Raw genomic sequence first — 54,894 nt, 5'->3', positions numbered from 1 at the left:
GGGGGGGGGGTGCGGCCCCCCCCCCCCCCACATTGGCCGGAAAAAAAAATGGGGTGGGGGGCGGCGCCCCCCGGGGGGGGTTGGCCGGGGCCAGGCCGCGGGGGGCGGCCGGCGCCAGCCAGCGCCGCAGCATGTCGCCCAGCTGGTCCTGGGTGAAGGGCTTGGACAGGTATTCGTCCATGCCGACCGCCAGGCAGCGCTGGCGGTCGCCGGCCACCGCGTTGGCGGTCAGCGCCACGATCGGGATGTGGCGCTGGCTGCCCTCGCGCGCGCGGATCGCGGCGGTGGCCTGGAAGCCGTCCATCACCGGCATCTGGCAATCCATCAGGATCAGGTCGAACTGCTGGCGCTCCAGCAGCGCGATCACGTCCATGCCGTTGGCCGCCACTTCGACCGACACGCCCAGGTTGTGCAGCATGGCCAGCGCCACTTCCTGGTTGGCCAGGTTGTCCTCGGCCAGCAGCACCGTGCCGGCCAGGCGCAGGCGGCGCGCGCGCCGGCGCACCGGGCCGCTGCCGCCGGGCGTCTTGCGCAGCGCCTGGCACAGCGCGTTGTACAGCTCGGACTGGCGCACCGGCTTGGTCAGCACCTGCGGCGCATTGGCTTCGCCGCTGCCATGCCACTGCATGCCGGCGGAACTGAGCATGATCACCGGCGTGGCCGCGAGCTGCGGCTGCTGCTGCATATAGCTCACCAGGCTGGCGCCGTCCTCGTCCGGCATCATCATGTCGGTGATCACCAGTTCGAACGGCTGCACGCTGCGCGCCAGGGCCTGGCGCGCAGCCTGCACATCCTGCACCTGCACCACGCGGCAACCCCAGGAGTGCAGCTGCTCGGCCAGGATTTCCAGGTTGACGACATTGTCGTCCACCACCAGCACGCGCATCGGCTGCAGCATGGCGTCGTGTTCGTCGGGGACGGCGGCGCGCGGCAAGTCCAGGGTGAAGGCGAAGGTGCTGCCGGCGCCTTCCTCGCTCTGCACCGTGATCAGGCCGCCCATCAGGCCCACCAGGCGCTGCGAAATCGCCAGGCCAAGGCCGGTGCCGCCGAAGCGGCGCGTGGTGGAGCTGTCGGCCTGGGTGAAGGCCTCGAACAGGATCGGCAGCTTGTCGGCGGCGATGCCGATGCCGGTGTCGGTGACGCTGAAGTGGATGCGGGCCCGCTCGCCCGCCAGCTCCTCGGTTTCGGCGCGCAGCACCACCTGCCCGCGTTCGGTGAACTTGATGGCGTTGGCCAGCAGGTTGGTCAGCACCTGGCCCAGGCGCTTGCTGTCGCCGCGCAGCATCTGGGCCCGCGTCGGCGTGGCGCAGCTCAGTTCCAGGCCCTTGCCGTGGGCCACCGGGGCAAAGCGTTCGGCCACGTTTTCCATCAGCACGGTCAGGTTGAAGGCGGCGTCGTCCAGCTCGAAGCGGCCGGCTTCGATCTTGGAAAAGTCCAGCAAGTCGTTGAGGATGGCCAGCAAGTCGTCGCCTGAGCGGCGCACGATGCGCACGAAGCGGCGCTGGCGCTCGTCGAGTTCGGTATTGCCCAGCAGGTCGGTCATGCCCAGCACCCCGTTCAGCGGAGTGCGGATCTCGTGGCTCATCATGGCCAGGAATTCGCTTTTGGCGCGGCTGGCCGCCTCGGCCGCGTCGCGCGCGCGCACCAGGTCGGCGGTGCGGCGCGCGATTTCCTGTTCCAGGTGGCCGCGGTGGCGCGCCAGTTCGGCGTCGCGCGCCTCGATCTGCGCCAGCATCTCGTTGAAGCGCTGCGCCAGCTGGGCCGCCTCGTCCTGTTCGCGGCCCGGATCGGCGCGCAGGCTGTAGTCGCCATGCTGGCCGACCTCGTTGGCCAGGCGCGACAGGCGCAACAGCGGCGCACTGAGACGCCCGCCGGTGAACCAGGCCAGCAATGCCACGCCCAGCAGCCCGGCCAGGCCGTGGATGCCGGCCGTCAGCATGGCGTCCAGCATGGCCTGTTCGACAAAGCGCAGCGAGCCGCGCAGCTCGACCTGGCCGATCACGCTGTCTTTTTGCCGCACCGGAGCGCGCGCCAGCAGCATGGCGCCCGCCGCGCCGGCGCCGGGGGCGGCCTCGAAACGCACGAATACCTTGCCGCCCGGGTGGCTGACGGTGGCCTGCACCACTTCCGGCACGCTGGCCAGGGCGGCCAGGGTCTGGCGGCCGGCGTCGGGGTCGTCGAAGGTGAGGGCGGCGGCGCTGCTGAAGGCGATCATTTCCGCCAGGCCGTCCAGCGAGCGCTGGGCCTGGGCGGTCAGGGTGGCTTGCTGGGTGCGCAGGAAAATCAGTTCGAACACCAGCAGCATCACGGCGCACAGGGCCAGCACCAGCCAGGTGATTTTCTGTTTGAGCATGAGCCTGCGCCACATTTGCCCGTCCTCGCCTTCAGCGCAAATTGATGGCCAGTTTCAGCAACTGCGAACTGACCTTGTAGTTGCCCTTCCTGAGCATATCCATGTTCACCTTGAAGTGGACACGGCCATTTTGTTCCACCAGCCCGATCGCGCCGCCCGCCTCGGTGAAATCGTCCTGGTCGCCCACCGTCAGCACCCGCGGATAGCTGGCGGCGACGCGTTCCAGCAGTTCGTGCGCGGTGCTGTCCTGGATGAAGAGCAGGTGGCAGGCGCCCACGTCGGCTCCCGGCGCTGGCCGCACCTGGATCACGCGGCTGTCGATGGTGCGGCCGTTGACCTGGCCGAACGCCGCTTCCATGCGGCGGTCGGCGTTGGCCAGGCATAGCACCAGCGGGCCATTGGCTTGCTCAGCGGGCCATTCGGTAAATTTCATGAAATTGAACACCAGCGCGGCCTTGATCTGCTCCTTGGAGACAGCCGCCTGCGCGGTCAGGGTGGACGGCCAGCAGGCCGCCAGCAGCAGGGCGTAGCGGAACGTCACTGAAACAAGGTCAGGCTGCATCCCAGCAAGTATAAACTTTGCCCGTGCCGGCGTTTGACTATTTGAAAGAATGTTGTACGCAAGCCAAAAGCGGTTCGCTGCGATGCAAAATCGGTCTACTATGGCGCGGTCACCCTTGCGGAGGTCGCCACCTTGGATACGGACCTGTTCAACGTCAGTGTCGAAGCCCTGCTGGACATGCCCTTCAGTACCGCCAGCCGGCAGACCCTGTCGGCGCGCGATGCGCCGGCCGTGATTTCCGTCATTACCGCCGAGGATATCCGCCAGTTCGGCTACCGCTCGGTGGCCGAGGCGCTGGTGCAGGTGCCCGGCATGTACGCCATTTCCGACCGGGTCGCGCCCAATGTCGGGGTGCGCGGCATCAATGCCGGCGTGCGCGCCTGGTCGCGCATACTGAAAGTCATGATCGACGGCCAGCCGCTGGCCTTCCGCAGCGACGCCAGCAACTTCCTCGGCCCCAGCCTGCTGAATATGGAAGCGGTCGAGCGCATCGAGGTGGTGCGCGGTCCCGCCTCGGCCCTGTACGGGGCCGATGCCTTCCTTGGGGTGGTGAATATCATCACCCGGCCGGGCGACCAGCGCCACCACGCCGTAACCGCAAGTTACAGCGGCGGTGGCGAGCAGGGCGCGGCACTGGCGCTGCACGGCCAGGCCCAGCGCGGTCCCTGGCAATTCATGGTTGCGCTGGCGGGCGCCAACCTGGAACGCGAGGACGCGGCCTTGCCCGCCAGTTCGCCGCTGTACCGGCGGGTGACGGCGGCCGCCGGCCGCAGCGCCGCGGGCGACGACGACACGCGTCCGCGCAACGCGCTGCTGCGCCTGGCCTATGCCGCGCCGGCGCACGACACCACCCTGATGGCGCATGCCTACCGCCTGGACAGCGACGCGCAGTTCCTCGACTTCGGCATCCTGAGCCGCGACAACCGGGTGGCGCTGTACCAGCGCACCGCCCGCCTGCAGCACGAGTACCGCGGCTGGGAGGGCTGGACCCTGCGCGCCAGTGCGGCGCATACGCAGGGCGAGCCGGATGGGCGCGAACGGCTGTCGCTGGGCGCGGCGGCCAGCTATCCGCAGCGCGAAATCGGCTTTTCGGAGCAGGCTTACAACCTGGAGGTGCAGCACCGCATCGGCGAGATGCACAGCGTGGTGCTGGGCCTGGACCGCAGCCGCGACCGCGAGGAGCGCATGCGCGTCTACAGTGTGGACGCGGCCAGCGGCAAGCGCACCCTGGTCTCGGGGACGCCGGCCAGCGAGCGCATTACCAATAGCGGCGCCTACCTGCAGTACAGCATCCGCCCCTGGAGCTGGCTGGGGCTGACCGCCAACCTGCGGCGCGACCGCCACAGCGTGTTCGGCGCCGATAACAACTACCGCCTGGCCCTGGTCGGCAGCCTGTCGCCCACCCTGCATTACAAACTGCTGCATGGCACCTCCTACAAGGCGCCCACGGCGGCCCAGTTGTATGCCCAGCCGCTGTATGCGGGCGAGGTGCTGGGCAACCGCGCGCTGCGGCCGGAGACCTCGGTCAGCACGGAGGCCAGCGTGAGCTGGCAGGCGACGCCGGCGCTGGCCTTGTCGGCCAACGCCTACCAGCTGACGGTGCGCGACAAGACCGAGCTGCTGCCGCTGGGCGCCAACCTGCAGCCGCAGAACAGCGGGCGGCACGAGGGCAAGGGCTGGGAAGGCGAGGCCTTGTGGCAGACCGGCGCCCAGCGCTGGCGCGCGCAGCTGGCCTGGGCCGATACCGAGGACCATTTCCAGCCACGCCTGCAGCCGGTGCAGGTCACGCCCACGGCCAGCTATCCGCGCCTGGTGGCGCGCGTCAGCTGGCAGTATTTGCACGCCGCGCTGGGCCAGGTCGCCGTGTCGGCGCGCCACGTGTCGCCGCGCCGCGCCAGCAAGGTGAATAGCCAGGAAAACCTGCTGCGGCCGTACCAGCTGGCGTCGTATGCGCTGGCGGACGTCAACTGGCAGCGCAGCCTGGGGCGGCACACCCTGGCCCTGCGCGTCAGCAACCTGTTCGATCGGCAGTACGCGGAACCCGGCTACGGCGGCATCGACCTGCCGGGCGAGGGGCGCACGGCGACTATCAGCTACAGCTACCGTTTCTAGGGTGGAGGACAGCATGGAGAAGTGGAGCAGGATGCGGGTGGCAGCGCTCGGCGCGGCGCTGGCCCTGGCGCTGGCCAGCTGCGGCGGCGGCACCTCGGTCGACAGCAACCCGGCCGCCAGCACGGCGCCCGGCACCCTGAAGCTTGGCCTGCTGACCACGCGCACCGGCTCGGCGGCCAACCAGGGCCAGTTCGTGGAATACGCGGCGCGCCTGGCGGTGCAGGAGATCAATGCGGCGGGCGGCGTCAACGGCCAGCAGGTCGAGCTGATCCTGCGCGACGATAAACTCGATGCCGACACCGGCGTGGCCAGCGCGCGCGAGCTGCTGGCGCTCGAGGTGCCGGCGATTTTCGGCCCGTTTTCCAGCCGCGTGGCGGTGCCGGTGGCGCAGCAGGCCACCATTCCCGCCGGCGTGCCGTTCGTGGTCAGTGGATCGTCGCCGCAGATTACCACCCTGGCCGACAACGGCACCGTGTGGCGCACGGTCGCCTCCGACGCCTTGCAGGGCGCGGCGGTGGCCGACCATATGCTATCCCAGGGCAATACCCGCGTCGCGATCCTGCACGTGGACGACCTGTTCGGCATGGGCGCCAGCGAAGCGGTGCGCGCCAGGCTGACCGCGCGCGGCTATCCGCCGCTGACGCGGGTGCAGTACCCGGTCAACAAGACGGTCGGCTTCGATGCCGAGCTGACGGCGCTGCTGGCCAATGGCGTACCGGACGCGGTCTTCATCGTCGGCTTCGCGCTGGACGGCGCCAGCATCGCGCGCGGCCTGAAAGAGCGCCTGGGCGCGCGCATGCCGCGCCTGTACGGCGCCGGCAATTTCGGCACCGCCTTTATCAGCAACGCCGGCGAGGCGGGCGTCGGCATGCAGGCCGTTGCGCCGACCGCGCCGCGCGATTCGCCCGACTACGTGGCTTACCGCACGGCCTTCGTCAAAGCCGCCGGCATTGAACCGGAAGGTACTTCCTTCACCGGCTACGACGCGGTGTACCTGATCGCCCTGGCCATGGCGCAGGGCGGCGCCAACACGCGCGCCGCGGTGCTGGCCAATATCGGCTCGGTGTCGCGCGCCGAGGGCGCCGGCGCGCTGCAGGTGCATCCGGGCCAGTTCGCGCAGGCGCTGTCCGCCATCAAGGCCGGCCGCGATATCGATTACCAGGGCGTGGGCAGCGTGATCGATTTCGATGCGGCCGGCGACCCCACGGCCGGCACCTACCTGATCCTGGAAGCGGTCAAGGCGGCCGACGGCAGCGTGGGTTTTGTCGAACGCAAGGTCATTTCATTCCCGTAGCATCGCCCTTGCCTAGCCATCTGCTAGTCCGGATGGCCCGCCACTGCGGGCTTCGCGGCCCCCCATTGCCGATTCTCCCGCCAGCCCCGATACTGGAGCGCCATACTAAAGGCAGGGCTGGCCATGAGCAAATTTCAACACATTACGCACTATGGTGAACTCGTCATGCCGGGCACCACCGCCCGCGGCGAGCTGCCGGAAGACTTCACCATGAATTCCCCGGTCGGCATTGCGCGCGACCATTACGACCATGTATGGGTGTGCGACACCGGCAATAGCCGCGTGCTCGTATTCAGCGCCGACCTGGACCGGCTGCTGCATGTGATCGACACGCCGGGCGAGGGCAGCGAGCAGGCGCGCCGCCTGCTGATGCCCTTCCACCTGTGCCCGCACCCCGAGCAGGACCTGATGTACTGCACCGACATGGGCAACGGCCGCGTGGTGGTGTTCGAGTACGACGAGCATTCGGTGGACTTCCAGTTCGCCTTCGGCGATGCGGCGGACGGCATCAACGGCAAGGGCTTCACCCCGCTCAGCGACCCGAATGGCATCGCCTTCGTGCGCGAGGCGAGCGGCCAGCATTTCGTCTACGTCTGCGATGAATTCTTCCATACCAAGGGCGATGACCGCAGCCGCTGCGTCAAGTTCACGCCGGAGGGCAAGTTCGTACTGCAGTTCCGCACCGTGGACGATGCCAACAGCGTGCACGACCTGCTCTGGCCGCAGGGCCTGGCGGCCGACTCGCACGGCAACCTGTACCTGGCCAACACCGGCCACTACGAGGTGCTGAAGATCGATACCGCCTGGCCGATCAAGGACGAACGCGTGCAGTGCCCGGGCGAGACCTCGCTGCTGCACAGTTTTGGCAACCCGGCCGGCATCGGCAAGTTCAACGTCATGCGCTCGGTCTGCGTGATCGACGACCGCATCTTCGTGCCGGGCCAGGTGGAAGACTCGATCACCGTCTACGATACCGACGGCAAGCTGCTGACGGTGGTGGAGGGCATGCTGCCGCTGTGGAACCACAAGCCGCAAGCCGTGCATTCGATGTCGGACCTGGTGTATGGCGCGCTGGAAGACGCGGTGTTCGTCGGCCCGTACCAGATTTGCGCGGCGGCCGACGCCAATGTGTATTACGTGACCGAGCCGTTCGCCTCCACCGTGCTGAAGATGCGCATTGCGCCCGACCGCGACGGCGGCGACCAGGACGCCATCCTGCTGGACGCGGTCGGGCATCGCCGCGACAACCAGGGCGCCAAGGCCGCCACCTCGCAGTTCAACTGCATGACGTCGGTGATCGGCGTCGATCCCAAGCGCCAGGGCAGCGGCACCTTGCCGCAGGCGAACTGGCTGGATAACTGGGCCGGCGCCACCGCCAGGATCTACAAATACTGGTACGACCAGCTCAAGCACCACGCGCGCCTGGACCCGCTGGCCCATGCCGCCACCTCGTCCTTCAACATCGATTCCGGCAACTGGTGCATGAAGACCTTCGACACCGCCGCCGACCCGATCGCCCAGCTGCAGGACATGATGCGCGGCTTCTTCATGCCGGGCGGGCTGGCGATGGCCGTGTATTACCCGTCGCAGGGGCAGCCGCTGCTGGGGCAGATCTGTCCCGGCACGCCGCTGGTTTTCGTCACCAATTTCAACGCCTGCACGGTGTCGATGTTCCAGTTCGGGCCCGGCGGGCACTTGTTGAACTACGGCCTGCCGTTCGGCCGCGAAGGGCTGGGCGGCAATGGCACGCTGAAGGCGCCGCAGGGACTGGAGGTGAACAGCCACGGCGAAATCTATATCGCCGATTCGCTCAACAACCGCATCTCGATGTGGCAGCTGCAGCCGACCGGCCTGGTGTCCTTCGTCAAGAACTTCCAGTGGGTGGAGGACGGCGCACCGCTGGCCAGCTTTGCCCCGTGCGACGTGACCATCGACGCCCAGGACCGGGTCTTTGTATGCGACCAGTTCAACAACTGCATCCGCGTGTTCGACCGCCAGGGCAATAGCTTGTGGAGCTATGGCCAGGCTGGCTATTGCGACGACCTGGAGCAGGACGCCGACAAGTTCTACCTGCCGGCCAGCCTGTGTGTGGACCAGGAGGGACACCTGATCGTCAACGACCTGGTAAACCGGGCGCTGAAGATCTTCCGCATCGGCGCGGACACGCTAGAATACGTAACTGGAGAGCTTGTATTTAAAAAGTATCCCGAGGTAGGCGGCGTGTGGATGCCGTTCTTCATTTATGCGCGCGACCGGCGCGTGTACGTGCCCGACACCACCTTCAACGTCGTTAACATCTACGCTTACCAGCTCGAATGACGGAGGGGTGAAATGGTGCGTGTCCTGTTGGCCAGCCTGCTGATCCTGGTGTCCAGCCTGACCCAGGCTGCCGACAAGAAGACCTTCACGGTAGGCGTTGAGGACTACAAGAACTGGCTGCCCTATTCTGAGGTACGGAATGGCGTCTATGGCGGCCTGGGAAAGGACATTCTCGATGCCTTTGCCCGCAGCATGGGCTACACCTTTATTTATGAAATTTATCCGTTGAAACGGCGCGACCGCCTGTTCGTCGATGGCCAGGTCGACCTGGCATTCCCGGACAATCCCAACTGGGTGGTCGACATGAAGCGCGAACTGAAAATCAGCTATGCGCCGATGCTGGAATTTACCGACGGCGTGCTGGTGCGGCCGGAAAATGTGGGCAAGGGCGTGGGGCGCTTGAAGACGCTCGGCATTCCGCTCGGCTTTACGCCTTATCCCTACCAGCAGCTGATGTCGGCCGGCGCCCTGCGCATCGAGGAAACCGGCGACTACGACGCGCTCTACGAAAAGCTGATTATGCGCCGGGTCGACGGCGCCTACATGAACACGCGTATCGCCCGCCATTACTGGACTCGGATCCGCAAGCTGCCGCAGGTGCCGGTGGTGTACGACCCGAACCTGCCGCATGCCTCGGGCCAGTGGTACCTGTCTTCGCACAAATACCCGAAGGTGGTGGAGGAGTTCCGGCGTTTCATGCAAAGCAATAAGGCTGAGGTGGAGGAGCTGAAAAGGAAGTACAACTTTGATTCTTCCGAGGACCAGTAAGGCCGATGCTGAATATTGACGGCGTCGACGTGCTGGTCGAGGGCAGCGGGCAGGAAACCCTGCTGATGATCCATGGCTGGCCCGACACCCACCATCTATGGGATGGGCTGGTCGCCGAACTGCGCGAGCGCTATCTGTGCGTGCGCTTCACCTTGCCCGGCTACGACCTGGCGCAACCGGCGCGCGCCATGTCGATGGATGGCTTGCTGGACTTCTTCCACGCGGTGGCGCAGCGGGTCAGCCCGGAGCGGCCGGTGACGCTGGTGCTGCACGACTGGGGCTGCGTCTTCGGCTACGAGTTCGCGGCGCGCTACCCTGGGCGCGTGGCGCGCATCGTCGGCGCCGATATCGGCGACTATAATTCCGGCGCCTTGCGCAGGGCGCTGCCGTTGCGGGCCAAGCTCGGTATCTTTTACTACCAGATCGGGCTGGCGCTGGCGTGGTTCGTGCGCGGCGGCGCCGGCAACGCCATCGCGCGCCACATGGCGCGCGTGTGCCGCTGCCCGGGCCAGCAGGCGCTGGTGCGCTGGCAGCAGTGCTACCCGTACGCGATGCTGTGGTTCGGCAGCAATGGCGGCTTGCGCGGCCTGGCGCGGGTCGCGCCGCGCTGCCCCATGCTTTACCTGTATGGCGAACATAAACCCTTCATGTTCCATTCGCCGGAGTGGCTGGCGCGCATCGCCGCGGCGCCCGGCTGCCAGGTGATCGGCCTGCCGGCGGGGCATTGGCTGATGCTGCGCCGCCCGGATGAATTCAACCGGGCGGTTGCTGACTGGCTGGCGCGGACCGCTTAGGCCGACTTCAGGCCCAGCACCTCGATCGGTTCGATGCTTGGCGGGGTGGCAAACAGCTCCGGTGCTTGCGCCATCAGGGCTTGCGCGATCGGGCAGTTCAGGTGGCCCTGGCGCGCTGCTTCCGTTTCAAAGGCATCGAATACGCCGAAAACACGCTCGGACGGGCGCAGGGCGAACCAGTATTTGGTGCCTGGTTCCTGTTTTGCCAGCGCCAGTCCGGTGTGCAGGAAATCGGCGACGGCGGCTTCCTTGCCTGGTTTGGCTTCGAAACGGGCGAACAGTGCGTACATGATCCAGTGCGCGGCAAACCCCGTCGTTCACGGCGGGGTCAAGAGCGCGGACGGCGTAGCCGTCCTGTGAGCGTTAATGCGGCGTTTGCTGCGGCTCTATGTATTGCCGAATCACGGCAATTGGAGCGCCACCGCAGCTGCCAGCGAAATAGGAGGGCGACCACAGTGCGCCGCCCCATAATTTCTGCCGGATGCTTGGGTAGTTTTTCTTCCGGATCACCCGGCTGGAGGCGCCTTTCAAGCTGTTTACCAGACGCGACACGGCAACTTTGGGAGTGTAATTCACCAAGAGGTGAACATGGTCGTCCTCGCCATCAAACTCGATCAGCTCCGCCTCGAAGTCAATGCAGACATCGGAGAAGATCAGGCGCAAATCGTCAAGTATCTCCCGGGTGAATACGTTGCGGCGGTGCTTGGTGACAAAGACCAAATGCACATGCATCATAAAGACGCAATGCCTGCCGTGGAGGAGCTCGCTTGAAGTGCTCATAGGCCAAACTATACTGAAGGGATGCTACGTCTTCAAGCCTTTCGATTTGAATTGACTCCCAATGGCCAGCAGCGACGCGCCATGTGCCGCTTCGCCGGTGCATGCCGCTACGTTTACAACAAGGCATTGGCGCTACTCAAGGAAAATCACGCTGCCGGCAAGCCCTATATTGCTTACGTGGCGATGGCGAAGCAATTGACGGCCTGGCGGAATGGGCCGGAGACGCCTTGGCTGCGGCAGGCACCATGCCACCCATTGCAGCACGCGCTGAAACATCTGGATCAAGCGTTCAAGAATTTTTTCGCCAAGCGTGCGGCGTATCCGCGCTTCAAGCGCAAAGGGTGCGGTGATGCGTTCCGCTTCCCGGATGCGAAACAGATCAAGCTGGACCAGGCGAATAGCCGGATTTTCCTGCCCAAGCTAGGCTGGTTGCGCTACAGGAACAGCCGCACGGTACCCGGCAAGGTGCGGAATGTGACGGTGAGCCGTGTGGCGGGCAAATGGTTCGTAGCAATCCAGACGCAGCGGGAGGCCGAGAGCGCGCCCACGGCATCGGTATCGGCAGTTGGCATCGATGTGGGCATCGTCCGTTTTGCGACATTGAGCGACGGCACGCCGATCGAACCGGTGAACTGCCTGAAACGCCACCAATTGCGCCTGGCCAGATATCAACGGCAAATGAGCCGGAAGGTGAAATTCAGTAAGAACTGGCGCAAGGCGAAAGCTCGTGTGCAGCGCCTACATGCGCGGATCGCCAATATGCGTAAGGACTTTCTGCATAAGGCCAGCTCGGCCATCAGTGCCGGGCATGCGGTGGTTTGTATCGAGGAGTTGCAGATACGGAATATGACGAAATCGAGCAGGGGCACGGTGCAGCAGCCGGGCAGGATGGTCAGCCAGAAACGTGGCCTGAATCGAAGTATCCTGGACCAAGGATGGGGCGAGTTCAGGCGTCAACTCGCCTACAAGATTGCCTGGCGTGGCGGCACACTGATCACTGTGCCGCCGCAATATACAAGCCAGACTTGCCCGGATTGCGGCTTGGTATCGCCAGCGAATCGCCGCAGTCAGGCGGCATTCGAATGCATTGCATGTGGCTACCGAAACCATGCGGACATGGTAGGCGCCATCAATATACGAGAGCGGGGGCTCCGCTCGCTAGCCCGTGGAGAGCCGGTGCAGTCAGGCCGCTCTGTGAAGCAGGAACCCGCCGATGCGGCTGGGCGCGTTTGTCCAGCGCAGTAGGAATCCTCGTCCTTTCCGCGTTAGCGGCGGCCGAAGGCCAAGGGCGGGGAGGAGGTCAACATGGCTATCTCCTTGTTGGATACATCGCGAAACTGCGATGGAGGCACGTTACAGAGCGCCGTCGGCCTGCGACACTGGCGCGATTGACATCTTTTATATCGATCGCGCCATGAATATCACCGTGCTCGCACTCGACAGCGTGTTCGATACCGGCCTGGCTGCCGTGCTGGATGCCTTCACCACCGCCAACGAGCTGGCGCCCATGCTGGAGACGCCGCAGCCGTCATTCCGGGTGACGCTGGCCGGCGTGCGGCCCACGGTGCGCAGCGCCCAGGGCATGCAGGTGCCGGTGGTGCCGCTGGCGCAGGCGCCGGTGCCGGACCTGGTGATCCTGCCCGCCATCGGCCACAAGATGCCGGCGCCGCTGGAAGCCGCGCTGGCCACGCCGGAAATCGCCGATGCGGCGGATGTGCTGCGCAGCTGGGCCGGGCAGGGCGTGCGGATCGCCGCCGCCTGCATCGGCACCTTCGTGCTGGCGGAAAGCGGTTTGCTGGATGGGGAGGAGGCGACGACGACGCGGTGGCTGACGCCGATGTTCCGCCAGCGCTACCCGCAGGTGCGGCTGGATGCGCAGCGCATGGTGGTGGCGTCGGGCCAGTTCGTGACGGCGGGGGCGGCGCTGAGCCACCTGGATATGTCGCTCAGCCTGATCCGCCAGGCCAGCCCGGAGCTGGCGGCCATGGTGGCGCGCTATCTGGTGGTGGATACGCGGCCGGCGCAATCGGCCTATGTGATTTCCGACCACCTGGCGCATGCCGACCCGCTGGTGGCGGCTTTCGACCGCTGGGTAAGGCAGCACCTGGCGCAAGGCTTCAGCCTGGAAGCCGCGGCGGCGGCGCTGGCCACCAGCAAGCGCACGCTGGCGCGCCGCTTACAGGAGGTGCTGGGCAAGACCCCGGTCAACCATGTGCAGGATTTGCGCATCGAACGCGCCGTCCACCTGCTGAAGGCCAGCGGCCAGAATATCGACCGCATCGCCGAGCAGGTGGGGTATCGCGACGGCGTGACCTTGCAGACGCTGTTGCGGCGCAAGCTGGGCAAGGGCTTGCGCGAGATTCGCAACTAGTTATTGCACGTTGACGGTGACGTCGTCCACGATGAAGGACGTGGCGACAGCCGAACCCTCGATGCCTTCAAAGTAGACGCGCACGGTCTGGCCCTTGTAGGCGCTCAGGTCGAAGGTACGCTGCACAAAGCTCGAACCCTTGTTCAGGTTGGAGTAGGTCGCCAGCGTGGCCAATACCGCGCCGCTGCTGCTGCGCACCTGCACCTTCAGCGTGTCGTATGCCTGGCTGGTAGTGGTTTCGTCGGAGACGATCTTCAGCCAGAAACCAAGGGTGGCGCTGGCGACACCGGCCGGGATGCTGACTTGCTGGTACAGCGTGTCGGTGTGGGCGCTGCCGTAGCCGTTCATCCACGCTTTCCAGCTGCCGGTGCGGGCCGCCACCGAGCTGTCGTTGGTGATCACGCCGCTGCTGGCGCTCCAGCTGGTGCTACCGGATTCGAAGCCGTTGTTCAGCAGCAGCTGCTGCGCGATGACGTTGCTGACGCTGAAGTTCAGCGGCGCCGACACGGTGCTGTTGCCGGCAGCGTCGAAGGCCTTGGCGGTCAGCGCGTGGCTGCCGTTGGCGGTGCCGCTGGAGTTGAAGGCGTAGGACCACGGCGCGCTGGTGTCCGTGCCTTTCAGCACACCGTCCACATAAAACTCGACCTTGGTCACGCCGACGTTGTCGCTGGCGTTGGCGCTGAAAGTGATGGTGCCGCTGCTGCCGCTGCTGGATGCGCTGACTGCCGGCGCCACGGTATCGGCGCCGCCGCCTGCTTCCTGCGTGACCCAGACCGGCGCCGACCACAGGATGTTGCCGTCGTTCTGGGTCACCTTGGCGTAGTAGAAGTGGGCGCCGTCGGCAGGCGTGGTGGTGGTATTGGCGCTGCTGGAGAGCAGGGTCACGGTGCCGTTGCGGCCCGGGACGCCTTCGAAGATCTCCACGGTCGACACGGTCTTGCCGCTGGTGCTGCTGAAATTTGCCACCAGGTTCAACGGGCCACTGTTGGTGAAACGTTCGCCCATCATATGGCCGTTGGCGGTCAGCACCAGCTGCGAGGTCTTGTCCATGGTCGCGAAGACGCGGCGGGCGCGGATCGCGTCCATAAAGCTGGTGCTGCTCAAAGCCGTGCCGTTCGGGATCAGCACACCGGTGCGGTTGGTGTAGGAAGCGCCCCAGTTGGCGCAGTGGTTGTCCTGGTTGGTGCTGAAGGCCACGTGGTAGCCGGCTTCCAGCGCCTTTTTGCAGGCGGCTTCATAGTTGCTGCGGCCAGTTTCGGTTTCGGTGGTGTTGGTGGAGAAGGCCGAAGTGTTCATCACTTCGCACAGCGCCATCGCTTCGTCGCCGTCGGCGGTGTAGGCCAGCGGTACCGAGTTGACCAGGAACTGGCCGGAGGTCGAAGGATGGTTGAACTGGCCCAGCCAGCCGCGCTGGCGCATCAGGGTGTACAGGGCGGCGTAGTCGTTCTTGACGGTCAGCGTATCGGCCAGCAGCTGGCTGGACGCGTTGCTTTCCCAGCCCATCAGCTCGTTGGCGTTCAGGATGTTCAGGTGGCCGCCGTTGTTGATGACGCCCCATTCCAGGCCGTAGATCGCCAGGAAGCCGGGATTGGCGCTATTGAAGTTGGCCGCCTCGGACAGGCCGGACTGGTACAGCGCCTTGGCGGTGGCCGGGCTGGCCGAGGTATTGGTGGCGTCCGAGCCGTCGTACATATGGTTATGTTCCGACGCCATCAGGAAGTCCAGGCCACGGCCCTTGGCGTAGCCGAAGGCGTCGGTCGGGCCGTAGGCGGCCGATTGCGGCGCTTGCGCGCCGCTGCAGCTGGCCAGGTCGCCGCCGCCGTCGCTGTGGTTGGTCTGGCTGTGCAGGTTGCCGAAGTAGACGGTGTAGGGCAGGGTGGCCGGCGCCGGTGCGGCTGCCGCCTTGACGCGGCCCGCGGCCTTGGACTGGCTGTCGCCGATGGCAATGTCCCATTCCTGTTCATGCACTTCGCCGTCGTAGGCGGCCAGGCGGGAAAGCACCGCATCGGCGCTGGCGGCCAGGCCGCGTTTCGATTCCTCCGAAATGGCGCGCAGGCGCACCTTGTAAATGCCCGGCTGCAGGGCGTTGCGGCGGTTGCGGCCGTGCCAGTCGACCGTGACGCTGACTGGCTTGCCGTGCAGGCGCTCGACCCCGGTCCAGCGTTCGACGGCGGTGCCGTTCGGCGCCACCACTTCCAGCACCCAGCTCACGGCCTGCTGCTGCGCCACGTTTGGGAAGCTGAATTCGAGCGTGAAGCTGCGGGCTTCGTTGGCGCCGGCGGCGGCGCGGTAAGGCGCGTGCAGCGTGGCTTCGAATTCATGGTGGTCGGCGGTGGATGCCTGGGCGGCGCCGATGGCGGCCAAGGCGGCGGCCAGCGCCAGTTTGCGAAGTGCGAAAGTCATGGTGGAGGTTCCCCTTGCTGTTTTAATTGGCGGCAGTATGGGGCAGCGCGGGAGGCGGATAAATTCGAAAAACCTTAGGGATTTAGTCGAAAGCCTTTAAAACCGGGGTAAAACGTCCCAGATTGAACAGAACCTCCTGTTTGTCCAAATCTGGACGCAAAATGTCATGTGCGTGTCGTCATTTCCGGCGCGCATTGTGGCGTAATAGCCTCAGGTTTTTTTGTAGGATTACTACATGATAGAATATTTAAATGTCAAATGAACTTGAACATTTCCGCCGCCGCCGCCAGCTGCTGGGTACTGTGGGCGCCATGGGCGCCGCCGCACTGGTGCCGTCGATGGCGCGGGCGGCCGATCCGCTGGTCGTGGGCGGCCTGCCGGTCACCTGCAACCTGACCTTGCCGATTGCCTGCAGCGCGCGCAACGGCGCTTTCGAATTCTCCAAGTACAGCGGCTGGCCGGAGATCAAGGAATCGCTGATGACGGGCCGTATCCAGGCCGCCTATATGCTGGCGCCGCTGGTGATGGACCTGACCGACAAGAAGATCCCGCTCAAGGTGGTGTCGCTGGGCCACCGGTCCGGCGCCGTCATCATGGTGCGCACCGATTCGGCCTATAAGCGCTTCTCGGACCTGCGCGGCAAGCGCATCGCCATCCCGAGCCGTTTCGCGGTCGACTTCCTGTTCCTGCGCAAAATGCTGGCGCGCGAAAAAATGTCGCCGAAGGATGTGCAGATCATCGAGATGGCGCCGCCCGATATGCCGGCCGCGCTGTATGCCAATGCGGTGGATGCCTACTGCACCGGCGAGCCGTTCGGCGCCGCCGCCCAGAAAGCCGGTTATGCCCGTCCGCTGTCGATGACGCGCGACGAGTGGCGCAACTATATCTGCTGTGTGCTGACGGTGCGTGAAGAGCTGATCAAGTCCAACCGCCCGCTGGTGCAGGACCTGGTCAACCATGTGCAGGCCGCCGGCAACTGGCTGGACGCCACGCCGGCCAACCGCGCCAAGGCCGCCAAGATCGCCGCCACGCGCAAATACTTCAACCAGGATCCTAAAGTGATCCAGTTCGTGATGGATAACCCGGCCGACCGCGTTACCTACGGCGACCTGCGCATGATCCGCGCCGAATTCGATGAGCTGATGAACCTCTCCATCGAAGCCGGCACGCTCAAGCGCCCGGTGGCCTTCGAACAGTATGTCGACGAGAGCTTTGTCAAAGCCATTAAGCCGGTGAGTATCAACCTATGATTCGACGTTTGATGTTTGTGCTGGCCCTCGCTGCGGCGACGGCGGCGGGGCACGCCGCTGCGGCGGGCAAGCTCAAGTCCGGCACATTCGACCCGCCGCGCATGGCGCCGCAAATTGCCCAGAAAGCCGCCGACGGCAAGGACTTCGCGCTGGATAAATTGCGCGGCAAAGTCGTGGTGCTGGAATTCGGCTACACCAGCTGCGCCGACGTCTGCCCGGTTTCGCTGGCGCTGCTGAAGCAGGCGCGCGAAAAGCTTGGGCCCCTGCGCGACAAGCTGCAAGTGGTCTTCATCACCGTCGACCCGCAGCGCGACACCGCGCCCAAGCTCAAAGCCTACCTCGAGCAGTTTGATGCCAGCTTCGTCGGCCTGACCGGCAGCGAAGAGCAGCTGGCCGCGATCCGCAAGGCTTACGGCATCAGCGCGACGAAGAAGATGGTCGAAGGCAGCAAGACCGAATACACGATGGGCCATTCCTCCTACCTGTATTTCATCGACCCGCAAGGCAAGCTGCGCGCACTGATGCCTTTCGGCCGCCCGGCCGACGACATCGTGCATGACGTGACCGTGCTGGCCAACGAGAACACCGGCAAATGAGCCGCAAGCTGTTTGCCGCCGCCGCAGCGCTGCTGCTGGCCATTGCCTGCGCGGCCGCCTGGGCCGCCTTCGCCCCGATCCGTCCGGCCTCGCGCGATGCGCTGTTTGAGATCCCCAAAGGCACCTGGGAGCGCCGCATGGCTGGCGACAAGGCCGAGATCCTGCCCGACACCATCACCCTGGTGCTGGGCGTGAACGACGTGCTCCTGCTGCGCAACAGCGACAGCGTGCCGCAGATTTTTGGTCCCGTGCTGATCATGCCGGGCCAGGACTTCCGCCTGCCGTTCGAGCAGGCGGGTGAACATCCCTTCGCCTGTACCGCGCACGCCAGCGGCCAGATGACGGTCGTGGTGCAAGCCACGCCGCAAGCTGGCTGGCAGCGCTTGCAATGGCGCCTGCAATCCCTTATCCGCAAAGCCCCATGGAGAGATTGAACAAGATTTGGCCGCCGCTGGCGGTGCTGCTGGCGATTATTGCCGTCTGGTGGTACGTCGTCGTTGCGACGGAAAGCCTGATTTTCCCGACCCCGGCACAGGTGGTGACGGGCACCATGGAGCTGGTGGAGGACGGCAGCTTGTGGGAGCACATCGGCGCTTCGCTGATGCGCGTCGGCATGGGCTTTTCGCTGGCGATTGTGGTCGCCGTGCCGCTGGGCCTTTGGATGGGCCGCGTGGAGGGGGCATTCCGCACCCTTAACCCGGTGTTCCAGATCCTGCGCCCGATTTCACCGATCGCCTGGATTCCGGTCGCGATCCTGTGGTTCGGCGTGGGCAATGCCTCGCCGGTGTTCCTGATTTTTATCGCTTCCGTGTTCCCGATGATCGTGCAGACCGCCGCCGGCGTGCACACCATCGAAAAGCGCTACCTGCGCGCAGCGGAGAATTTTGGCGTGTCGCGCGCCAGGCTGTTCCGCCAGGTGATCGTGCCGGCGGTGCTGCCGGAGATTATCGTCGGCATGCGCATCTCGCTGGGCGTGGCCTGGCTGGTGGTGGTGGCGGCCGAAATGATCGCCTTGCGCTCCGGCCTGGGCTACCTGATCATCGACTCGCGCAATGCGGGCAACCGCTACGACCTGGTGATCGCGGGCATGATCATCATCGGCCTGATTGGACTGGCGCTGGACGGCATCATGCGCCTGCTGGAAAAACTCAAAGTCGTAAGGTGGCGCTATGGACGCTAAGATTTCCGTCAACCGGATCAAGAAGAACTTCAACGCGCTGCCGGTGGTAGATGGCGTGGATTTTTCCGTCGCCGACGGCGAGTTCGTGGCGATTGTCGGCCCCTCCGGCTGCGGCAAGTCGACCCTGATGAAGATCGTGGCCGGCTTTGAACATCCGGACGAGGGCTCGGTGAAGATCGACGGCCAGACGATGACCAGGCCAAGCCCGAAAGGCATCGTGATCTCGCAGCACGGCTCCGTGTTCCCGTGGCTGACGGTGCAGCAGAACCTGATGTTTGGCCTGAATGGCGACCAGCATGGCGACAAAGCGGCGCTGGCCGACCATTACGCCGATATGGTGGGGCTGAAGGGCTTCGAGAACGCCTACCCGCACGAACTTTCCGGCGGCATGCTGAAGCGCGCCGAGATCGCGCGCGCCCTGGTGGTCAAGCCTGAAATCCTCTACATGGACGAGCCGTTCTCCGCGCTCGACGCGCTGATGAACCTCAAGATGCGCAACGAGCTGCTGCGCGTGCTGGCCGAGGAGCGCCACACCGTGTTGCTGATCACGCACGATGTGGAAGAGGCGATCTACCTGGCCGACCGCATCCTGGTGCTGTCGCCACGCCCGACCCGCATCCAGGCCAGCTTCAAGGTCGACCACGCCCACCCGCGCAAGCTCTCCAGCCCGGACTTGCAGCAGCTGAAAGAAGACATCCTCGCCCAGCTTGGACTATGAGGTTCAGGGGGCGGGGGGGATTTTTCTCCCGCCCTGTCTAAACTGATCTAAATAGCTCGCTTTCGCTCTAAACATGTCCAGAAACGCCACCTGCGACAATTTTTTAGACCGAAATAGCGCCCGCGAGGAAACTTTTAGATTCCTTAGACTTTTTGCTTTGCCAAATTAGATCGCTTTAGACCCGTCGATTTGTCTTTTAGACTGCGTAGACGCGCCCGCGGAGCGGGTTCGGCGGCGGGCAGGAAAATCTCAGTTTCATTAGAATCGGTCTTCCGGTTAAACATTCATGGGAGCGTCATGCTGAAGCTGCTTGGGAAACCTACCTCGATCAATGTACGCAAGGTTCTATGGACGCTTGCCGAAGTCGGCCTGCCTTATGAGCGCGAGGACTGGGGTGATGGCTACCGCGCGACCAGCGTACCGGAATTCCTGGCGCTGAATCCCAACGCGATGGTGCCGGTGCTGCTGGATGGCGAATTCGTGCTGTGGGAGTCGAACAGTATCTGCCGCTACCTTTGCGGCAAGGCAGGCCGCAGCGACCTGTTGCCGGCCGAGCCGCAGGCGCGTGCCCGCGTCGAGCAGTGGATGGATTGGCAGGCGACCGACTTGAATAACGCCTGGCGCTACGCCTTCATGGCGCTGGTGCGCCGCAGCCCGGCCTTTGCGGACCCGGCGCAGATCGCCGCCAGCGCTGCGGCTTGGAACCGCAATGTCGGCATCCTCGACCGCCACCTTGCCGCGCATGGCCCGTATGCGGCTGGCGCCGAGTTCACGCTGGCTGACGTGGTGCTTGGCCTGTCGCTGAACCGCTGGCTGGAGACCCCGATCGAGCGCCCGGATTATCCCGCCATCGCAGCCTACATCGAACGCCTGCTCGAACGCCCGGCTTACCGCGAATTCGGCCGCAACGGGGTGGCCTGAAGGAAGTCGCGAATGAATTCGTTGAGAGGGCGCTGTCCCTCTTGCTCCTCAACGTAAGTAATTCCATCGCGTTCAATCAGCGGAAGCCAAGTTGAGGCACCATCGCGGGCAATGACCAGAATTGGCTCCGCCTTCAGCGGGAATTTATAGCCGCCCCATTCGCCGGTTCGTGAACCGAACTCCTTGACCTGGCCATCGCTGCGGCCAAGATGGTCGGTCAAGACTTTGATCGAAGCGTTCTGGCAAGCGCCCTGATTGGTGATGCAGACCGTCTGAATGCCATTCTTGGGCGCCTTTTCCGGCCAACCGCAAGGCGGAGCGCAAAGGCCTACGCCTGAAGGCTGTATGGTGATGGACTGCACCTGCCCAGTGAACAGCAACGTTTCGGCCAGGGCGGATGGGGAAAAACTGCACGCGGCGAGGAGGGGTAGCAGATAGCTTTTCATAGCCCAGAGTTTACCAATACACAAGCCCGCAAATTGCACGAAATGTCACTGCCGGCGCTAACCGTCGCGCAGCAGGGCGCGGTATTCGCTCGGGGTGACGCCGACGGTGGCGCGGAACTGGCGGGTGAAGGCGCTGTGGTCGGCGTAGCCGCAGGCTTGTGCGATGTCGGCCACGCTGCCGCTGCCGGCCAGCATGCGTGAGGCGGCTTCGAGCCGGGTCTTGATGATCATCTGGCGCGGCGTCAGGTGGAAGATGCGCTCGAAGTAGCGTTCGATCTGCGCCACCGACATATGCGCCGTGCGCGCCAGCTGGGGCAGGGTCAGCGGCTCGCCGTACTTCTCGTGGATCAGCCGCACCGCATCGGCCACCTTGTGGTAGGCCGGATTCTTGTGGTCCGCCATGGCCAGGTCGCGCGACACGCCGGCCAGGCCGATGATGGCGCCGTGGGCGTCGCGCAGCGGATGCTTCTGGGTCAGGCACCAGCCGGGATCGCGGTTGGGATATAAATGCAGCTCCAGCTGGTCTTCGATCAGCGCGCCTTCGTCCAGCACCGCCTGGTCCTGGGCCTGGAAGCGCTGTCCAAGCGGCGCGGCGAACACCTCGTTGGCGGTCTTGCCCAGCAGGCCGGCCTTGTCCTTCATGCCGCAGCGCCGGGCCAGGGTCTGGTTCACCACCACATAGCGCCCCTGGCGGTCCTTGATGAAGAACACCACGTCCGGCAGGGCGTCGAACAAGGGTTCGGAAAAGAAGACATCGCCGATGCGCGCGGCCAGGTCGGCGCGTGCCGCGCCATGCAAAGTGTGTGCTGCCATACTGCTCTCCCAGTGTATCCCGCCATTTTTACACGATTGTGCAGATTTCGTCACCATAATCGGGCAGGCGATGCAAGACGGCGGGCCTGCAAAGGCCTAAGATGGCAAGCATGAAAACCATAGCCATTATCGATTCCCACACCGGCGGCGAACCCACCCGCCTGGTGGTTGACGGCGGCCCGGATCTGGGCAGCGGCCCCCTGAATGAGCGCCTGGAGCGCTTCCGTAACGAGCATGACGGCTTCCGTTCCGGCGTGGTGTGCGAGCCACGCGGCTCGGACGTGCTGGTGGGCGCGCTGCTGTGCGAACCGCATGCGCCGGATTGTGCCGCAGGCGTCATCTTTTTCAATAATGTCGGCTACCTCGGCATGTGCGGCCACGGCACCATCGGCCTGGTGGCGTCGCTGGCCTTCATGGGCCGTTTGAGCGCGGGCGTGCACCGCATCGATACCCCGGTCGGCGTGGTGGAAGCGCAACTGCACGAAGACGGCAGCGTGACGGTGAACAATGTGCCGTCCTGGCGCAAGGCGGCCGGCGTGCCGGTCGAGGTGCCGGGCTACGGCGTGGTGCGCGGCGATATCGCCTGGGGCGGCAACTGGTTCTTCCTGGTGTCCGAGCATGGCCAGCGACTGGAGCTGGGCAATGCGCGCGAGCTGTCCAGCTACACCACGGCGATCAAGGATGCGCTGGAAGCGCAGGGCATCACCGGCGACAACGGCGCCCTGATCGACCATATCGAACTGTTTGCCGACTCCCGCAGCGGCGCCGGCGACAGCCAGAATTTCGTACTGTGCCCGGGCAATGCCTACGACCGTTCGCCTTGCGGCACCGGCACCAGCGCCAAGCTGGCCTGCCTGGCGGCCGACGGCAAGCTGGCCGAGGGCGAAGTCTGGCGCCAGGAGAGCATTGTGGGCAGCGTATTCGAAGCCTCCTTCCGCCGCGACGGCGAGCGCGTGCTGCCCAGCATCCGCGGCAAGGCCTGGGTCAATGCCACCTCGACCCTGGTGCTCGATCCTACCGATCCATTTGTCTGGGGCATCCGCTGATCATGAAGCCGGACGTGTTGATTGTCGGCGCCGGGATTATCGGCGCAGCCTGCGCCGATGCCTTGTCGGCGCGCGGCCTGCGTGTGACCGTGGTCGAACGCGATGCGGTCGGCAGCGGCGCGACGGCGGCCGGCATGGGCCACCTGGTGGCCATGGACGACAACGCGGCCGAGCTGGCGCTCAGTGCGCATTCGCTTGAACTGTGGCAGGAACTGGTGGACGGCCAGCCGCAGCGCCATGAATACAGCCGCTGCGGCACCTTGTGGGTGGCGGCCGATGATGAAGAGCTGGAGGCGGCGCGCGCCAAGGCGCTCACCATGTCCGAACGCGGGCTGGCGTGCGACGTGGTGGATGCGCCGGACCTGTATCGCCTGGAGCCGCAACTGCGTCCCGGCCTGGCGGGCGGGCTGCTGGTGCCGGGCGATGGGCTGGTGTATCCGCCCAAGAGCGCCCGCATCCTGCTGGCGCGGGCTGTTGCGCGCGGCGCGGTGCTGCTGGCCGGCGAGGTGGCGGCGCTGGAGGAGGGCGGTGTGCTGCTGGCTGACGGAACGCGCCTGGCGGCAGGGCAGGTGGTGCTGGCGGCGGGTACGCGGTGCCTGGCGTTGGCGCCTGGGCTGCCGCTGCGGCCCAAGAAGGGCCATGTCATGATCACCGACCGCTATCCGGGCTTTATCCGCCATCAGCTGGTGGAGCTGGGCTATGTGAAGAGCGCCCATGCGTCGGATGGGGAGTCGGTCGCGTTCAATTTGCAGCCGCGTCCTACGGGGCAGGTGCTGATCGGGTCGTCGCGCCAGTTTGATACGACCGACCTGGCGGCGGAACCTGAAATGATGGCGCGCATGCTGCGCCGGGCGGTGCAGTACACGCCTGCGCTGGCGGGCTTGAATGTGCTGCGCTGCTGGACTGGCTTGCGGGCGGCGACGCCGGATGGCTTGCCCTTGATCGGCCCGGCCCCGTCGCGCCGCAACCTGTGGCTGGCTACCGGCCATGAGGGGCTTGGCATTACGACGTCGCTGGCGACGGCGCAACTGCTGGCCGCGCAGATGGCGGGCGGACAGGCGGGGATTGACGCGCGGCCTTATCTTCCGAGCCGTTTTGTTGATGCGGGGAGGGCCTATGGCTGATGCGGTGATGTTGACCATCGACGGCCGCGCCGTCAGCGTCGCTCCCGGCGTGACCGTCGCTGCCGCCATCGCGATCGTGGCGGGCGTGACGCGCCGCTCGGTTGGCGGGCAGCTGCGCGCGCCTTTGTGCGGCATGGGTGTTTGCCAGGAGTGCCGGGTTACCGTCAATGGACGGGCGCATGTGCTGTCGTGCCAGACGCTGTGCGCGCCGGGCATGGACGTGCAGACGGGAGGCGCGGCATGACGCAAGACTTTGATATCGTGATCGTCGGCGCCGGGCCGGCCGGCCTCGCGGCGGCCCATGCGGCAGCGGAGGGCGGCCGCATCGCCGTCATCGACGACAACCCGCTGGCCGGCGGCCAGATCTGGCGCGGCGGCCCGGCCCAATGGAAGGACCCGCGCGCCCAGGCGCTGTGGCAGGCGCTGGAAAAGGCGGACAACGTCAGCTTCCTGCCCGGCACCCGCGTGCTGATGCAGACCCGCCCAGGCGAGCTGCTGGTGCAGGATGCCCAGCAAGCCCACACCATCCGCTACCACCGCCTGATCCTGGCGACCGGCGCGCGCGAGCTGCTGCTGCCGTTCCCCGGCTGGACGCTGCCCGGCGTGACCGGCGCCGGCGGCCTGCAGGCCCTGGCCAAGGGCGGCTATCCGCTGCAAGGCAAGCGCGTGGTGGTGGCCGGCAGCGGCCCGCTGCTGCTGGCCGTGGCGGCCACGCTGAAGGAGCGCGGCGCCACTATCGCCGCGATCGTCGAACAGGCCGGCTTGCCGGCGCTGGCCGGCTTCGCCGCCGGCCTCGCGCTGACGCCATCGAAAGCGCTGCAGGCGCTGCGCCTGGGCGCAACCCTGCGCGGCATCCCCTATTACGCAGACAGCTACGTCAGCGCCGCGTGCGGCGAAGAGCGCCTGGGCGCGGTCCTGGTGCAGCGCAAAGGCGCCAGCATCGGCATCGCCTGCGATTACCTGGCCTGCGGCTACGGCCTGCTGCCGAATACCGAACTGGCGCGCGCACTTGGCTGTGCGATTGAAGAGGGCGCGGTCAAGACCGACCCATGGCAGCACACCAGCGCAGCCAACATCCTGTGCGCAGGCGAAGGCACCGGTGTCGGCGGCGTCGACCTGGCGCTGGTGGAGGGCCGCATTGCCGGCCTGGCGGCCAGCGGCCGCGCCAGCGAAGCGCAGGTCCACTTCGGCGAACGCGATAAATGGCGCGGCTTCGCCGCCAGGCTGGCGCGCGTCTTCGCACCGCGTGAAGAACTGCGCAAGCTGGCCCAGCCCGACACCATCGTCTGCCGCTGCGAAGATGTGTGCGACAGCGAGCTGCGCGAACACCCCAGCTGGCGCAGCGCCAAGCTGCACACCCGCTGCGGCATGGGCCCGTGCCAGGGCCGCATCTGCGGCAACGCAACCGATTTCCTGTATGGATGGCGTCCGGACGCCGTGCGTACACCGATCTCGCCGGCTCGCGCCGGCTCCATCATCACCCTCGAACCTCACAAGGAGACTTGAAATGCCAGCAATCAAATGGGAAGGCGTCTTCCCTGCAGTAACCACCAAATTCCACGCCAACGAGGAACTGGACCACGCGGAAATGGAGAAGCACTTCTCCTTCATGATCGACAGCGGCTGCCACGGCCTGGTGACCTGCGGTTCCCTGGGCGAAGCCAGCACCCTGTCCTTTGAAGAGAAGCTGGCCGTCGCCAAGACCGCCGTCAAGGTTGCCAACGGCCGCGTGCCGGTGCTGGCCAACGTCAGCGAAACCCGCACCGCCAACGCCGAACGCTATGTGCAGGAAGCGCGCGACCTGGGCGTGGACGGCTTCATGGTGATGCCTTCCGTGCTGTACGCCGCCGACGCCTTCGAGGCCAAAGCCAACCTGCGCACCATCGCCAAGGCCGCCAAGCTGCCGATCATGGTGTACAACAACCCGGTGACCTACAAAGTCGACCTGACCCCGGCCGACTTCAAGGAACTGGCGGACTGCGAAGAACTGGAAGCGATCAAGGAATCGACCGACAACATCCGCCGCGTGACCGACCTGCGCAACGCGGTGGGCGACCGCTACGCCATCTTCATGGGCGTGGACGACCTGTCCTTCGAAGGCCTGGCGGTTGGCGCCGACGGCCTGCTGGCCGGCCTGGTGGTGGCGTTCCCGAAAGAGACCGTGGCGCTGTACAACCTGATGAAAGCCGGCCGCTTCGCCGAGGCGCTGAAACTGTACCAGTGGTTCATGCCGCTGCTGCACCTCGACGTTTCGACCAAGCTGGTGCAAAATCTGAAACTGGTGGAAGCACTGGCCGGCGTCGGCAACGAAATCGTACGCCGCCCGCGCCAGCCACTGCGCGGCGCCGACCGCGAGTTCGTGGTGCAAGTGGTGCAGCAAGCCATGGCTACCCGTCCCGACGTCAGCGCCTATCTGTAAGAGCCATGACCATGCCGGGGACGAATGCCGATCAACTATGTCAGACGCCTGACCGGGCGGCAGCGCGCCGCCCAGGCTAATCGCCACCTCGGCATCGCCCTCGCTTTCGTGGCGGGGGCGGCCAACGCAGGCGGCTTCCTCGCCGTCCGGCAGTACACTTCCCATATGACCGGCATCCTGTCGGCCGCCGCCGACGACCTGGCGCTGGGCGCGATCGAAGCGGCCATCGACTGCGCCGGCGCCTTGCTGGCCTTCCTGGCCGGCGCGGCCTGCTGCGCCATCATGGTCAACTTCGCCCGCCGCCGCGCGCTGCACAGCGAATTTGCGCTGCCGCTGCTGCTGGAAGCGGTGTTGCTGCTGGCCTTTGGCGTATTGGGCGCCCGCCTGCAGGCGATCGACGTGCTGGTGCTGCCGGCCACGGTGATGCTGCTGTGCTTCATGATGGGTTTGCAGAACGCCGTCATCACCAAGCTCTCCAATGCGGAAATCCGCACCACCCACATGACCGGCATCATCACCGACCTCGGGATCGAGGCCGGCAAGGCCTGCTACTGGAACCGCGACGGCCAGGCCGTGCCGCGCGTGGCGGCCGACTGGAAGCGCGTGCGCATCCTGGCCTCGCTGGTGGGGGGATTCTTTATCGGCGCGGTGTCCGGCGCCTTCGGTTTCAAGGCAGTCGGTTTCGGCGCCACCTTGCCGCTGGCGGCCTTGCTGCTGGCGCTGGCGGCGGTGCCGATCTACGACGACCTGGCCGCGCGCCTGCGCCGCTAGCCTTCGCGGAACACCAGGACCGGGATCTTGCTGTGCGTGAGCACTTTCTGCGTCACGCTGCCCAGCATCAGGCTGGCCAGGCCGCTGCGCCCGCGCGAGGCCATGGCGATCAGGTCGCAGCTGCGCTGCAGTGCGGTGGCGACGATGGCCGCATGCGGCTGTTCGGCATGGATCTGGAGCGTGGCGCAGTTGACGTTGAGGGAGGTGGCCTGGCGCGCGATGGCAAGCAGGATCTGGTCCTCGGCCGGCTGCGGCGCCACATTGGCCATCAGGGCCGGTTCTTCCGGAAGCACGTGGATGGCAGTGACGCGGGCGCCGCTTTCGCGCGCCATGCGCAAAGCGGCGTTGACTGCCAGTTGCGAAGCGGCGGAGCCGTCGCTGGGAATGAGGATGTGGCGGAACATCAGACTATTTCTCCTTGTGGTGTCGCAGTCTAAGTGTCCCGCCGGTTTTCGGCAACCGCTCAGGCGGTGCGTACGGCTGCCGTCGTGCGGCGGGCGTCCAGGCTCAGGTTACCGGCGCCGAAGGCAGCGATCTGCAGCAGGCCGCCGGCCATGGCGAAGTTCTTCATCAGGTGGATCAGCTGGTTCTGGTCGCCGATCGCGCCATGGAACACGATGCCGGTCACGATCGAGAACGCGGCCAGCGCCAGGGCGACCGGGCGGGTGTACAGGCCGAGCACCAGCAGCAGGCCGCCGACGACTTCGATACCGATCGCGCCGGCCAGGCCCAGTTCAGGGAAGGGCAGGCCCATCGCGCTGATATAGCCGATGGTGGCTGCCGGCGCGGCGATCTTGCCGATGCCGCTGATGACGAAGATCGCTGCCATCAGCAGGCGGGCGGCGAGTGGCAGGGCGGCGGTGTTGGATTGCTGGTTCATGGTAGGGCTCCTTCAGGGAATGTGTGGTTGATGGAGACATCTTATGCCGCGCCAACCCATTCCGGAAGCCTATATATTTCGATGAGACGTATCGTCAACTCAGATAGATTGCTCCTGTAGCAGGCGCGCCAGCTGCAGCCGCAGGCTGGCCTCCGGCGGCGCGCTATACGGACGGCGGGCGCGCTCGATCGCCACCGCCAGCGGTAAATCCATCGCGCTCAGGTGGCCCACGAACCAGCGCGGCAGGCGCTCGAGCAGGCCGCGCGCCCCTCGTGGGTCGGCCCACGCCACCGGCAGCGCATGCTGCAGGGCCGCCAGTACCCGGCTGTGGGCCGCGCGGTGCTCATGGTCGGTGGGGTAGTGCAAGTGGTCCATCAGGGCTTCTTCTTCGGCGAAATCGGCGGCCAGCGCTGCCAGCAGCGCCGTGATTCGCCCCGGCAGGGAGCCATCGTCGGCGTCGATGGTGGCATGGATGGCTTGCAGCAGGAGGCGATGGGACGCGTCCATTTCAGCCACCCCGGTTTCGAGCAGCGCACTCCATTCCAGTCGTTGCATGGTGTCCTCCTTGGCGATTTCCCAGTCTGGCGCGCCGCCCATGCTGTTGCCATGATCCAGATCAAATAGAATAGGCAGCATGGATAAAGTACTGATCGTGACGGGCGCCGGCCGGGGCATTGGCGCCGCAATAGCCCGCCAGGCGGCCGCCGATGGCTGGCGCGTGGCGGTGAATTACCAGCGCGACGCGCAGTCCGCGGCCCAGGTGGTGGCAGAGATCGAGGCGGCCGGCGGGCGCGCGCTGGCGGTGCAGGCCGACGTGGCAAGCGACGGCGACATCGCGCGCCTGTTCGCCACCGTCGAGCGTGAACTGGGGCCGGTGTCCGGCCTGGTCAACAATGCCGGCATTACCGGCGGCCTGGGGACCTTCAGCGATTCCACCCCGGCCGTGCTGGAACGCGTGTTCCGCACCAATGTGCTGGGACTGATGCAGTGCAGCCGGCACGCGCTGGCGGCCTTCCGCGCGCATGGGCAGGGCGGGGTGATCGTGAATATCAGCTCCACCGCCGCCACGGCAGGCAGCCCGAACGAATATGTCGGCTACGCCGCCAGCAAGGCGGCGGTCGATACCTTCACCATGGGCCTGGGCAAGGAGGTGGCGGCCGAAGGCATCCGCGTCTGCGGCGTGGCGCCCGGCACCACGCAAACCGACATCCACACCACCTCGGGCGACCCGGGCCGGCCGGCCCGCGTGGCGGGCCGCATCCCCATGCTGCGCGTGGGGCAGCCGGACGAAATCGCGGAAGCGGCGGTGTGGCTGCTGTCGCCGGCGGCGCGCTACATTACCGGCACCACCTTGCGCGTATCCGGCGGCGCCTGATCACCATTCGATCGACAGCAGCCGCGACGCCATGCGCGGCCAGCACAGTGAACTCAGTTCCTCGCGCGCAGCCCAGCGGAAACCGTCGGCTTCCGGCGTTGGTTCGCCGGTGCGGTGGTGCGGGAAAAAGCTGGTGCAGCGCAGGTGGTCCAGGCTGCACAAGGCGTCGCCCACCTCCACTTTGAACAGGTGCAGCCGCTTGTCGGGGCGGTAGCTGAATTCGCCCAGGTCGTCAAAACGGCCGCCATCAAAGTCCAGTCCCGCTTCTTCCAGCAGCTCGCGCCGGGCCGCTTGCAGGGGCGTCTCGCCGGCGTCCAGCAAGCCTTTCGGAATATCCCAGCTGGCGGTGCCCGTGACATGGCACAGCAGCACTTGGCGCTGACTGTTGATTACCAGCGTGCCGCACGAGACCTGCTGCATGTCCTTGATTCCTTTATATTTTGTAAGCGTTGGTTATTACTTAACAGATAGAAACAGTACTCTAGGGAAAGTTCTCGACAGTTACAAGAGGCCGTTATAAAGTGTGAGAATTCCCCGATTTTCCAATGCTTCCGCATGCCTTGGCTGGCAAGCGTCGCTGGAATATTGCCGACGTTTCTTGCTAAGAGTGCCATTATGCCAAAGCTGCATCCAACGCCTGTCCTGACTGCTGTTGCCGCCTGCGTGGCGCTGGCGCCGACGCACGCGCTGGCGGGCCACGACGAGGGCAGCGCCTGGACGTTGGGCGGCTTCGGCACCCTGAGCGCGGTGCACTCGAGCGAGAAGCAGGCCGATTTTTCCGCCAACCCGCTGAACCCGGGCCAGGCCGGCGCCACGCGCGACTGGAGCTTTGCCGTCGACAGCCGCCTCGCCACCCAGCTGGCCTACAACGGCGGCCACTGGTCGGCCGTGCTGCAGGTGGTCTCGGAACGCAACCTGACCAATTCCTGGAAGCCGGTGGTGGAGTGGGCCAATGTGCAATACCAGGCGTCGCCGGAATTGAGCCTGCGCTTTGGCCGCATCGCGCTGCCGCTGTTCCTGTCGGGCGATTACCGCAAGGCCAGCTACGCCCTGACCTGGGTGCGCACCCCGATCGAATTGTACGGCGCACTCCCGATCAGCAATAGCGACGGCATCGACGCCAGCTACCGCTGGAAGCTGGGCGATGTGAAAAATACCACCCAGGTGCTGTACGGCAGCACCCAGCTGCGCCTGTCCGACACCCAGCGCGCCGAAGCCCATCACCTGGCCGGCGTCTCCAACACCAGCAATATCGGCGCGCTCACCGTGCGCGCCACGGCCCTGAAAGGCGACCTGCAGATGAAGCTGGGCGAGCAGCTGTTCACGGCGCTGCGCCAGTTCGGCCCGCAGGGAGAAATCCTGGCGCGCCGCTATGAACCGGACCGCAAGCGCGCCACGGTGCTGAGCATCGGCGCCTCCTACGACCCGGGCCAGTGGTTTGTGATGGCGGAGGCGGGCCGCGTCAATGCGCGTTCCCTGTTGGGCGACAAGAGCGCCGGCTATATCAGCGGCGGCTACCGCTTCGGCAGCCTGACGCCGTATGCCACCTTCAGCAAGGTCGTCGCCAACACCCCGACCCATGTCGACGGCCTGGACCTGGCGGCGCTGCCGCCGCCCTATGCGGCGGCCGGCCAGCGCCTGAACCGGGAACTGAACTCCTGGCTCAGCATGATCGCGGTGCAGGACAATGTCAGCGCCGGCCTGCGCTGGGACGCCGGCAGCAACGTGGCCGTCAAGTTCCAGTACGACCATGTGCGTCCGCGCAAGGGCACCAGCGGCACGCTGGAAAACCTGCAGCCGGGCTACCGCTATGGCCGCAGCTTCGGCCTGTTCAGCGCCGCGCTGGACTTTGTTTTCTGACCGGGGCCCGACATGATCAGGAAACTGCTCTTCAGTCTGATGCTGGTGCTGCTGGCCGGCGCCGCCGCCGCCGCCGACCTGGTGGTGGTGGTGTCGGCGCGCAGCCCGCTCACCGCCTTGCGCGCCGAACAGGTGGCCGACATCTTCCTGGCCGAGGCCACCCGCTTCCCCGACGGCGGCGAAGTGGTGGCGCTCGACCTGCCGATCGGCTCCCCGCTGCGCGACGAGTTCTACCTCAAGGTTGCCAACCGCACGCCGGCGCTGATGAAGGCCTATTGGACCAAAAGGATTTTCACCGGCCGCGGCCAGCCGCCGCGCGAACTGCCCAACAGCCTGGCCGTGCGCAAGCTGGTGGCGGACAACCCGACCCTGATCGGCTATATCGAACGCAGCGCGCTGGATGCCAGCGTGCGCCCTGTCCTGGTGGTGCATTGAGATGAAGCGCTGGCTCCGCATGTGCCTGGAGACGCAAGTCTCGCTGCCCGTGTTCACCGTCGTGCTGCTGGCGGTGGTGTGGGCGACCACGCTGCATTTCATCGACAGCGAGGAAGCTGCCGCGCGCGAGCTGGCGGCCGAATCGGCCAGCGAACTGGCCGCCACCTACGAAGCCCAGGTGGCGCGCAGCATCAACGGCATCGAACAGACCCTCAAGGTGCTGAAGTACAGCGCCGAACGGCAGGGCGCGCGCGGCGCGCTGCCGGAGCTGCAGGCGCACGGCCTGCTGCCGTCCGGCCTGGTGTTCATCGTCAGCATCGTTGACGCCAATGGCGACACCGTCGCCAGCAACCCGCCGGCGCAGGCGCTCAACGTGGCGCATGAGGACTACTTCCGCTTCCACCAGCAGCAGCGCAGCAACTACACCTATATTGCGCAGGCCATGCGCGACCAGGCCAACCAGGACTGGCACCTGCACTTCACGCGCCGCCTGGAAGATGCGCGCGGCGAATTCGCCGGCGTGGCGATTGTGGAAGTCGATCCGGCCTATTTCACCAGCGGCTACGAGCGCAGCCGCCTGGGCGAGCGCGGCGTGCTGGGACTGGTCGGCGACGACGGCGTGGTGCGCGCCTTGCGCGTGGGCGACCGCCAGTCCTTCGGCCAGCGGGTGGACCTGGCCGCGCTGCAGGCCTCGCCCGCCGTGCCGCTGACCGCCGGCTGGGACAGCGTGCGGCGCTACACGGCAGTGCGCCAGCTGGCCGGCCTGCACCTGAGCGCCCTGGTCGGCCTGTGCGAAACCGAACAGATGGCCGCCTTCGCGGCGCAGCGCCGCCAGCTGCTATGGGAAGCCGGCGTCGCCAGCGCGGTGCTGATCCTGCTGGCCTCCATGGCCTGGGGCTTTGTCTGGCAGGGCGCCAAGGCGCGTCGCCGCGTGCGCCGTGCGCAGGAAACCTACGCCGCCGCCTCCGAGTCGAATATGGACGCCTTCTTCGTGCTGCGCGCCATCCGCAACAAGGATGGCGCGGTGGTGGACTTCAAGTTCGCCGCCGTGAATTCGCGCGCCGAACAGCTGACCGGCGCCCGGCGCAGCGAGCTGCGCGCGCAGACCCTGTGCGGCTGGCTGCCGGCGGCGCGCCACAACGGCATGTTCGAACGCCTGACCCACGTCACCCTGCATGGCGGCGTGCACCAGGAGGAAGGCCCGAACCTGATGCCGCAGTTCCATGCCGACTGGCTGCATTGGCAGGTGGTGGGCGTGGAGGGCGGCGTGGTGGCGATCGTGCGCGACATCAGCGAGCGCAAACGCGCCGAAGAGCGCATCTACCACATGGCGCACCACGACACGCTGACCGGCCTGCCGAACCGCAGCCTGATCTGCGACCGCCTGCAGCAGTCGATCGCCCACGCCGAACGTAATGGCGAATCGGTGCTGGTGGCCTTCATCGACCTCGACAGCTTCAAGCTGGTCAACGACACCCTCGGCCACAACGCCGGCGATGAACTGCTGAAGGAGGTGGCCGGCCGCATGGTGGGCTGCGTGCGGCGCGAGGACACCGTGGGCCGCTTCGGCGGCGACGAATTCGTGCTGGTGCTGCCGCACCTGGACGACGACCCGCAGGTGCTGGTGCCTCTGCTGAACAAGATCCTGGAATCGGTGGTGGAGCCGATTTCGCTGGAAGGGCAGAAGATGCAGGTCAGCTGCTCGATCGGCGTCGCCGTCTACCCGCGCGACGGGCGCGATACCGACACGCTGATGATGCACGCCGACGCCGCCATGTACCGCGCCAAGGAGAGCGGCAAGAACAACTGCCAGTTCTACACCCACGAGATGAACGCCGGGCTGGAGGAAAAGCTGGCGCTGACCGAAGGCCTGCGCAAGGCGCTGGAAGAGGACCAGCTGTCGCTGGTCTACCAGCCCAAGATCAACCTGGAGTCGGGCCGCATGTTCGGCGTGGAAGCCTTGCTGCGCTGGCAGCATCCGCAGCGCGGCAACATTCCGCCCAACCAGTTCATCCCGCTGGCCGAAGAGAATGGCCTGATCATCCAGATCGGCGAATGGGCCCTGCGCGAAGCCTGCCGCCAGGCGCGCGCCTGGCAGGACGCCGGCTTGCCGCCGCTGGCGGTCTCGGTCAATGTATCGGCACGCCAGTTCGAAGACCCGCGCCTGGTGGAGCGCGTCGCCGCGGCGCTGCAGGCCAGCGGCCTGCATCCGCAATGGCTGGAGCTGGAGGTCACGGAAAGCATGATCATGCGCGACACCGCGCAGTCCGTGGCCCGCATGCGCCAACTGGAAGCGATGGGCATCGCGCTGGCGATCGACGACTTCGGCACCGGCTATTCCAGCCTGGCGGCGCTCAAGTCGTTCCCGATCAGCCGCCTGAAGATCGACCAGTCCTTCATCCGCGACCTGGCCGGCAGTGCCGACGACCAGGCCATCGCCTGCGCCATCATCTCGCTGGCCCACCAGCTGGACATGCGCGTGATCGCCGAAGGGGTGGAAACGGAGCAGCAGTGCAGCTTCCTGCAGCAGCATGGCTGCGACGAGGTGCAGGGCTACCTGTATGGCCGCCCGGTGCCGCCGCAGCAGATCGCCGACGAGGTTACAATGTTTGCTCTGTGATCAACAAGCAGGCATGGCCATGAGCGAATACAGCAACGACATCTATACCGAACCTTCCAATATCGACCTCAATACGCTGGCCAACCTCGGCCCGCTCGGCCCCATGGCCGGCATCTGGGAGGGCCAGCGCGGCCTGGACATCAAGCCCAAGGCCGACGGCGCGCGCAAGCAGGCCTATGTCGAGCGCATCGAGCTGCAGCCGATCGACCCTGTGACCAACGGCCCGCAGCTGTTTTACGGCCTGCGCTACGTCCTGATCGTCAATAAGCCGGACAATATCAAGACCTACCACGAGCAGGTCGGCTACTGGCTGTGGGAGCCCGCCACCAATACCGTGATCCAGACCCTGGCCATCCCGCGCGGCCAGATCGCCATGGCATCGGGCACCGCGGCAGCCGACGCCAAATCGTTCGAGCTGGTGGCGCGCCGCGAGCAGGATACCTACGGCATCTGCTCCAACCCTTTCCTGGAATTCGGCTTCCGGACCACCGAGTACAACATCAAGGTCACCATCAACGACGACGGCACCTGGGGCTACGAGGAGGACACCGTCATGCTGATCCGCGGCAAAGAGGACGAGCCGTTCCACCACATCGACCGCAACGTGCTGCACAAGGTCGGCGAGCCGACCCCGAACCCGCTGGCGCGCGGCGCACGTTAGCCCGCGCGCCCATCGATGCGCCCCTGGCTCAGGTAAGGCGCGTAGACGAACAGGTAGACCAGGAACGCTGCCGACCAGGCCAGGCCCGAACACAGGAGCAGGGCGTCGCGCCACGCGCCGGGTGCGGTATTGGCGCCCAAGCGGGACACCGCGCCAGCTTGCAGCAGCAAATACATGGCCCGTTCGGCCCGCCCGGCGCGCAGCATGCGGCCGGTGTGGCCCAGCGCCGTACGCGTGATCATGCCCAGGATCAGGCCCGCCATGCCGCCCACCGCCAGGGCGTGGAAGGCGCTGCTGGCCGAACCGATGCCCAGTGCGGCAAAGCCCAGCAAAACCAGGCCGGCCACGATCCAGGCGTAGGCCAGGTGCAGGATCCACAGCAGCGGCACACGCAGCGTGGCAAACGGCGCCCAGCCAACCAGGCGCGCGGCGTTGACCGCCGCCGCCGCAAAGGCCACCGGCGCCACCACCACGCCCGGCAAACCGGCTACCCAGGCCACGGCGGTTGCCAGCAGCAGGGCGATGCTGGCCTTCTCGCGCCAGGCCACGGTGACGGGCTGGCTGCCCGGTGCGCCGTTACGGGTAAACATCGGGATCACACGGCCGCCGATCACGCCTTCCAGCACCGTCACCATCAGGATGGCGCCATGCACCGGCGTCATGGGCGACAGTGCGATCCAGCTGTTGGCCGCCGCATGGAACAGCAGGTTGGCGAGCGAGAGCAGGGTGAGGATGCCCAGGATTGGGTAGTTACGCTTGCTCTGTGCCTGCACCAGCACGCGGCCGAATGCCAGTGCGCACAGCGGCAGGAAGGCGCCGTCGACTACCAGGGCCGCTTCGCGCGGCGCCAGCAGCATCGCCGCGCGTCCCGCCAGCCAAAGCGCGGCCAGCGCCGCCAGCTGGCCGCCGGCCGGCGTCGGCAGGTTGGTCCAGTTGCGGCCCGCCGTAAACAGGAAGCCGATGATCACCGCGCCGGCAAAGCCGAACACCATTTCATGCATATGCCACAGGATGTTGGCGGTCGGCAGCGCCGGCAGCATGCCCTTGTAGCTGGCCAGCCACAGCGGCACCGACAGCACCGCCAGCGCCGCCGCCAGCAGGTAGAAGGGGCGGAAGCCAAGCCGCAGCAAAGGGTGCGGTTGTCCTGTGGGCGTTGGTTCGGTGGGGAGATGGATGCTGCGCATGGCGGACCTCGCGTTCTTAAGATGTATAATGAATGCTACATTACCGATTGGGTTAAAGCAATATTCTGAATGCATCTTTACGTGACATAGCTTATGCGACTGACATCATTTACTGATTACACCCTGCGTTCGCTGATGTACCTTGGCATGAACCGCGACAAACTGGTGACCATCCAGGAAATCGCCGACCTGCACGACATCTCGAAAAACCACCTGACCAAGGTGATCCACCAGCTGGGCGCCAGCGGCCTGGTGGAGACGGTGCGTGGGCGCCATGGCGGCCTGCGCCTGAACCGCGAGCCCGAGGAAATCAATATCGGCGAAGTGGTGCGCGACAGCGAATCGGATTTCCACGTTGCCGAATGCTTCCAATCCGATCCGGGCAAATGCGCCTTCCTGCGCGACTGCGCGCTGAAGCACAAGCTGCACGAGGCGACCGAAGCCTTCCTGCACGTGCTGGACGGCATGACGCTGGCCGATATCCTGCCCGGCCCGAAAGGCAAGGGCGGCGCCCAGCCTGTCATCCTGCAAATGCCGAAAAAGCAGGCCTGAACAAATTGAGTATCTGAGATATATCTTTATTGACGGCGCCTCGCTTAAACATGTATGATGAATGCATGTTTAACCGCTGAGGAGCCGTACCCATGCTGTCTGCAGAACACCGCGCCATCGTCACCGCCACCGTGCCTATCCTGGAGCAGGGCGGCGAAGCACTGACCCGCCACTTCTACCAGGTCCTGTTCACCGACTTCCCGCAAGTGAAGCCATTCTTCAACCAGGCCCACCAGCACAGCGGCGAGCAGCAGCGCGCCCTGGCCAACGGCATCCTGATGTACGCCAGGAATATCGAGCGCCTGGAAGCGCTTGGCCCGCTGGCCAGCGCCATCGTCAACAAACACGTGGCCCTGCAGATCCAGCCGGAGCATTACCTGATGGTGGGCGCCAGCCTGCTGAAGGCGATCCGCGAAGTGCTGGGCGCCGAAACCGCGACCGAGGAAGTGCTGGATGCCTGGGGCGCCGCCTACGGCCAGCTGGCCGACATCCTGATCGGCGCCGAGGGCAAGGCCTACCAGGCCGCCGCAGCGGCCGACGGCGGCTGGACTGGCGCGCGTCCGTTCTTCGTCACTGAAAAGCGCGTGGAGAGCGACGAGATCACCACCTTTGTCTTCCGTCCGGCCGACGGCCAGGCCGTGATGGACTTCGCGCCCGGCCAGTACATCGGCATGCGCCTGGTGGTGGCTGGCGAAGAGCAGCGCCGCCAGTACTCGCTGTCTGCCGCGCCGAACGGCCAGAGCTACCAGGTCAGCGTCAAGCGCGAAGAGGGCGGCAAGGTATCGAACCACCTGCACGGAAAGGTGAAAGTGGGCGACACCATTGAACTGTTCCCGCCATCGGGGGCCTTCAGCCTGGCCCAGGGCGAGCGCCCGATCGTGCTGATCTCCGGCGGCGTCGGCATCACGCCCACGCTGGCGATGCTGGAGCAGGCGTTGGCAACCGGCCGCGAAATCCGCTTCATCCACGCCGCCCGCCACGGCGGCGTGCATGCCTTCCGCGAACGCATCGACGGCCTGGCCAAGCGTCACCCGCAGCTCAAGCGCCACTATATCTACGCCGAACAGCGCAGCGGCCAGCCCGCGGCCGACGCGGTCGGCCTGCTGGGCAAGGAACAGCTAGGGGAGTGGTTGCCGGCGTCGCGCGACGTCGACGCCTACTTCCTGGGTCCGGTGCCGTTCATGCGGGCCGTCAAACGCAGCCTGCGCGAACTGGGCGTGCCGGAAGGGCAGACGTACTACGAATTCTTCGGCCCGGCCAAAGCGCTGGATTAAACCAGCAGCGCGGCATTCATGGCGGAGGCATCGGCCTCCGCTTCTTCCAGCATCTGTTCGCGCTTCTCGGCATCGATAAACAGGTCCAGCACGGAATCTTCGTGCGGGGCCTGTTCTTCTTCCGGCGTGGACAATGGCGAGGCCACGGGCGCGAAATGGTTCGCCAGCAGCAGGGTGTCGAGCAGGGTCTCCGGCGGGATTTGCAGCATGCCGCCGCGCAGGCTTTCGATGGCTTCCGCCACCTCGGCCGGGATGCCCAGCTTCTTCAGCACTTCGCGGTTGATGATTTCCTCGCTGGCGGTCTGCCAGTTTTCCGGATCGGGTTCCAGCAGGCCGGGGAATTCGTCGGCGCGCGACAGCAGGTAGAAACCACCCACTTCATGCACGATGGCGGCGAACAGCGCGGTATCGGGATTCACGCCGGTGACTTCGCGCGCGATGATGCGCGCCAGGCAGGCCACGTGGATGGTGTGCTGCCACAGCTGCTCGGCCTTGGCGCGCAGGCCGGGATCGGAAATCTTGCTGCCGAAAGCGCGCACCACCATGGCGGCGGCCAGCGCGTAGAGGTTGTGGTAGCCAACCCGCATGATGGCGTTGCGCACATTGGTCACGTCCGGCCCGCCGGTGCGGTTGAACATGGCGGAATTGGACAGGGCGACGGTGCGCGCGGCCAGTTGCGGCTCGGCCAGCACCAGCTTGATCGCGTCCTCCATCGGACAGTCAGGATCGTCCAATGCGAGCTGCACTCGCAGGGCGGCGTTGACGCTGGTGGGAAACACAAGGTCTCCGCGGATCGCCAGCGCGGCGACGTGTCCGAAGGCTTCCAGTTTGTTCATGCCGAAAATTATACGGCTCCGGGAGCCTTACTGCCAAATATCCACTTTTGTCCACTTTGGGGTCAGGAACCAAAGTGGACAAAAGTTGCTGTCAGGCGCCGGCCAGTTGCGGCTGGCGGACGGTGCGCTCTTCGCTGTAGCGGGCGACCGACAGGTCGTCGGCGAAGATGGCTGGGCGCTTGGCGGACATGATGTCGGCCAGCAGCTGGGCGGAACCGCAGCTCATGGTCCAGCCGAGCGTGCCGTGGCCGGTGTTGGTGAACAGGTTGCGGATGGCGGTGCGGCCGACCACCGGGGTGCCGTCCGGGGTCATCGGGCGCAGGCCGGTCCAGAACGTGGCGGCGGCGGTGTCGCCGGCGCCTGGGAACAGGTCGTTGACCACCATTTCCAGGGTTTCGCGGCGGCGTGGGTTGAGCTTGGTGTTGTAGCCGGCGATTTCGGCCATGCCGCCGACGCGGATGCGGTCGTCGAAGCGGGTCACGGCAATCTTGTAGGTCTCGTCCAGGATGGTCGAAGTCGGGGCCTTGTCGCCGTCCACGATCGGCACGGTGATCGAGTAGCCTTTCAGCGGGTAGACCGGGATGTCGAACAGTTCCTTCAGGAACGGGGTCGAGTAGGCGCCCAGCGCCACCACGAAGGAGTCGCCTTCCACCAGTTCGGCGCCGCACTGCACGCCCTTGACCTTGCCGCCTTCCATCACCAGCTGGTCCATCTCAACGCCGTAGCGGAACTTCACGCCCAGCGCTTTGGCCATGGCTTCCAGGCGGGTGGTGAACAGCTGGCAGTCGCCGGTTTCGTCGTTCGGCAGGCGCAGGCCGCCCACCAGCTTGTGCTGGGATGCCGCCAGGCCCGGCTCGGCCTTCATCAGCTCGGCGCCGGTCAGTAGCTCGTAGGGCACGCCGGTTTCTTTCAGTACTTTAATATCCTTGGCTGCGCCGTCCAGCTGGGCCTGGGTGCGGAACAGCTGGGTGGTGCCTTGCTGGCGGCCTTCGTATTCGATGCCGGTGGCGGCGCGCAGGACTTTGAAGCAGTCGCGGCTGTACTCGGCCAGGCGCACCATGCGTTCCTTGTTGATCGCGTAGGATTCGGCATTGCAGTTGCGCAGCATCTGCCACATCCATTTCAGCTGGAAGGTGGTACCGTCAGGGGTGATCGACAGCGGCGCGTGGCGCTGCAGCATCCATTTCATGGCCTTCAGCGGAATGCCTGGGGCAGCCCAGGGCGAGGCGTAGCCCGGCGAAATCTGGCCGGCATTGGCGAAGCTGGTTTCCAGGGCAGGACCGGCCTGGCGGTCGAGCACGGTGACATCGTGGCCGGCCTGGGCCAGGTAATAAGCACTGGTGACGCCGATAACGCCGCTGCCAAGGATAACTACGCGCATGAATTGCCTCCGGAATATTTGTTGCGGATTATTTTGCTATGGTAGTTAAGTTTTGCTAGTATTTGTTACTATATCGAGCCGATAAAACAGTAAAAAATCATGCGAATCCAGAAGGAATCAGTCCGGGGACTGGACAAGATTGACCGGAAAATACTGCGCATCCTGCAGGACGATGCGCGGATTGCCATGAAGGACCTGAGCGAGCAGGTCGGGCTGTCGATTACGCCGACCATCGAGCGGGTCAAGCGCATGGAGCGGGACGGGGTGATTGCCGGCTACCACGCGCGGCTCAATCCGCGTGCCCTCGGCGCCAGCCTGCTGGTGTTCGTGGAGATCACGCTGAACCAGAAATCGGCCAGCCACTTCGAACAGTTCCGGCGCGAGGTGCTGCGCATTCCGGAAGTGCAGGAGTGCCACCTGGTGTCGGGCGACTTCGATTACCTGATCAAGGCGCGCATCCATGAGATGGCGGAGTACCGCAAGCTGCTGGGCGATATGCTGTTGAACCTTCCGGGCGCGGCGCAGTCCAAGTCCTATGTCGTCATGGAGGAAATCAAGGAAACCTTGATTTTGCCCACAGAGCCCGCACCCTAGCCGCGGGACAATGACGCTTTCCGACCAAGGAGCGTACCATGTCCTCGAACAAACGCGATCCGGTGGCCCATATGTCCGACTTGCAAGAACTGGAGCAAAGGCTCGATCTTAAGCTGGAGAAGCTCAAGAACGAAATCCTGCGCTGGATGCTGGCCCAGACGCTGACGCTGATCGGGGCCATGGCGGCTTTTAAACTGTTTGGGTGATGATCTCCCATGGTCTAGAATGCCATTAGCATGGACCGGGCGAACGGAGTATTTGTGCAAAGCACTTACGGAGCCGCTAGCGTCAACCTGTCAGCCGCGCCTGCGCCGGCTGTCCCCGAGCACGCAGTCCTGCTGCGCTGCCTCGATGAACACCTTTCCACCGACCAGAGCTTCACTTCCGCGCTGGCCCGCACCGTGGGCGCCATCGCCAGTACCGATGGCAATATGACGCTGGCGCAATTTGCCGCCGTGACCGACCTGGCCGGCGATGGCCGCGCTTCCGCCGTCTTCACCGCCCTGATGCTGAACGCCATCGAATGCGGCGTCACGGTCGACTGGGCGCTGCATGCCCTGGCCCGCTCCAGCCCGACGGTCGCCGAGCACACGCGCCACAGCGCCTTCAACCTGCTGAAACCACTGCTGGCGCTGCAAGGCACCGCCGCCCGTCCGCTGGCGCAAAAGATCGCCAAGGCGCTGCACGTCAAACTGAGCGCGGAACAGTTGTTCGGCCTGCCGCCGGAAGAGGAGCGCCGCCTGCTGAGCAACCTGGGCAGCCAGGCGCGCAAGCTGGTGATGGGCCGCGGCCTGGCCGATGCGGTCGCCGACTTCGGCCGCACCATGGGCCATGCCGAATTGCTGAACCACGCGCGCGGCTACAACGGCGGCCTGATGAGCCAGCAGGAGTTGCAGGAAGTGGTCGAGCGTGCCGTCACCACCATCTGCCAGGGCATCGAAAGCTACCGCGAGCACGAAAACGCCATGCTGGCCTGCGAAGCCAGCGCCGCCAGCCTGCTGGCCACCGCGCAGCAGCTGCGCCACCAGGTGCAGCAGCGCCTGGCCCTGGTCGATGCCCGCATCGCCTATGAACGCAATGTGTTGAGCCAGGATATCGAAGACGCCGTGCACGATGCCGGCAATGCCATCGAGCTGGCGCTGGCAGCCCATCCCGAGGCGAACGAAGCAGCCAGCGGCGCGCAGTTTGGCAATGAAATGGAGTCGCGCCTGGACCGGGTAGTGCAGCGCAAGGAGGAGGTGCTGGACTTGCTGCAGCACGACCTGTCGCTGTTCCAGTCCGACATCCGCCTGACCCAGGCCACCGTGTTCGAGCGCCAGCACCATGCCACCCTGGCACGCCTGATGCCGCGCATGCGCGTCGGCACCCGCCTGGCGCAGACCGTCGACACCGCCGCCAATATCACCCTGATGGGTAGCGCGGTGGCCGCCGCCGGTACCGGCACCGCCGCCTACCTGTTCGGCGTTGCCGTGGTGCTGCCGGTGGTGGCGCCGGCCGCGCCATTCGTCGGCGGCGCGGTCTTGCTGGCCGGCGCTTTTAAATGGTTTGCCGATGCGGGCCGCCGCAAGCGCTCTGAAATCCGCGACCGCCGCCGGGCTTTCGAAGAGGAATTGCGCAAGCGCCTGCAGGAAGTGCAGGCCGGTTTCGGCCGCCAGCTGGACCGTCTCGCCGCCAGCTTCCACGAGTCGGCCACCCAGTTGCTGACGCCGCTGATGCTGGAAGCCGAGGCGGCCGGCCGCGTGCAGGCGGTGCGCAAGCGCATCGCCGACAAGGTCATTTCCCAGGCCCGCCAGGCCATTGCCGAGCTACGCAGCGCCCTGGCCGCCTACGCTTGAAGTGTTGCTTTTTGCTAAGCTATGTGCGCTGGCGCACGTAGGATGGGAACTTGCCTTGATACAATAACCTGCGCTCAACGCACTTTTTCAACTACTTATATAATCACGATCATGAAGACCCAGCTCTTAGCCGCCGCCGTGCTGGCAATCAGCACTTCCGCCTTCGCTTCCGATGTCGGCGTTTCCGTTACCGTCGGCCAGCCAGGCTTCTATGGCCAGATCAATATTGGTAACACTGCGCCGCCGCCAGTGCTGTACCCGCAACCGGTGATCATCCAGCGTCCGGCGCGCGTGATCGCCGAGCCGATGTACCTGCGCGTACCGCCTGGCCATGCCAAGAAATGGGATAAGCACTGCCACAAGTACAATGCCTGCTCGCGCAATGTCTACTTCGTGCGCGACGAGTGGTACACCAATGAGTACGCGCCGCGCTACCGCGAAGAGCACCGCGACCGCCACGACCACGACCGCCGCGATGACCGCGACGACGACCGCGGCCACGGCAAGCACAAAGACAAAGGCCACGGCCACGGCAAGCATAAAGATAAAGACTGACCGGGGCGGCCGGTCGCCGCCGACATTGGGAGAACTGTTTGCGTAGCAAATATGTGATCGTAGGTGGAGGGGCGGGCGGCCTTGAGCTCGCTTGCAAACTGGGCCGGAAACTCGGCCCGCAACAGGTGATGCTGGTCGATAGCCGGCTTTACCATATCTGGAAGCCATCGCTGCACGAGGTCGCGGCGGGCACCCTGGACATCCACCAGGAGGGCCTGTCCTACCAGATGCTGGCGCACGACAATGGCTTCACATATGTCTATGGCGCCATGACGGCGCTGGACGCCGGGGCCCGGCAGCTGACCGTGGCGGCCATTACCACCGAGGGCGGCGAGGCTGTCCTGCCGCAGCGCTCGATCCAGTACGAAGCGCTGGTCATGGCGGTGGGCAGCACGTCCAATTATTTCGGTGTGCCGGGCGCCGCCGAAAACACCATTTCCCTGAATGCGACCGAAGATGCGGAACGTTTCCGTCTGACCCTGCTCAAGCTGCTGACCAAGGCGGCGCTGCAAAAGGGGCAGGGCGGTGCGGCCGGGGTCGACGTGGTGATCATCGGCGGCGGCGCCACCGGCGTCGAGCTGGCCGCCGAACTGCGCGAGGCCAGCGGCGTCTACACCTCCTACGGCTTCGGCCACCTCGATCCGGTGCGCGATGTGCGCATTACGCTGCTGGAGGGCGCGCCGCGCATCCTGGCGCCGCTGCCGGAGCGCGTGTCGGGCGCGGCGCTCAAACTGCTCAACGAGCGCGGCATCAAGGTGGTGACCGATTGCCGTGTCACCGCCATTGCCGAGGACCATGTCAGCGTCGGCGCGCAGCGCTACCCATCGGATATCGTGGTGTGGGCGGCAGGCATCAAGGCGCCGGCCTTCCTCTGCGCGCTCGGGTTGCCGCTCGCCAAGGGCGGCCAGATCGAAGTGACGGGCGAGCTGCAGGTGAAGGGCGTGCCGGGCGTGTATGCGCTGGGCGACTGCGCACTGTGCCTGGGCGCCGATGGCAAGCCGGTACCGCCGCGCGCCCAGGCGGCGCACCAGCAGGCCGATTACCTGCTCGAGACCTTCCTGCGCCAGGCGCGCGGCAAGGCGCCGCAGGGCAAGCCCTACGCATACCGCGACTATGGCTCGCTGGTGTCGTTCGGCCAGTCGACCTCGGTCGGCAGCCTGATGGGTTCGCTGCGCGGCTTTAACTGGTTCGTGGAAGGCTTTTTTGCGCGCATGATGTATGTGAGCCTGCACCTGCTGCACCACCAGGCGGTGCTCGGTTCGGTGCGCACCGGGGTGCTGGCGCTGGCGCGCTTCCTGGTCAAGCGGGCGACGCCGCTGGTGAAGCTGCATTGAAGGCGCGCCGCGCGTGCTGGCTGGCCGCGGCCCTGCTGCTGGGCGGCTGTTATAACCGGGCCCAGGATGTGGCGCAGCTGGCGCGCCAGCATGTGACGGCTGCCGGACGCGTCGTTCTGCTGGAGTGCAACCATGACGGGCGCTGGTGGTATGAGTTCGAAGCCGGCGGCAAGCGCCGCCGCGGCTCGGCCCGCGATGCTGCCGGCTGCGCGCGGCGCAAGCTGGGCGATGCCGTCACCGTGTATTACAACCCTGCCGCGCCGCAAGTCCACCGCGCCGTCGCACCGGCGCAGGCGTATGCGGACGAGCATGGCTTCCATGTGCCGCAGTGGCTGTGGTTCGTGCTCGGCGCGCTCGCGCTGCCCTTGTCGGCGCTGATGGCGCTCAGGCGGGGACGGGCGGTTTAGGCAGCGTCACCGCCAGCACGACGCCGCGGCCGTTGTTGGCCGTCAGCGACAAGCCGCCGCCGAGGAACACGGCACGTTCGCGCAGCATGCGCAAACCATGGCGGCCCGGCCAATCGGCACCGGCGGCGTGCGCGCCAGCGTCGCCCAGCCCGACGCCGTCATCCTTCACCATCAGCACGATGCTGTCTTCCAGATCGTCGACGATCACGTCGATGCTGCTGGCCCGCGCGTGCAGGGCCACATTGCGCAAGCCTTCTTCCGCCGCACGCAGCAGCACCACGCGGTGGCCGCGCGGGCAGGCCGGCTCGTCCTCCGGCAAGCTGCAGCGGGCGCTCAGGTGCTGTTCCGCCCCGAACTGGGCCACCAGTTCGCCCAGCGCCACACGCAGGCCGAGGAACTCCAGCTTGTCGTTCCACAGCTTGTGCTGCATGGCGCGGTTGGTCTCGATGATAGTGTGCAGCAGGTGCTTCATCTGCGCCGCACGGTCGAGCAGGGCCGGCTCCTGCGGCAGTTTGGAGGTCAGCAGGCCGAGGTGCATGGTCAGCGCCGTCAGGGAAGACCCCAGGCTGTCGTGCATCTGGCGCGACAAGGCCCGCCGCTCGTCGTCCCAGCAATTATTGACGTAAGCCAGCAGCTCACGCAGTTCAGCCGCGTCGGTGTTGGCAGGCATATTTTTGGTAGTCCATGTTTATTGCCCTGATCATACATGAGGATAGTCGTGTGGTGGCGCACATACAGCCAGCAGTGCGCCTGCGAAGCTGACGCTTCATTATGAGGAGATGAAAATGAAAGACGCTATCGCACTGCTCAAGCAAGACCATGCCAATGTAAAAGCCTTGTTCCAGGAGTTCGAGGATCTGGGCGACCGCGCTTTCGCCAGCAAGAAGAAGCTGGCGGACAAGATCTGCCTGGAACTGACCAAGCACGCCACCGCCGAAGAGGAAATCTTCTATCCCGCCGTGCGTGCGGCGGATAAGGAAAGCGAAGACCTGGTCGACGAGGCAACGGTCGAGCACTCCAGCGCCAAGGACCTGATCGCCCAGATCGGCGAGATGGATCCGCACGACGAACTGTTCGACGCCAAAGTGAAGGTGTTGGGCGAATACATCAACCACCACGTCAAGGAAGAGGAGGGGGAGATGTTCCCCAAGGCGAAGCAGGCCGGCCTCGACCTGCAGGCCATGGCGCGCGAGATCGAAGCACGCAAGGATGAAATCGACTTCGTGCCGCCGCGCGCGCCCGGACTCAGTCCCGCGCCGTCGCTGGGTCGCGCGCCAGGCACTCGCTGATGGCGCGCAGCAGCTGGTCGACGTCGACCGGCTTCACCAGGTGCATGTCGAAGCCGGCATCCATCACGCGCCGCTGGTCGTCCGCCAGGCCGTAGCCGGTCAGGGCGATCAGTTTGATGTGGTGGGTGTCCGGATTGGCGCGCATGCGGCGCGCCACTTCGTAGCCGTCGATGCCGGGCAGGCCGATATCGACCAGCGCGATATCGGGCTTGGTGGCCGCCGCCGTCGCCAGGCCCTGGAAGCCGTCGGCCGCGTGCTGCACCGGGTAGCCGTAGCAGCTCAGCATCATGGCCATCATCTCGCGGCCATCGTCGTTGTCTTCGACCAGCAGCACGGCCGGCTTGCTTTGTTCGCTTGTTTCCATGGGAGCCGCCTTGGTTTCTGTTACGTGCTCGATGCAGGGCAGGTGCAGGGTGAAGGTACTGCCCTCGCCCGGCCCGGCACTTTCAGCATAAACGTTACCGCCGTGTAGTTCCACCAGGCGCCGCACCAGGGCCAGGCCAATGCCGAGGCCGCCCTGCGCGCGGTCCAGCGTGCTGGTGCCCTGGACAAAGACGTCGAACACCTGCGGCAGCAAGTCCGGCGCGATGCCGACCCCGCTGTCGTGGATGCTGATGGTGACCTCGCCATCGTCCACATCGCTCAGGATCTCGATGCGGCCGCCGTGCGGGGTGTACTTCAAGGCATTGTCCAGCAGGTTGCTGAACACCTGCTCCAGGCGTGTGGCATCGCCGTTGACCCAGCAAGGCACGGTCCTGGCGTGCAGCTGGTAGTCGGCCAGGCGGCCGGTGGCGCGGAAGGTATCGAGCGTGGTGTTGATCAGGGCCGCCAGGTCCAGCGGCGCCCGGTTCAGCAGGATCTTGCCGGACATGGCGCGGCTCAGGTCGAGCAGGTCGTCCACGATGCGGCCCAGGTGCTTGCTCTGGCGCTGGATGATCTGCTTGGCGTGGCCCACGCTGTCGGCCGCCACGCCGGGCAGGCCGATCAGGGAAGCGGCGCTGCTGATGGCCGACAGCGGGTTGCGCAGCTCATGGCCCAGCATGGCCAGGAATTCGTCCTTGGCGTGGCTGGCCCGCTCGGCGGACTTGCGCTCCTCGATTTCGCGCAACAGGCGCTGGTTGCTTGCAATCAAGTCCGTGGTGCGCTGGCTCAGCTGGCGCGCCTGACGCCGCAATTCCTCATTCTTGGTGGCGAGCGAGACAAAGACGCTGATCTTGGCGTACAGCATCTGCGGGATCACCGGCGTAAACAGGAAGTCGACCGCGCCGCGCTGGTAGGCCTTGAGGCGGTCCAGTTCGTCGGCCACGAAGGCGGTGATGAAGATGATCGGGATGTCGGCCGAGCGCGGCCGCTGGTGGATGGCTTCGGCCGTCTCAAAGCCATCCATGCCTGGCATATTGACGTCGAGCAGGATCACCGCAAAGTCATGCGTAAGCACTTCGCGCAGGGCATCCTCGCCGGAACGCGCGGCGACTACTTCGAACTGTTCCTGCGTCGCCCACTGTTCAAGCAAGTTGGTCAGCGCGAAGAGGCTGTTGGCGTCGTCATTGACGACTAGGATCTTGGGCTTGTCCACTATTCTGATCATAGCGTTGCCTTATTACACCGTCAAACGAACACATTCAATCGGACGCCGCCCTGTGTACGCACGCGCACAGTCAGGCGGGGAGGGCGCTGCCATAGTGGAAACTCGTCCAATGGAGGAGTGACCATGAATATCGACACTATCGTTGACAAAGAATACGTGGGCAAGAGCTTCCGCGAACTGGCCGAGGCGCCGGTCAGCGCCCTGCGCGGCCTGAGCGCCAAGGATGCCAAGGCGCTGCAGGCGGCTTTCGGCGTGGCCACCGTGCGCGACCTGGCCCAGCTGAATTTCGTGCGCTGGGCTTGCGCCATCGCCATCCTGGCCGACGAGGAGCAACTGGCGCCAGCCGAGAAAGCCAAGGAGGAATTGCTGGACGATGCGGTCGAAATGACCTTCCCCGCCAGCGATCCGATTTCGGTCGATGCCGGCATTACGCGCATTGAAGTGGCGCCGGAAAAAGTCGACGCCCAGCAGGATCACCAGCATGCCGCCAAGGTGGAGGAATCGACGGAAATCGGGCGCGAGGCCGAAACCACCTGATCAGGCTGCTGTGGCCTGGACCGGCGAGGACGGCTGCGTCGCCGTACAGCTGGAGGCCACGCAGTAGCGGTTCTTGCCTGTGCGCTTCGCTTCATACAGCGCCGCATCGGCCACGTGCATCAGGTTGTCGACCGTGGTGGCGTCGTCCGGATAGAGCGCGATGCCGAGGCTGGTCGACAGCTGCAGGCTCAGGCCGTTCACGGCATAGGGTTGGGCCACCACCTCGATCAGCTTGCTGGCCGGTTCCTGGGCATCGGCCAGGGTGCCGACATCGCCCATCACAATCACGAATTCATCGCCGCCGATGCGCGCCACCGTGTCTTCCTTACGCGAGGAATGCACCAGGCGCTGCGCCACCTGCTTGAGGATTTCGTCGCCATAGGCGTGGCCGTGGGTATCGTTGATGGCCTTGAAGCCGTCCAGGTCGAGGTACATGACGGCGGCGCGGCGCTGCTGGCGCGCGGCGTGCTGCACGGCGGTGGCGATACGGTCTTCCAGCAGGCGCCGGTTGGGCAGGCCGGTCAGCGGGTCGTGCAGGGCCAGCTCCTGCTGCTGCTTGCTGTAGGACGCCAGTTCCTTGTACAGCAGGCGTACCTCCAGCATATTGTGGATGCGTTTATGCACTTCCAGCAGGTCGAAGGGCTTGCTGATGAAGTCGCGCGCGCCGGCTTCCAGCGCGGCAATCTTGAAGCTGGGCTGGGCGGTCAGGGCCAGCACCGGCAGGTAGCCGTCCTGCTCGATTTCCTTCAGGCCCTTCATGACCTGGAAACCGTTCAGTTCCGGCATTTGCAGGTCCAGCAGGATCAGGTCGTAGCAGTGCTGGCGGTGCAGGGGGCAAACCTGCTCCGGTAACATGGTGGCCGTCACGTTGGTGTAACCGGCATCGCGCAGGATTTCCAGCATCAGGTCGATGTTGTCTGCACAATCGTCAACTACCAGGATCTTGGCGTTCAGGATCTCATCTGGGCTTGGCATGGCGTTCTCTGGAACTGGACGTCTAGTGTAGCTTGCGACAGTTTGCCGTGGCGCACGTGTCATTAACGAGTCTAGCAAAAAAGTCGAAAGTTTCTTGTAGGACATTCTCCCGTGTACCGGTAGTCTCACGCGCCCTTGCTGGCAGCGAAGACCCGGCCGATTGTTGCTATCAATTCAGAAGGTTCGATGGGCTTGGGCACATGGTCCAGGAAGCCGCTTTCCAGCGCGCGCAAACGGTCTTCGGGGCGGGCGAAGGCGGTCAGGGCAATGGCCGGCAGGCTGCCGCCGCGCGCCGGGCCCAGGGCGCGGATGCGCGACAATAGTTCAAAACCGTCCACATCGGGCATGCCGATATCGCTCAGCAACAGGTCGAAGCGCCCGGCGCGCGCCAGCGCCAGCGCCTCGGCGGCGGTGCCGGCCGACTGCACCTGGCAGTTACAGTCGCGCAGGATGCGGCTGATCAGGTCGCGGGCATCGGCTTCGTCGTCAACCAGCAACACTTGCAGCCCACCCAGGTCGCGCAAGCCCATGTCCGGCAGCGGCATCTTGTCGCTGCGCGGCGGGCTGTGCATGCGCTGGGCGCGCAGTTCGCCGCTGGCCAGCGGCAGCCGCACGCTGAAGCTGGCGCCCGTGCCTTCGCCTTCGCTGGCGGCCGACACCGTGCCGCCATGCTGCTCGACCAGGTGCTTGACGATGGACAGGCCCAGCCCCAGGCCGCCATGGCGCCGCGTGGTCGAGGCGTCGGCCTGGCGGAAGCGCTCGAAGACATGCGGCAGGAATTCGGGACGGATGCCGATGCCGCTATCGGTCACGGTAATCACGGCATGTCCTTCATAGGCCCAGATCGAGGCGCGCACCGTGCCGCCGCGCGGGGTGAACTTGAGCGCATTGGTCAGCAGGTTCCACACCACCTGCTGCAGGCGGTTGGCGTCGGCCGCGACGTGGCCGGTGGCGGCGAAGTCGCGCTCGAGCCGGATGCCTTTGGCTTCGGCCGCCGGGCGCACCGCCTCGAGCGCGGCGTCGACCACGCTGGCCGGCAGCAGCAGCTTCATGTCCAGCATCACCTTGCCGGACGTGATGCGGCCCATGTCCAGCAAGTCTTCGATCAGCTGGGCCTGGGCGCGCGCATTGCGTTCGATGGTTTCCAGGCCGCGCACCTGTTCCTCCGGGCTGCGGTTGCCGCGCCGCAGGACCTGCGACCAGCCGAGAATCGCGGTCAGCGGCGTGCGCAGTTCATGCGACAGGGTGGCCAGGAATTCGTCCTTCATCTGGCTGCTGCGCTCGGCCTCGGCGCGCGCATAGCGCTCGCGGTCGAGCAGCACCTTGCGCTCTTCCGCGGCGCGCTGGGCCGCTTCCACCATGCGCGCATTGTCGATCGCAATGCCGGCCTGGGCCGCAATGCCGGCGACGATGCGTTCGGTGCGCTCATTGAACATATGCTCTTCCGGGTGGCCGAAGAACAGCGTGCCGACCACTTCGCCGGCGCGCGCCAGCACCGGCACCGCCATCCCGCTGCGCACCTGCGGGTGGGGCAGGCGTTCGAAATCTTCGGGCGGACCGCCAGCGATGGTATGCATGGGCTGGCGCTGGCCGTCGGCGCGCAGGCCGTGGTAGAAGAAGGCGCCGAAGCGGGCGCCGGAGATGCGCGTGGCGGCATCGGTCACTTCCTGCAGCATGGCTTGCAGCGAGTGGTGCTGCACCAGGGCGGCGCCGGTGCTGTTCAATAATTCGAGGATCGTGCTTTCGTCGCGCAACTGCTCCTGCACGCGCTTGACCTGGTCGACATCGGTGGCAGTGCCGAACCAGCGCAGCAGCTGGCCGCGCGCATCGCGCATGGGATTGGCGCGCGTCAGGAACCAGCGGAAGCGGCCGTCGCGGGCGCGGATCGGGTATTCCATTTCGAACGGCTTACCGCTTTGCACCGATTCGTTCCAGTGCGACACGATGGCCGGCAGTACTTCCGGCGGATACACTTCCTGCCAGCGGCCGTCCAGCATGTCCTTGCCGCTCATGCCGGTGTATTCCTGCCAGCGCTCGTTGTACCACACCATGGAGCCGTCGGAATTGGCGATCCAGGCCAGCTGGGGAATGCTGTTGGCCAGCGTGCGCAACTCCTCCTCGCTGTTGCGCAGCGCGTCCTCGGCCTGCTTGCGCGGCGTGATGTCCTGCACCATGCCGATGATGCCGCGCAGCTGGCCGTCTTCGTCAAAGTCGCCGTGGCCGACGATGGCCAGCCAGCAGCGCTCGCCGTTGCGGTGCAGGATGCGGCACTCGGCGTTGAAATCGCGCCGCGCCATGCTGGCGTCGACGAACGCTTTCTCGACGGTGGCGAAATCTTCCGCCACGATGCGTTCGCGCAGCACCGGCCAGGTGATCGGGATCTCGGCCGGCAGCTCGAAGATTTCGGCGGCGCGCCGGCCCAGGCGCACCAGGCCCGAGCGCGCATCCCATTCCCAGTCGCCCAGCTTGCCGGCCGCCAGCGCCACCTGCAGCCGGTTGGTGCTCTCGCGCAGGCCGCGTTCGTGCAGCTTGCGCTGGTGGATGTCGAGCAGCAGCAGGGTCATGCCGAGCGGGGAAGGCCAGGCGCGCACCTCGATCCAGCGCTGGCTGCGCATATAGAACAGCTCGCAGGTGGCGGGCAGGCCGTGCTCCAGCGTGCGGCGCAGCGGCGCCTCCAGCGGGCTGCCGGCCAGGGCCGGCAGGACTTCCCACCAGGAGTGGCCGCGCGGATCGGCCGGGGAGGGCATCAGCATTTCTGCAGCGCGCGGATTGAGGCACTGGACAGTCCAATCGCGCGCGATGACGACGAAACCGTCACCCATACTATCCAGTACGTTATGCGTGCGGGGATCGGGACTCATAACTCATGATTGTAGCGTTGGTCCCTTCCAGCGCGCCGCACCGTTGCCTAGCGCAAACTATTCAGCACGCGCTGCAGCTGCTCGATATCGTAGGGCTTTTGCATGGACACGGCCGGGAAGTCGAGGTGGGCCGTCAGGGACTCGCTATAACCGCTGGCAAACACCACGCGCAGCTGCGGCTGGCGCTGCAAGGCCTGGCGCCCCAGCTCGACCCCGCTCATGCCGGGCAGGCTGACGTCGCTGAACAGCACGTCGTAGCTGGCGCCGGCCAGTACCTCCAGCGCCGCCTCGCCATCGGCCACCGCGCTGACCTCATGGCCGAAGGCGCGCAGCATTTCGCACACCAGGTACTGGGCATCCTGGTTGTCTTCCACCACCAGGATGCGCAGCTGGCCATCGTTGGCGGCTGCCGTGGACAGCGGCGGCGCACTGGCCGGCGCCAGCGTGCACAGGATGCCGGCCACGGCGCCGCTTGCATCGCGCACCGGGGTGTAGTGCAGGTCGAAATTGGTTTCGGCCATGCGGCCATCGCGCCACAGCTTGAGCGGCTGGCGCGGGAATACCAGGCTCTGCCCGTTCCAGGCGCGCTCGATGGCCTGCGGATTCCAGCTCCAGGCCGAGGGCGGCACGGTCGGCGTGGCGCCGCCGGGCGCCGTCGCGTTGGCCGAGCCGGCGCTGCTGGCGTAGGCCTGGTTGAACAGCATGATTTGCTGGCGCCCCCACATCAGCAGCATGGGCAGCGGCGTGTTGAGCATGACATCCAGCACCAGGCGCAGCGCGTGCGGCCAGCCGTCTTGCGGGCCGAGCTCGCTGCGCGACCAGTCCTGGGTTGCCATGCTTTCACCGGCTATTTGCTCCATGTCCATGCCCATGCCTGGTTGCCAATAAGGGCAATCCTACACCAAGGGCGATAAAAGAAAAGCGCCTTATGGTTGGCGCAAAAAGATGCTTGCTTGTCGCGAAATGACAAGCATGGGCCGCTGCCGGACCCGAAAATGTCAGGCAGCTAATCTACAGGAGCTTTCCCATGCACGTGCTGCGCACTCCCGACGAGCGGTTCGCCGATCTGCCGGACTATCCATTCCCGCCCAACTACCTGAGGCTGCGCGAGGGCCTGCGCCTGCACTATGTCGACGCCGGGCCGCGCGCTGCGGCGCCGGCTGGCTTGCGGGTGCCGGCGCCCGACCTGATTGGATTTGGCAAGTCCGACAAGCCGGCCGCGGCCGGCCACTACAGCTATGCCGGCCAGGTGGCCTGGCTGCGCTAGTGGATCGAGGCGCTCGGCCTGCGCGGCATCACCCTGGTGTGCCAGGACTGGGGTTCGCTGATCGGCCTGCGGCTGGCGGCGGAAATGCCGGAGCGGTTCGCGCGCATTGTGGTGGGCAACGGCGGCTTGCCGGATGGCGCCACGACGCGCATTTCGCCGGCTTTCAAGATATGGCGCGCATCTACCCATCCCTGGTGCCAATCAGCGACGACAACCCGGCCTGTGCCGACCAGCGCGCCGCCTGGCGCGAGCTCGAACGTTGGGAAAAGCCGTTTATTTGCTGCTACAGCGATGGCGACCCGATCACGCGCGGCCTGGATCGTGAATTCCTGCGCCGCGTCCCGGGCACGCGAGGCCAGCCCCATGTCACGCTGCGCGGCGGGCATTTCATCAGATTTTGCTCCGTGAAACCCCGTCGTTTACGACGGGGAGAAAAGGAGCCGACTACGAAGCAGTCGTGCGCTCCAGATTATAAATACTGTATAAAATTACAGTATGCTTATCGTGTACCGTTATCGTGTTAAGTCGCTGAACGGGCTGCTTAACCAGTTGGCCCGCAAGGCGAATGTTGTCTGGAATTATTGCAACGATCGGCAGAAGGATGCTTTGCGTTTTGACCGCCCATGGCTGACGGGCTTTGACTTGAACGTGTTGACTACGGGTAGCAGCAAGGAACTTGGGCTGCACTCCGGCACCATCAATGCGGTATGTGAACAGTTCGCCAAATCGCGCAGCCAGCATCGTCGCCCTTACCTGCGCTATCGTGGACGTAAGACATTGGGGTGGGTGCCACTCAAAGGACGCGACCTGCACCGCGAGGGCGATGCGTTTCGCTTTGCGGGCCACACCTTTCGCGTGTTTTCCTCCCGCCCTCTGCCGGAAGGCAAGATCAAAGATGGGACATGCTTTTCCCAAGACAGCAGGGGCAATTGGTTCCTCAACATTGTGATCGAGGTGGCTGAGCCACCAGTGCGCCCGCTCGAACATGGCGTTGGTATCGACCTTGGATTGAAAGAGCTTGCCGTGCTGTCTGATACCAACCGGATTGAGGCCCCGGGTTTTTACCGAAAAGCCGAAGCGGCGCTGGCGGTGGCGCAGCGTGCTCATAAACGACGACGGGTGAAGGCCATCCATGCTTACACGGCGTCTCGCCGTCGGGATTTCCTGCACAAGGAATCGCTGAAAATTGTACGTGCTTTTGACCATATCGCTGTCGGCAACGTCAACGCCGCAGGGCTCGCCCAAACCAGCCTGGCGAAGTCGGTGCATGATGCAGGCTGGTCGTCCTTTCGGAGAATGCTGGCGTACAAGGCCATTAGGCATGGCGCGCGGTATGTGGAAGTGGACGAACGCTTTACGACCCAGACTTGCTCGAACTGCGGCGCACTGCCCGATTCGAGGCCGAGAGGTATCGCAGGTCTTGGAATAAGAGAATGGACTTGCAGCGATTGTGGCGTGGTACATGATCGTGATCTCAATGCTGCGATAAACATTCTCCGTCGCGGACGTGCGACGCTGGAAGCAGGAATCTCCGCCCTTGAGGGCGGAGAGGAC

Annotated in this window: 55 protein-coding genes and 1 pseudogene; 36 read left to right on the top strand and 20 right to left on the bottom strand. The window is 65.5% G+C overall.

The features are described 5' to 3' along the window. Together AAHE99_RS23900 and AAHE99_RS23895 are read right to left on the bottom strand one after the other, a co-directional pair. The coding region (locus AAHE99_RS23900) for a response regulator (RefSeq protein ID WP_342120074.1) at positions 1-2,353 on the bottom strand (2,353 nt) is incomplete at its 3' end. A 31-nt stretch (positions 2,354-2,384) separates the two neighbouring features. Next, positions 2,385-2,894 (bottom strand): YfiR family protein, encoded by a 510-nt coding sequence (locus tag AAHE99_RS23895; protein WP_342120071.1) that lies wholly within the window; start codon positions 2,892-2,894, stop codon positions 2,385-2,387. Between the two features lie 153 nt (positions 2,895-3,047). On the opposite strand from AAHE99_RS23895, the gene AAHE99_RS23890 reads away from it, so the two are divergent. The 5 genes from AAHE99_RS23890 to AAHE99_RS23870 all read left to right on the top strand — a co-directional run bounded on the left by AAHE99_RS23890 (position 3,048) and on the right by AAHE99_RS23870 (position 10,202). Further along, positions 3,048-5,027, top strand: coding sequence for a TonB-dependent receptor plug domain-containing protein (locus AAHE99_RS23890; protein WP_342120068.1), 1,980 nt, complete (start codon positions 3,048-3,050; stop codon positions 5,025-5,027). 13 nt (positions 5,028-5,040) lie between these two features. After that, entirely contained in the window at positions 5,041-6,321 is a 1,281-nt protein-coding gene (locus AAHE99_RS23885; RefSeq protein WP_342120066.1) for an ABC transporter substrate-binding protein, read from the top strand. 123 nt (positions 6,322-6,444) lie between these two features. After that, on the top strand, positions 6,445-8,640 hold the full coding sequence (locus AAHE99_RS23880; RefSeq protein WP_342120065.1) for an NHL repeat-containing protein: 2,196 nt from the start codon (positions 6,445-6,447) through the stop codon (positions 8,638-8,640). A gap of 12 nt (positions 8,641-8,652) precedes the next feature. Next, positions 8,653-9,408 carry a substrate-binding periplasmic protein gene (locus AAHE99_RS23875; RefSeq protein WP_342120063.1) on the top strand — a complete coding sequence of 252 codons (756 nt, stop codon included), beginning with the start codon at positions 8,653-8,655 and terminating at the stop codon, positions 9,406-9,408. Between the two features lie 5 nt (positions 9,409-9,413). Further along, entirely contained in the window at positions 9,414-10,202 is a 789-nt protein-coding gene (locus AAHE99_RS23870) for an alpha/beta fold hydrolase (RefSeq protein ID WP_342120061.1), read from the top strand. On the opposite strand, the gene AAHE99_RS23865 is transcribed toward AAHE99_RS23870, so the two are convergent. Then, positions 10,199-10,492 (bottom strand): putative quinol monooxygenase, encoded by a 294-nt coding sequence (locus AAHE99_RS23865; RefSeq protein ID WP_342120059.1) that lies wholly within the window; start codon positions 10,490-10,492, stop codon positions 10,199-10,201. The genes AAHE99_RS23870 and AAHE99_RS23865 overlap by 4 nt on opposite strands. A 73-nt stretch (positions 10,493-10,565) precedes the next feature. After that, positions 10,566-10,982, bottom strand: a complete 417-nt coding sequence (gene tnpA, locus AAHE99_RS23860) for an IS200/IS605 family transposase (protein WP_342120054.1) — start codon at positions 10,980-10,982, stop codon at positions 10,566-10,568. Positions 10,983-11,003: 21 nt separating this feature from the next. Between tnpA and AAHE99_RS23855 the strand changes: the two genes are divergently transcribed. Both AAHE99_RS23855 and AAHE99_RS23850 read left to right on the top strand, forming a co-directional pair. Next, a complete protein-coding gene (locus tag AAHE99_RS23855) occupies positions 11,004-12,227 on the top strand; it encodes an RNA-guided endonuclease InsQ/TnpB family protein (protein WP_342120051.1) in 1,224 nt (407 codons plus the stop codon). A gap of 169 nt (positions 12,228-12,396) precedes the next feature. Further along, positions 12,397-13,353 carry a GlxA family transcriptional regulator gene (locus tag AAHE99_RS23850; RefSeq protein ID WP_342120050.1) on the top strand — a complete coding sequence of 319 codons (957 nt, stop codon included), beginning with the start codon at positions 12,397-12,399 and terminating at the stop codon, positions 13,351-13,353. On the opposite strand, the gene AAHE99_RS23845 is transcribed toward AAHE99_RS23850, so the two are convergent. Beyond that, positions 13,354-15,756 carry a CehA/McbA family metallohydrolase gene (locus AAHE99_RS23845; RefSeq protein WP_342120047.1) on the bottom strand — a complete coding sequence of 801 codons (2,403 nt, stop codon included), beginning with the start codon at positions 15,754-15,756 and terminating at the stop codon, positions 13,354-13,356. 251 nt (positions 15,757-16,007) lie between these two features. On the opposite strand from AAHE99_RS23845, the gene AAHE99_RS23840 reads away from it, so the two are divergent. The 6 genes from AAHE99_RS23840 (at position 16,008) to AAHE99_RS23815 (ending at position 20,421) form a co-directional block, all read left to right on the top strand. Continuing rightward, positions 16,008-17,006, top strand: coding sequence for an ABC transporter substrate-binding protein (locus AAHE99_RS23840; protein ID WP_342120045.1), 999 nt, complete (start codon positions 16,008-16,010; stop codon positions 17,004-17,006). Further along, complete coding sequence (locus tag AAHE99_RS23835; protein WP_342120042.1) at positions 17,003-17,602, top strand: SCO family protein; 600 nt, start codon at positions 17,003-17,005, stop codon at positions 17,600-17,602. Before AAHE99_RS23840 ends, AAHE99_RS23835 begins: the two co-directional genes overlap by 4 nt. Then, positions 17,599-18,036 (top strand): cupredoxin domain-containing protein, encoded by a 438-nt coding sequence (locus AAHE99_RS23830; protein WP_342120039.1) that lies wholly within the window; start codon positions 17,599-17,601, stop codon positions 18,034-18,036. The genes AAHE99_RS23835 and AAHE99_RS23830 overlap by 4 nt, the downstream gene beginning before the upstream one ends. After that, positions 18,024-18,782 carry an ABC transporter permease gene (locus AAHE99_RS23825; protein WP_342120035.1) on the top strand — a complete coding sequence of 253 codons (759 nt, stop codon included), beginning with the start codon at positions 18,024-18,026 and terminating at the stop codon, positions 18,780-18,782. The genes AAHE99_RS23830 and AAHE99_RS23825 overlap by 13 nt, the downstream gene beginning before the upstream one ends. Further along, the gene (locus AAHE99_RS23820) at positions 18,772-19,500 is read left to right on the top strand and encodes an ABC transporter ATP-binding protein (protein ID WP_342120032.1); all 729 of its coding nucleotides are present in this window, start codon (positions 18,772-18,774) and stop codon (positions 19,498-19,500) included. Before AAHE99_RS23825 ends, AAHE99_RS23820 begins: the two co-directional genes overlap by 11 nt. A 297-nt stretch (positions 19,501-19,797) precedes the next feature. Then, positions 19,798-20,421 (top strand): glutathione S-transferase family protein, encoded by a 624-nt coding sequence (locus AAHE99_RS23815; protein ID WP_342120030.1) that lies wholly within the window; start codon positions 19,798-19,800, stop codon positions 20,419-20,421. Here the strand turns inward: AAHE99_RS23815 and AAHE99_RS23810 are convergent. Both AAHE99_RS23810 and AAHE99_RS23805 read right to left on the bottom strand, forming a co-directional pair. Further along, positions 20,388-20,867 carry a hypothetical protein gene (locus tag AAHE99_RS23810; protein WP_342120027.1) on the bottom strand — a complete coding sequence of 160 codons (480 nt, stop codon included), beginning with the start codon at positions 20,865-20,867 and terminating at the stop codon, positions 20,388-20,390. The genes AAHE99_RS23815 and AAHE99_RS23810 overlap by 34 nt on opposite strands. A 57-nt stretch (positions 20,868-20,924) precedes the next feature. Then, a complete protein-coding gene (locus AAHE99_RS23805) occupies positions 20,925-21,680 on the bottom strand; it encodes a helix-turn-helix transcriptional regulator (protein ID WP_342120025.1) in 756 nt (251 codons plus the stop codon). 101 nt (positions 21,681-21,781) lie between these two features. On the opposite strand from AAHE99_RS23805, the gene AAHE99_RS23800 reads away from it, so the two are divergent. The 6 genes and pseudogenes from AAHE99_RS23800 to AAHE99_RS23775 form a co-directional block, all read left to right on the top strand. Then, on the top strand, positions 21,782-22,726 hold the full coding sequence (locus AAHE99_RS23800) for a 4-hydroxyproline epimerase (RefSeq protein ID WP_342120023.1): 945 nt from the start codon (positions 21,782-21,784) through the stop codon (positions 22,724-22,726). A 2-nt stretch (positions 22,727-22,728) separates the two neighbouring features. Then, positions 22,729-23,850 carry an NAD(P)/FAD-dependent oxidoreductase gene (locus tag AAHE99_RS23795; RefSeq protein WP_342120022.1) on the top strand — a complete coding sequence of 374 codons (1,122 nt, stop codon included), beginning with the start codon at positions 22,729-22,731 and terminating at the stop codon, positions 23,848-23,850. Next, on the top strand, positions 23,843-24,094 hold the full coding sequence (locus AAHE99_RS23790) for a 2Fe-2S iron-sulfur cluster-binding protein (protein WP_342120019.1): 252 nt from the start codon (positions 23,843-23,845) through the stop codon (positions 24,092-24,094). The genes AAHE99_RS23795 and AAHE99_RS23790 overlap by 8 nt, the downstream gene beginning before the upstream one ends. Continuing rightward, complete coding sequence (locus AAHE99_RS23785; protein WP_342120017.1) at positions 24,091-25,356, top strand: FAD/NAD(P)-binding oxidoreductase; 1,266 nt, start codon at positions 24,091-24,093, stop codon at positions 25,354-25,356. The genes AAHE99_RS23790 and AAHE99_RS23785 overlap by 4 nt, the downstream gene beginning before the upstream one ends. Position 25,357: 1 nt before the next feature. Further along, positions 25,358-26,269 carry a dihydrodipicolinate synthase family protein gene (locus AAHE99_RS23780; protein ID WP_342120015.1) on the top strand — a complete coding sequence of 304 codons (912 nt, stop codon included), beginning with the start codon at positions 25,358-25,360 and terminating at the stop codon, positions 26,267-26,269. Positions 26,270-26,293: 24 nt separating this feature from the next. Continuing rightward, a pseudogene (locus AAHE99_RS23775) lies at positions 26,294-27,037 on the top strand (YoaK family protein); the annotation flags it as partial. Here the strand turns inward: AAHE99_RS23775 and AAHE99_RS23770 are convergent. The 3 genes from AAHE99_RS23770 to AAHE99_RS23760 all read right to left on the bottom strand — a co-directional run bounded on the left by AAHE99_RS23770 (position 27,037) and on the right by AAHE99_RS23760 (position 28,475). After that, a complete protein-coding gene (locus tag AAHE99_RS23770) occupies positions 27,037-27,444 on the bottom strand; it encodes a universal stress protein (RefSeq protein WP_342120011.1) in 408 nt (135 codons plus the stop codon). The pseudogene AAHE99_RS23775 and the gene AAHE99_RS23770 overlap by 1 nt on opposite strands. Positions 27,445-27,503: 59 nt before the next feature. Next, a complete protein-coding gene (locus tag AAHE99_RS23765) occupies positions 27,504-27,920 on the bottom strand; it encodes a DoxX family protein (RefSeq protein WP_342120009.1) in 417 nt (138 codons plus the stop codon). 99 nt (positions 27,921-28,019) lie between these two features. Further along, a complete protein-coding gene (locus tag AAHE99_RS23760; RefSeq protein ID WP_342120007.1) occupies positions 28,020-28,475 on the bottom strand; it encodes a hemerythrin domain-containing protein in 456 nt (151 codons plus the stop codon). A 79-nt stretch (positions 28,476-28,554) separates the two neighbouring features. Between AAHE99_RS23760 and AAHE99_RS23755 the strand changes: the two genes are divergently transcribed. After that, positions 28,555-29,295, top strand: a complete 741-nt coding sequence (locus AAHE99_RS23755; protein ID WP_342120004.1) for an SDR family oxidoreductase — start codon at positions 28,555-28,557, stop codon at positions 29,293-29,295. Here the strand turns inward: AAHE99_RS23755 and AAHE99_RS23750 are convergent, their stop codons facing one another. Then, a complete protein-coding gene (locus AAHE99_RS23750) occupies positions 29,296-29,715 on the bottom strand; it encodes an NUDIX hydrolase (protein ID WP_342120001.1) in 420 nt (139 codons plus the stop codon). A 195-nt stretch (positions 29,716-29,910) separates the two neighbouring features. On the opposite strand from AAHE99_RS23750, the gene AAHE99_RS23745 reads away from it, so the two are divergent. From AAHE99_RS23745 to AAHE99_RS23730, 4 genes are read left to right on the top strand one after another with little or no spacing between them, the layout of a single operon-like run. Continuing rightward, positions 29,911-31,155, top strand: a complete 1,245-nt coding sequence (locus AAHE99_RS23745) for a porin (RefSeq protein WP_342119999.1) — start codon at positions 29,911-29,913, stop codon at positions 31,153-31,155. 12 nt (positions 31,156-31,167) lie between these two features. After that, positions 31,168-31,590 (top strand): phosphate ABC transporter substrate-binding protein, encoded by a 423-nt coding sequence (locus AAHE99_RS23740; RefSeq protein ID WP_342119996.1) that lies wholly within the window; start codon positions 31,168-31,170, stop codon positions 31,588-31,590. A gap of 1 nt (position 31,591) precedes the next feature. Continuing rightward, complete coding sequence (locus AAHE99_RS23735; RefSeq protein WP_342119994.1) at positions 31,592-34,210, top strand: bifunctional diguanylate cyclase/phosphodiesterase; 2,619 nt, start codon at positions 31,592-31,594, stop codon at positions 34,208-34,210. A gap of 19 nt (positions 34,211-34,229) precedes the next feature. Beyond that, entirely contained in the window at positions 34,230-34,871 is a 642-nt protein-coding gene (locus tag AAHE99_RS23730; protein WP_342119993.1) for an FABP family protein, read from the top strand. On the opposite strand, the gene AAHE99_RS23725 is transcribed toward AAHE99_RS23730, so the two are convergent. Further along, the gene (locus tag AAHE99_RS23725) at positions 34,868-36,055 is read right to left on the bottom strand and encodes an NnrS family protein (RefSeq protein ID WP_342119991.1); all 1,188 of its coding nucleotides are present in this window, start codon (positions 36,053-36,055) and stop codon (positions 34,868-34,870) included. The genes AAHE99_RS23730 and AAHE99_RS23725 overlap by 4 nt on opposite strands. A gap of 93 nt (positions 36,056-36,148) precedes the next feature. Between AAHE99_RS23725 and AAHE99_RS23720 the strand changes: the two genes are divergently transcribed. After that, complete coding sequence (locus AAHE99_RS23720) at positions 36,149-36,607, top strand: RrF2 family transcriptional regulator (protein ID WP_342119989.1); 459 nt, start codon at positions 36,149-36,151, stop codon at positions 36,605-36,607. 92 nt (positions 36,608-36,699) lie between these two features. After that, positions 36,700-37,881, top strand: coding sequence for an NO-inducible flavohemoprotein (hmpA, locus tag AAHE99_RS23715; RefSeq protein ID WP_342119986.1), 1,182 nt, complete (start codon positions 36,700-36,702; stop codon positions 37,879-37,881). Here the strand turns inward: hmpA and AAHE99_RS23710 are convergent. Next, entirely contained in the window at positions 37,878-38,717 is an 840-nt protein-coding gene (locus AAHE99_RS23710) for an HDOD domain-containing protein (protein ID WP_342119984.1), read from the bottom strand. The two genes, hmpA and AAHE99_RS23710, sit on opposite strands and share 4 nt — an antisense overlap. A 91-nt stretch (positions 38,718-38,808) precedes the next feature. Continuing rightward, complete coding sequence (locus AAHE99_RS23705; protein ID WP_342119981.1) at positions 38,809-40,098, bottom strand: D-amino acid dehydrogenase; 1,290 nt, start codon at positions 40,096-40,098, stop codon at positions 38,809-38,811. Positions 40,099-40,197: 99 nt separating this feature from the next. Here AAHE99_RS23705 and AAHE99_RS23700 point away from each other — a divergent pair, with 99 nt between their 5' ends. From AAHE99_RS23700 to AAHE99_RS23675, 6 genes are all read left to right on the top strand, one after another. After that, a complete protein-coding gene (locus AAHE99_RS23700; RefSeq protein ID WP_342119978.1) occupies positions 40,198-40,692 on the top strand; it encodes an Lrp/AsnC ligand binding domain-containing protein in 495 nt (164 codons plus the stop codon). 38 nt (positions 40,693-40,730) lie between these two features. Continuing rightward, positions 40,731-40,898: a hypothetical protein gene (locus AAHE99_RS23695; protein WP_342119976.1), complete on the top strand. Its 168-nt coding sequence runs from the start codon at positions 40,731-40,733 to the stop codon at positions 40,896-40,898. A 54-nt stretch (positions 40,899-40,952) separates the two neighbouring features. After that, complete coding sequence (locus tag AAHE99_RS23690) at positions 40,953-42,527, top strand: hypothetical protein (protein WP_342119973.1); 1,575 nt, start codon at positions 40,953-40,955, stop codon at positions 42,525-42,527. A 111-nt stretch (positions 42,528-42,638) separates the two neighbouring features. Then, positions 42,639-43,082 carry a hypothetical protein gene (locus AAHE99_RS23685; RefSeq protein ID WP_342119971.1) on the top strand — a complete coding sequence of 148 codons (444 nt, stop codon included), beginning with the start codon at positions 42,639-42,641 and terminating at the stop codon, positions 43,080-43,082. A gap of 38 nt (positions 43,083-43,120) precedes the next feature. Next, positions 43,121-44,416: an NAD(P)/FAD-dependent oxidoreductase gene (locus tag AAHE99_RS23680; protein ID WP_342119969.1), complete on the top strand. Its 1,296-nt coding sequence runs from the start codon at positions 43,121-43,123 to the stop codon at positions 44,414-44,416. A 92-nt stretch (positions 44,417-44,508) separates the two neighbouring features. Then, on the top strand, positions 44,509-44,823 hold the full coding sequence (locus AAHE99_RS23675) for a DUF3592 domain-containing protein (protein ID WP_446728954.1): 315 nt from the start codon (positions 44,509-44,511) through the stop codon (positions 44,821-44,823). On the opposite strand, the gene AAHE99_RS23670 is transcribed toward AAHE99_RS23675, so the two are convergent. Further along, entirely contained in the window at positions 44,801-45,493 is a 693-nt protein-coding gene (locus AAHE99_RS23670; protein ID WP_342119964.1) for a sensor histidine kinase, read from the bottom strand. The genes AAHE99_RS23675 and AAHE99_RS23670 overlap by 23 nt on opposite strands. Positions 45,494-45,608: 115 nt before the next feature. Between AAHE99_RS23670 and AAHE99_RS23665 the strand changes: the two genes are divergently transcribed. Continuing rightward, positions 45,609-46,112 carry a hemerythrin domain-containing protein gene (locus tag AAHE99_RS23665; protein ID WP_446728953.1) on the top strand — a complete coding sequence of 168 codons (504 nt, stop codon included), beginning with the start codon at positions 45,609-45,611 and terminating at the stop codon, positions 46,110-46,112. Here AAHE99_RS23665 and AAHE99_RS23660 read toward each other — a convergent pair. Continuing rightward, entirely contained in the window at positions 46,069-47,700 is a 1,632-nt protein-coding gene (locus AAHE99_RS23660) for a response regulator (protein ID WP_342119957.1), read from the bottom strand. The two genes, AAHE99_RS23665 and AAHE99_RS23660, sit on opposite strands and share 44 nt — an antisense overlap. A 123-nt stretch (positions 47,701-47,823) precedes the next feature. Between AAHE99_RS23660 and AAHE99_RS23655 the strand changes: the two genes are divergently transcribed. Then, positions 47,824-48,237, top strand: a complete 414-nt coding sequence (locus AAHE99_RS23655) for a hypothetical protein (protein ID WP_342119954.1) — start codon at positions 47,824-47,826, stop codon at positions 48,235-48,237. Here AAHE99_RS23655 and AAHE99_RS23650 read toward each other — a convergent pair whose 3' ends face one another. The 3 genes from AAHE99_RS23650 to AAHE99_RS23640 form a co-directional block, all read right to left on the bottom strand. After that, a complete protein-coding gene (locus tag AAHE99_RS23650) occupies positions 48,238-49,212 on the bottom strand; it encodes a diguanylate cyclase domain-containing protein (RefSeq protein ID WP_342119952.1) in 975 nt (324 codons plus the stop codon). A gap of 125 nt (positions 49,213-49,337) precedes the next feature. Further along, positions 49,338-52,073 (bottom strand): PAS domain-containing protein, encoded by a 2,736-nt coding sequence (locus tag AAHE99_RS23645; protein WP_342119949.1) that lies wholly within the window; start codon positions 52,071-52,073, stop codon positions 49,338-49,340. A gap of 47 nt (positions 52,074-52,120) precedes the next feature. Further along, a complete protein-coding gene (locus AAHE99_RS23640; protein WP_342119947.1) occupies positions 52,121-52,909 on the bottom strand; it encodes a response regulator in 789 nt (262 codons plus the stop codon). 191 nt (positions 52,910-53,100) lie between these two features. Between AAHE99_RS23640 and AAHE99_RS23635 the strand changes: the two genes are divergently transcribed. Further along, positions 53,101-53,340, top strand: a complete 240-nt coding sequence (locus AAHE99_RS23635) for a hypothetical protein (protein WP_342119944.1) — start codon at positions 53,101-53,103, stop codon at positions 53,338-53,340. Here the strand turns inward: AAHE99_RS23635 and AAHE99_RS23630 are convergent. Then, positions 53,337-53,726: a hypothetical protein gene (locus AAHE99_RS23630; RefSeq protein ID WP_342119943.1), complete on the bottom strand. Its 390-nt coding sequence runs from the start codon at positions 53,724-53,726 to the stop codon at positions 53,337-53,339. The genes AAHE99_RS23635 and AAHE99_RS23630 overlap by 4 nt on opposite strands. 109 nt (positions 53,727-53,835) lie before the next feature. Between AAHE99_RS23630 and AAHE99_RS23625 the strand changes: the two genes are divergently transcribed. Next, on the top strand, positions 53,836-54,894 hold a 1,059-nt coding region (locus AAHE99_RS23625; protein ID WP_342119941.1), incomplete at its 3' end, for an RNA-guided endonuclease InsQ/TnpB family protein.

It is taken from the genome of Pseudoduganella sp. OTU4001, from assembly GCF_038440195.1.
GTDB lineage: Bacteria > Pseudomonadota > Gammaproteobacteria > Burkholderiales > Burkholderiaceae_D > Rugamonas.
This window is presented reverse-complemented; position numbering and strand designations above follow the sequence as displayed.

Coding starts and splice junctions, on each gene's coding strand:
- AAHE99_RS23780 (WP_342120015.1), top strand. CDS start 25,358: ATGCCAGCAATCAAATGGGAAGGCGTCTTCCCTGCAGTAACCACCAAA.
- AAHE99_RS23670 (WP_342119964.1), bottom strand. CDS start 45,493: ATGCCTGCCAACACCGACGCGGCTGAACTGCGTGAGCTGCTGGCTTAC.
- AAHE99_RS23855 (WP_342120051.1), top strand. CDS start 11,004: ATGCTACGTCTTCAAGCCTTTCGATTTGAATTGACTCCCAATGGCCAG.
- AAHE99_RS23880 (WP_342120065.1), top strand. CDS start 6,445: ATGAGCAAATTTCAACACATTACGCACTATGGTGAACTCGTCATGCCG.
- AAHE99_RS23630 (WP_342119943.1), bottom strand. CDS start 53,726: ATGCCCGCCGCGCAGCGTGACATGGGGCTGGCCTCGCGTGCCCGGGAC.
- AAHE99_RS23815 (WP_342120030.1), top strand. CDS start 19,798: ATGCTGAAGCTGCTTGGGAAACCTACCTCGATCAATGTACGCAAGGTT.
- AAHE99_RS23845 (WP_342120047.1), bottom strand. CDS start 15,756: ATGACTTTCGCACTTCGCAAACTGGCGCTGGCCGCCGCCTTGGCCGCC.
- AAHE99_RS23875 (WP_342120063.1), top strand. CDS start 8,653: ATGGTGCGTGTCCTGTTGGCCAGCCTGCTGATCCTGGTGTCCAGCCTG.
- AAHE99_RS23710 (WP_342119984.1), bottom strand. CDS start 38,717: ATGAACAAACTGGAAGCCTTCGGACACGTCGCCGCGCTGGCGATCCGC.
- AAHE99_RS23735 (WP_342119994.1), top strand. CDS start 31,592: ATGAAGCGCTGGCTCCGCATGTGCCTGGAGACGCAAGTCTCGCTGCCC.
- AAHE99_RS23750 (WP_342120001.1), bottom strand. CDS start 29,715: ATGCAGCAGGTCTCGTGCGGCACGCTGGTAATCAACAGTCAGCGCCAA.
- AAHE99_RS23655 (WP_342119954.1), top strand. CDS start 47,824: ATGAATATCGACACTATCGTTGACAAAGAATACGTGGGCAAGAGCTTC.
- AAHE99_RS23805 (WP_342120025.1), bottom strand. CDS start 21,680: ATGGCAGCACACACTTTGCATGGCGCGGCACGCGCCGACCTGGCCGCG.
- AAHE99_RS23635 (WP_342119944.1), top strand. CDS start 53,101: ATGCACGTGCTGCGCACTCCCGACGAGCGGTTCGCCGATCTGCCGGAC.
- AAHE99_RS23820 (WP_342120032.1), top strand. CDS start 18,772: ATGGACGCTAAGATTTCCGTCAACCGGATCAAGAAGAACTTCAACGCG.
- AAHE99_RS23795 (WP_342120022.1), top strand. CDS start 22,729: ATGAAGCCGGACGTGTTGATTGTCGGCGCCGGGATTATCGGCGCAGCC.
- AAHE99_RS23790 (WP_342120019.1), top strand. CDS start 23,843: ATGGCTGATGCGGTGATGTTGACCATCGACGGCCGCGCCGTCAGCGTC.
- AAHE99_RS23850 (WP_342120050.1), top strand. CDS start 12,397: ATGAATATCACCGTGCTCGCACTCGACAGCGTGTTCGATACCGGCCTG.
- AAHE99_RS23755 (WP_342120004.1), top strand. CDS start 28,555: ATGGATAAAGTACTGATCGTGACGGGCGCCGGCCGGGGCATTGGCGCC.
- AAHE99_RS23885 (WP_342120066.1), top strand. CDS start 5,041: ATGGAGAAGTGGAGCAGGATGCGGGTGGCAGCGCTCGGCGCGGCGCTG.
- AAHE99_RS23810 (WP_342120027.1), bottom strand. CDS start 20,867: ATGAAAAGCTATCTGCTACCCCTCCTCGCCGCGTGCAGTTTTTCCCCA.
- AAHE99_RS23865 (WP_342120059.1), bottom strand. CDS start 10,492: ATGTACGCACTGTTCGCCCGTTTCGAAGCCAAACCAGGCAAGGAAGCC.
- AAHE99_RS23870 (WP_342120061.1), top strand. CDS start 9,414: ATGCTGAATATTGACGGCGTCGACGTGCTGGTCGAGGGCAGCGGGCAG.
- AAHE99_RS23765 (WP_342120009.1), bottom strand. CDS start 27,920: ATGAACCAGCAATCCAACACCGCCGCCCTGCCACTCGCCGCCCGCCTG.
- AAHE99_RS23740 (WP_342119996.1), top strand. CDS start 31,168: ATGATCAGGAAACTGCTCTTCAGTCTGATGCTGGTGCTGCTGGCCGGC.
- AAHE99_RS23665 (WP_446728953.1), top strand. CDS start 45,609: ATGAAAGACGCTATCGCACTGCTCAAGCAAGACCATGCCAATGTAAAA.
- AAHE99_RS23685 (WP_342119971.1), top strand. CDS start 42,639: ATGAAGACCCAGCTCTTAGCCGCCGCCGTGCTGGCAATCAGCACTTCC.
- AAHE99_RS23785 (WP_342120017.1), top strand. CDS start 24,091: ATGACGCAAGACTTTGATATCGTGATCGTCGGCGCCGGGCCGGCCGGC.
- AAHE99_RS23840 (WP_342120045.1), top strand. CDS start 16,008: ATGTCAAATGAACTTGAACATTTCCGCCGCCGCCGCCAGCTGCTGGGT.
- AAHE99_RS23725 (WP_342119991.1), bottom strand. CDS start 36,055: ATGCGCAGCATCCATCTCCCCACCGAACCAACGCCCACAGGACAACCG.
- tnpA (WP_342120054.1), bottom strand. CDS start 10,982: ATGAGCACTTCAAGCGAGCTCCTCCACGGCAGGCATTGCGTCTTTATG.
- AAHE99_RS23835 (WP_342120042.1), top strand. CDS start 17,003: ATGATTCGACGTTTGATGTTTGTGCTGGCCCTCGCTGCGGCGACGGCG.
- AAHE99_RS23645 (WP_342119949.1), bottom strand. CDS start 52,073: ATGAGTCCCGATCCCCGCACGCATAACGTACTGGATAGTATGGGTGAC.
- AAHE99_RS23720 (WP_342119989.1), top strand. CDS start 36,149: ATGCGACTGACATCATTTACTGATTACACCCTGCGTTCGCTGATGTAC.
- AAHE99_RS23660 (WP_342119957.1), bottom strand. CDS start 47,700: ATGATCAGAATAGTGGACAAGCCCAAGATCCTAGTCGTCAATGACGAC.
- AAHE99_RS23695 (WP_342119976.1), top strand. CDS start 40,731: ATGTCCTCGAACAAACGCGATCCGGTGGCCCATATGTCCGACTTGCAA.
- AAHE99_RS23745 (WP_342119999.1), top strand. CDS start 29,911: ATGCCAAAGCTGCATCCAACGCCTGTCCTGACTGCTGTTGCCGCCTGC.
- AAHE99_RS23730 (WP_342119993.1), top strand. CDS start 34,230: ATGAGCGAATACAGCAACGACATCTATACCGAACCTTCCAATATCGAC.
- AAHE99_RS23825 (WP_342120035.1), top strand. CDS start 18,024: ATGGAGAGATTGAACAAGATTTGGCCGCCGCTGGCGGTGCTGCTGGCG.
- AAHE99_RS23705 (WP_342119981.1), bottom strand. CDS start 40,098: ATGCGCGTAGTTATCCTTGGCAGCGGCGTTATCGGCGTCACCAGTGCT.
- AAHE99_RS23800 (WP_342120023.1), top strand. CDS start 21,782: ATGGCAAGCATGAAAACCATAGCCATTATCGATTCCCACACCGGCGGC.
- hmpA (WP_342119986.1), top strand. CDS start 36,700: ATGCTGTCTGCAGAACACCGCGCCATCGTCACCGCCACCGTGCCTATC.
- AAHE99_RS23770 (WP_342120011.1), bottom strand. CDS start 27,444: ATGTTCCGCCACATCCTCATTCCCAGCGACGGCTCCGCCGCTTCGCAA.
- AAHE99_RS23700 (WP_342119978.1), top strand. CDS start 40,198: ATGCGAATCCAGAAGGAATCAGTCCGGGGACTGGACAAGATTGACCGG.
- AAHE99_RS23640 (WP_342119947.1), bottom strand. CDS start 52,909: ATGGCAACCCAGGACTGGTCGCGCAGCGAGCTCGGCCCGCAAGACGGC.
- AAHE99_RS23760 (WP_342120007.1), bottom strand. CDS start 28,475: ATGCAACGACTGGAATGGAGTGCGCTGCTCGAAACCGGGGTGGCTGAA.
- AAHE99_RS23830 (WP_342120039.1), top strand. CDS start 17,599: ATGAGCCGCAAGCTGTTTGCCGCCGCCGCAGCGCTGCTGCTGGCCATT.
- AAHE99_RS23650 (WP_342119952.1), bottom strand. CDS start 49,212: ATGCCAAGCCCAGATGAGATCCTGAACGCCAAGATCCTGGTAGTTGAC.